We start from the raw sequence: 57,671 nt of genomic DNA on the forward strand, positions 1-57,671 counted from the left end.
TGGCTTTCGCTTGGGAGCCGCCTTCGTCGTTGGCAAGGTAACTCACCACGCTCGCGCGCTGGATCAAACGCAATGCTTTGAGTGTAATCAGTTCTGGATCACCAGGGCCTACGCCCACTCCAATGAATCGGCCTTTTTTTTGTAATGCTACAGAGGCATTCATTGTGCGCTTTCCTTATCGTTTGTCTTAATCATATGTTCTGCAAAATGCTTTTTAAAATGGTGAAGCGTTACCGGTAAATTGGGTCGGAATAACCGCTGCCCCGCTAGGCGTTCGCCTTTGGCAATGGACACTTGTAGGCTTTGCTCTGTTGTGTCTTGTGCGCTTTCTCGCGCTTGAGCAAATTGCATTACCTGAAATTTAGTGTCTTCCGTCACCGCACTGACCATCAAACTGCCACCAACAGGTAACAAAGTCCAAATCTGCGCCATCAAGGCACTTAACTCTCCATCGCTGCCGCCAATGAATACTTTGTTTGCCACTCTATTCAGCCCATTATGCTGAGAAAGCAAATCCACCAGCACGTCGGGCGCTCGACCCGCGACGATAGATAGGTTTTGGATTACGCCAAAACGGTCTTGATTGGCCGCTAAGCAAGCCAGTCTTTCTGGATGATGTTCAATGGCGATAATGTCGCTATGCGGATGCCAATACGCCATTTCGACGCTTACACCACCGCAACCCGCGCCAATGTCCCACACGATATCACCCTGTTCAATATTCATATAAGACAAGATCGCCAAGCGCACTTCTCGCTTCGTAATCATGCCCTTCCCGTCACCTTTGTCGGTGACAAAAGACGCATCGGGAATGCCCACAGCACTTGGATAACATGATGTTTGCTGGCTGGTTTTCACCACAATGACATTAAGCGGATCACACTCTAATTCGGTTTTAACCAAGGTCTGGGCAACAAAGGAGCGAACTTTTTCCTGTTCGTAACCCAAGGTTTCACAAACGATGATCTCGCTTTGATCCAAACCCGCTTGCACGCACTCTTGAGCAATGTGTTTCGGTTGGCTGTATTGATCGGTCAATAACACTAAAGTTTTATTCGATTGTAAATGACGACGCAAATTCGACAAGGGACGACCATGAAGGCTGACCACATTCACGTCTTGTAAGGACAACCCCAAACGATGACACGCCACTTGAATGCTGGAGACATTCGGATAAAACATCAGGTTTTCGGGTGAAAAAGTACGCATTAACCAAGCGCCAATCCCGTAATACAAAGGATCGCCCGACGCCAACACCACCACCTGTGTTACGCCTTCGGTTTGCCACGTCGCAAAATCACTTTCTAGCTGCTTGAACTTGGGCAAATCACAACGCTGAGCCTTGTGGGAATACGCCGCAATGGTGTCATGTTGACGAGGCGAACCCAGCACGATGTCTTGCTCAGATAAGCTCGCCAATGCCGCTTGCGCAGATGCATCGAGGTTCGCGAGCTCGTTCACACCAAGGCCGATCACATGAATTCTAGTCATTAATAATACTCGCCCAAATTGCAGCGTAACAAAGCATTACAGCTGGCCGAGGTGACCGCGCTGCCGCCCATGCGACCCAGCAAGGTAATGCATTCAATGCCCAGCTTTTCGTGCGCTTGCCAAAGAGCGTCTTTCGATTCTGCCGCGCCGACAAACCCGACTGGCATACCGATAATCAACGCGGGCTTAGGCGCGCCGTTTGCGATCATTTCCAATAAGCGAAACAAGGCCGTTGGTGCATTACCGATTAACACCACGCTGCCAGCAAGGTCGTCTTGCCACAAACTCAGCGCGGCCATAGAACGTGTGTCGCCTTTGCTTTTAGCTAACTCAGCGGTGCGTGGATCGTTTAAAAAACACAAAGGTTCACGCGTAATCATACGCTTGGTCACGCCTTGTTTGACCATTTCCACATCACACAAAATCGCACAGCGGTTCGCTAATGCGTCACGTCCGGCTTGGGTGGCATTGGCGCTAAATCGCACTTGCTCGGCCACATCAGGCAAGCCAAGGCTGTGCACCACGCGCATTACCACTTGTTGCTGGTCTTGGCTCAAGCCCGACAAGTCAGTGAGTTCGCGGATTTGTCTAAAACTGTCGTGCTCAATGGCTTGTGGATTGTTTTCGTATTTATAGTCGTCTGAAGGAGTCACTGTTGGCTGTCTTTTTGTTGATTCTTAGAATGAGTATTGCCCCACGCAGCTAAACAGGCTTGTAGGCAATCTTGTATGTCGCTGAATTCTCGATCGGCGGCTGGCAATGTTGGTCGGCTGTGCAGTAAAACGGGAATCGATAATTCTCGTGCCGCTTCCAGTTTTGAGTAGGTTGCACTACCGCCGCTGTTTTTACTGACGATGACATCAATGCCTTGCTCACTTAATAAGTGCCGTTCGTCTGCTAGCGTAAAAGGTCCAATGGCTTTTATCCAATCAATGTTATCTGGCAATGCAAATTTGGGCTCGACGGCCGTTCGCCAAACCATTCGTTCCACACTCGGCCGCTGTAAAATTCGTGTTAGTAAGACTTCACTCATCTGGCCTGCGCTTAATAGTGGCACATGAAAACCATCCAATTGCGCCAATAAGTCATCGTCTGTCTGATAGTTTCTCCACACATCACCGTCTTTTTGCTGCCAAGCAGGCCGATGAAAACGCCAGCAAGGAATACCGACAACACGTGCCGTATCCACCGCTTTACTGCTCATGGTTTGCGCGTAAGGGTGAGTGACATCCAGAATCGCACCAATCTGGTTATCCCGTAAGTAATTTGCCAAACCACCAAATTGCGTAAAGCCACCGACAACAAGCTGACAATCGACTTTTGGTACGCGAACCAAACCCGCTAGGCTATAGGTGACGCTTAGCCCATTTTTATGAAGTGCGTCAGCTAAGCGACGGCCATCCGCAGTGCCGCCAAGCAATAGAATTTTCATGGTGTTTCACCCTTGCTGGCTATATTACTGTCTACCGCTTTACCGACAAATTGACCTTTGCGATCAATCGCCCAGACTTCCAATGCCATGTGTTCAGGAATGTATTTTCGAGCAAAGATTAATGCTTGCTGGCAAATGGCATCGGCGAGCGCTAAGCCTGCCGAAGAGGCAAAAGACAAGGCTTCCACGCTGGTGTTGGCGTTTATCATACGCTCTTGCAACTCTTGATCTGCGCCTAAGGTCGCGGCAAGCTCTACCAAGGCACCAAGATCGATGCTCGACACTCGGCTATTCAAGTCCATATTGCCTTGTGCCAATTTACTGATTTTACCGAAACCACCGCAAATACTGAGTTTGGTTAATTGAGTCGCGTTCCTTAACTGAACTGAACCATCTTGTTCAACTTTTTTAATGTGCTTTAACACGGCGCCGACAAAGTCACCCATTTCAATGAGTGCCATGTCATCCAGCTGATAATAATCTTTTATCGCGTCTTCACTGGCGTTGCCTGTGGTCGCAGCAATGTGCGAAATGCCATTAGCTCGCGCGACATCAATGCCTTGATGAATCGATGCGATATACGCCGCGCAGGAAAATGGCCGCACAATGCCCGTGGTACCTAAAATCGATAAACCACCCAAAATACCCAATCGAGGGTTCATGGTTTTTTGCGCGATCTGCTCACCATTGATCACGCCAACCGAAACGTTAAATCCACCTTGGTACTGATAAGTTTGCGCGAAACCTTCTAAATGCTCCGTCATCATTTTACGCGGAACAGGATTGATCGCTGGTTCGCCCACATCAAGCAATAAGCCAGTGCGAGTCACCGTGCCAACCCCTTGCGCCGCATGAAAACGCACACCTTTTTCTGGTGCGAGGCGAAGCTCGACAAATAAGGTCGCACCATGAGTCGCGTCAGGGTCGTCTCCTGCGTCTTTGATGGTGGTCGTTTTAAAACCACTCTCAATCGCTTGATATTCAATAATGGGCAAATCGACTTGTTTGCCTTTGGGTAAGGTGACACTGACCGTGGCGTCTTGTTTCTGGGCAAAAAGTGCTTGCGCCGCGGCCACGCAACAGGCTGTCGCGCAGGTTCCAGTGGTTAAACCGGTTCTAAGAGCCGCGGGAGCTTCAGCACTTTCAGGCCACATAATGCGCTAGCCCTGCTGATCCGCTAAAAAAAGCTTAGCGGTCGCATTAAGATTAGAAGGAAAAAACAAATGCAAGTAACTGGCGGTTAAGCCTTTTTGCTGATAAATCGCTTCACCCGGCGCGGGATGTCGTTGACGTCGACCATAACCGACAGGTTCTGGTGTGTTGGCGCTACGAGACCGATGATGTGCGTGCCCACGGATGTCGCCTTGAGGAATCACCGCCGTTTGCATGCCTTGGCAACCACGTTTGCCGCGCATCGCACCTTGTCCTTCTAGGATGCCGAGCATCGGGTAACAGTCGTCGTTCAAATCGGTTAACTCGTTCAAGCTGTACAGCATACCGCCGCATTCGGCCAAAATGCCTTTGCCTGTTTGATAAAACGCATGAATGGCTTGGCGCATGGCGGTGTTGTCCGACAAGGCTTTGGCGTGCAATTCTGGGTAACCACCCGGCAGCCAAAGCGCATCGGCTTCGGGTAATACTTGATCTTTTAAGGGCGAGAAAAACACGACTTTTGCGCCCATGCTTTGCAACGAAATAAGGTTCGCATCGTAAATAAAACTGAACGCTGCGTCTTTAGCAACGGCGATGACTTTGCCCGCTAAGCGTTGCTCGATGGTTTGTTCTGCATCGGTTTGATTGTTCACAGAGACTTTTTTATTAATAGAATAAAACGCAACGGCTTTTGGTAGTTCTAATAAGCCCGTGTCTTGGGTTTCTTTTAACCATTCGACCGCCGCTTCAAAACGAACTTCTAACTCGTCTTTCACTTCGTCCGCTTGCACTAACCCTAAATGCCGTTCAGGCAAGGTAATCGTTTCGTCGCGCTTTAAGGTTGCCAATAACGGTAGATTTTCTGGCAACGCATCGCGGATCAATTCTGCGTGACGCTCGCTTCCGCAACGGTTAGCAATAAGCCCCGCGACGTGCACATCGTCACGAAAATTCGCCAAACCTGTCGCTAACGCGGCGGCGGTTTGCGCCATGCCTTTTACGTCCATGACAATCGCCATAGGAATACCAAAACGAGCAGCAAGGTCGGCGCTGGAAGGATCGCCATCAAACATGCCCATTGCGCCTTCGATTAGAATCAAATCCGCTACTTGTGCCGCTTGGAATAATTTGTCTTGGCAATAATCTTCACCTGCCATCCAGATATCGAGTTGCTCCACTGGCTGCTTAGACGCTTGCGCGAGAATTTGCGGGTCTAGGTAATCAGGGCCGGTTTTAAACACTCGAACCACTTTCCCTTGGTTAGTAAAATAACGCGCCAACGCAGCCGTAATAGTGGTTTTACCCTGATTTGACGCGGGCGCCGTCAAAAACAACGCAGGACAATGAACAACAGAAGCAGTCATAAAGCAGTCTCTAAAAAGTATCTAAAAGCTCTCTAAAAGAGAGTTCAATAAAATGTATTGTGCCCCCAAATGCTGGGCAATGTCTTGGCCTCGGCCACGCTTGATCGGTGCATTTTCGGTGTCAATCAATACGGTGTTACCTTGTAACTCAAGACCTGATACATCGGCTTGCGTTCGGCCATCGGTCAAAATGTAGGTTTGGCTATGCAAACCGAGGTGTTGTTTATGCTGCTGCGACAAATATTGACCCGCGTTTTTTATCGCGATGCGAAACGGTGTACCGCCGCCGGCTTCTAAGTTGTCCAGCAATTCAGATATTTCTTTTGGCGCACGTACTTTGGGTAAAATGGACGACACGCTGTCTTGGCCAAAGCCCAAAATCGCGATCTGTTCGCGGGCTAAATACGCACGATTGGCAATGTCTAAAATTACCCCTTTGGCCTTTGCAAACACACCTTGGCTTAACGTTGACGCCGAGGTATCCAGCAGCACCAAATGCAACACCGCTTGTCCGGTTTTCTCTGCTTTGTGCGTTAAGCTTTTCGGCGGCCATTCTTGCGGTTGGCTAACAATGCTACGAAACCAATCAATGCCATTGGCTGTTTGCGTGGCATCAGGACGATAACCGGCCTGCTGCTTACCTTTATGCTTTCCCGGCGTCACCTCACTCAATCGATTCATGGTCGAATTGGCTTGCGTCTCTTCGCTAAGCGTTACTTTAATTGGCGTGCTGGTCGCTTGTTTTTGCGGCGTCATGCTCCCCCAATCGCCTTGTCCCGTTTCCTCTGGCGGCGTATTTTGCGCATCGCTCGAACCTGAACGAGGCTGTTCCGGCAATGACGGCGATTGAGCCTGCGAGGATTCTGGTCGGCGAGAAGGAGAGCTAGCAGGTTGAGGCGATGCTTTCGCTTGTCGACGATGCGCTAACACTAAGTCTTCAACCGTTTGAATGTCTTCTTTTTCGACGGTTTTAGCACCGCGCCAAGCCGCATGCGCCATGGCGGCACGAACCCAAACAATGTCTGCACGAACGCCATCAACCATGGCGTCTTGGCAACGTGTTGCAACGTCCATGCGCAATGCATCAGAACATCGAATTTTGCTCAAAGTTTCTCTAGCTAATCGAATGCTGTTTTTTAAATTACGTTGCTTGTATTTAAATGCATCACAGAAGGAGGTTGGATCTTGGTCGAATTCATCACGCAATCGTACAATTTGCACTCGCTCTTCAAGACTGTATTGATTGCCAAGTTCGACCATTAAACCAAAACGATCTTGCAACTGTGGGCGCAATTCCCCTTCGTCTGGGTTCATGGTGCCAACAAGTAGGAAGCGAGATTCATGTTCGTGACTGATGCCATCACGTTCTATTCGGTTGACGCCGCTGGCGGCCACATCAAGAAGTTGGTCTACAAGGTGATCGGCAAGCAAGTTCACTTCGTCTACATAAAGCACACCGCCATGCGCTCGACTGAGTAACCCCGGTTTGAAGGCAACGTTTTTGTCTTGTAACACTTGTTCTAGATCCAGTGCGCCAAGCAAGCGGTCTTCACTCGTACCAAGCGGTAAGGTAGCAAACGGAACCAGCTCTGCATCATCTAATGCCGGCATGACGCCAGATAAACCACGAGCCAAAGTAGATTTTGCTGAGCCACGAGGACCACTAATTAACACACCGCCGATTTGTGGGTTAATCGCACAAAGAATTAAAGCCAGTTTCAGAAGCTCTTGCCCAGCCACCGCGGTAAAGGGAAAATCATTGGGAGCTAGACTGGTCATGGGGGCTACCTGTGGCGGTTGATTAATATCTAAAAGGCGTTGACTAAAAGCACTGTCTAAAAAGAAACGGCACAAGCCCTCTATTGTAGGGGCTTTTACTGTGTTTTGTCTTGTGTGACCTTATCTTTGCCTCATATTCATGTCAAACGCAAAGCCTTCAGGTGATATTGAATATAGGACATGCTGGATAACCATTACTCAAGCTTTTGGTATTGCACCACAAGCTCCTCAACCAAACCTAAATCAAATTGCGTAATAGCACCTTGAATCGCTTTTTTATGAGTCAATGGCAATATTGGCTTTAATGTTTCAAACTCGTATTCGGTTTGTTGCATGTCGCCGTTTTTTGCAGCCGACAATAGAGGCAGCCAACAGGCAAAAGTAAGCAGGGTTAGTGATTCGTCATCATTTACTTCTTCTATCACTCTGCCCTCCTCTTGATTAGAAGAACATGAGGACTCAAGCAAAGGAACAAATTGCACATCAAGATGAGTTACCAATGATTTATAAATTTCTTCTGCTCGATAAGGCTTGGCAATAACCTGCCAAAAGCCGTCATCGAGTAACGCCTGCTGTTCATGAACCAAAGTAGAAGCCGTAACCGCGACCACTGGAACCTTATGATGAATACCTTCTTCCTGAATAGCTTTCAGTAAATCGATACCGCTTTTATTAGGCATTCTAATGTCTGTCATCACTAGATCAGGGGGATTTGCCTTAAAAGCTTGTATGGCTTGCTCTCCATCCTCTGCTTCAGTCACCTGACATCCGGCCCTCTCCAATAAAGACACAAGAATGTCTCGTGACCATTCATCGTCTTCTGCCACCAAAACCGTGATGGGGTCGTTTAGTCGCATATTAAGAACAGCGCTTTGCTCGTCAAAATTATCCATGTCATCGTCAGCTACCTTTAACAACGGCAAATCAATAATAATTTTCGTACCTGCACCTTCGCTACTTTTGACAGACAACGAACCTTGCATCAATTTAACCAAGGTCATCGACAACGCCAACCCTAAACCGGTACCGCCAGATACTTCACCTGCTTTCCCCTGTACAAAAGGAGTAAAAAGGTCCTCTATCAACTCAGCTTCTATTCCAGGTCCTGTATCTTCTATACTGATATGAATACGATCACCTATGATCAGAACGGCCGCTTTCACATACCCTTTCATGGTAAACTTAACGGCATTACCGAGTAAGTTTGTGATGATTTGCTGAAGCTTAACCGGGTCAATCCACACAAGTTGCTGATCGCCTATATCACATTCAACAACTAGACTTAGCCCTTTATCCTGAGCCTGACCTTGGAGTAATTTACCAATTTGACTAACTTCGTTACAGAGATTGATTTTTTGCTCATGCAATACAAGTCGCCCAGACTCAATTCGGGCAATGTCTAAAATATCGTTAATCAGCCCTAACAACCGATCGCCAGCACTCGCTATGGATAAAAAACGTGTTCGTGAAACGCCTGTGAGTTGATTGTCTTCTCCAATGAGCTGGGCATAACCAATAATGGCATTTAAAGGGGTGCGAATTTCATGACTCATATTGGCCAGAAATTGGCTTTTGGCCTGATTGGCTTGCTCTGCGGCCTCTTTTGCCCGCTCCAGCTGCATCGAAACATTTTTTTGTTCGGTAATATCACTCATGATGTCACCAAATGATGTCGCTTTACCATTTTCATCGCGCAATACAAAATACATTTCATAAGTAGAAAAAACGCGCCCATCTCGGCTTCTTGCCTGCAACTCCCCTTCCCATATGTCATTCTCTTTAAGGTAAGGAATGACAGTTTCTTGCAGGAATTTTTGACTGGTTTCTGGGTAGAATTCAAGATAATTCAATGTCCCCGACGACGGATCACCTATTTCCTCTTTCACACCAAGCAATGTGCGTATTTTTTCATTAAAATAGGTGATATTTCCATCTAAGGTGGTCATCGCAAAGCCCTGAGCAGAGTTATCTGCAAAACTTTTAAATTGTTTGAGTTGATTAATAAGACGATGGTGCTCAGTGATATCTCGGGCGATACCTAAGGTACCTCGAAAATTAATCGTAGACTCTATAACAGGCACACGATACACCTCAAATAAACGCGGAGCTCTCCCATCTTTAGGGTGTCCCCAACTTTGTTCATGCAAGGTTATCCCCGTTTGTAACGCTTCGTTATCTCTACCTTGATAATACTCACCTTTGCCATCTAGGTTTAAATCTCGGTCACTCTTACCCTTAATGCCTTCTTCTGAAATTGAGTTAAAGTCTAAAAAAGCCTGATTACAATCTAGATAATTTCCTTGCTCATCTTTCGACCACACAATATCGGGAATATTATTAAGCAAAGAGGACAAGGTTAATTCTCGACGTCGAGATTCCTCACGAGCGGCGATGAGCTCGTTCTCTGTTGCGACTAAATGACCTATATCTTCGAAAATACCGGCAGCACTTCGAACTCGATTTCGCCCATCTATACGAGTGACACCCCCGCGCATCTCTATCCAAAAACGCCCCTTGTTAGGGCTTTGGATGTTTAATCTGATTGAACTGTGCGTAGCACCCATTTTTTGTTCTAGTAATGCCGCCTTCCAGTGCTCAAACGTGACTTGGTCATCAGAAGATAAAAAAGCCAGCAATTCGCTTAAATGCTTGGGTGCTTTTCTTTCATCGAATCCGAGTTGGGTGAAAAATTCAGAAGACGTGTACAGGATATTGCTCTCAGGAAACCATTCCCAGACACCAGCATTCGTCGCCAGGATAGCTCTTGAATAGCGGCGTTGTAAGAGTTTAAAGCGAACTAAAAAAACCAACTGTAAAACAATTAAGAACAGCACTGTGACACAGAATAGTATCACCAGCAGTTTTAAAATGGTGGGTAACTCAACGTCCATATTTCGAGCCTCCTAAAACGAACCAGTTATAGTTTTTCAGGTTTATGAAAGTGATAACCTTGGCCCCACTCCACACCAAGCAGCTGAAGTTTTTGCACAATCTCTTGGTTCTCTACAAATTCGGCTACAACGGGTTTTTCAAGCATTTTGGCCAGTTTTACAATGGAATCAACCATGCCGTAATGGATGTCATTCACGTGCATATCCTTGATAAAAATACCGTCGATTTTGATTAGGTCAAATGGCAAATCCATTAAATAGGCAAACGATGAAAATCCAGTACCAAAATCATCCAACGCAATACTGCAACCACTTTCATGCAGCACCCCCATAAACTTACGGGCATCAGAGAAGTTATTGAGTGCTTCTGTTTCAGTAATTTCAAAACAAAACTTACCACCATCAAGCTGATAATGCGCCAAACGATCCACAATAAATTCAGCAAAACCCGCTTGTCGAACCGATAACGCAGACACATTAATCGCCACTTGGTCGACGCGTTCCCATAAGCCTTCACGTTCCGCTAGTTGCTTCATGGTATGATTAATAACCCAACGGTCAACCTTAGAAATAATGCCAAATCGTTCTGCAGCTCGAATAAAGTCGTTGGGGTAAATCAGCCCTCCTGACTCTTCATCTTTTAGTCTGACTAAAATTTCTATCTTTTTTCTCGGCTCATCACTGTTCAATGAACAAACTTGCTGAAAATGCACTTCAAACAAATCCTTTTCAAGACCATCAATAATACGTAGCCCCCAATTTAGGTTGCCACGATGCTCATCATAGGAAAGGTCTTTTGCATTCTTTATAATTCGAGAATGTATTCCTGATTTTTTACTTGCGTAACACACTTCATCGGCCAACATCACAACTTGCTCAAACGACACCATATCAAGTGTTATTGGTATTGCTACTTGCGTCACACTCATTCGAAATTGACGTTCATCCCAAACGAAAGAAAAATTCTTAATCCCTTTTTGAAGTAAACGAAATAAAGACTCAACAGACTCGTCTCCCCCCTTACTCACCACTATGGCAAATTTGTCGCCACTTAACCGCGCGCAAAAATCACGTTGAGGGTCAATAAACTCACTTATTAAGGCCGCCAGCTGATGCAACAACTCATCGCCTGCAATGCAGCCGCATGAATCATTTATCAAGCGAAATTCATTCACATCAATCAAAACAAAAAAAGGAGTGTGTTTAGATGTTTCTGATTGAACATCTGAAATAATATGAGAAATGTGTTCGTCGAGTGCATCTCGGTTGTAAAGCTGCGTAACGAAATCATGTTGGGCAAGATATTTCAGCCTATCTTGCATATAGCGCCTTTCGCTTACCTCTTTACGAAGATTTCGATTCACTAGATTTAGGTCAGAAGTACGTTCTCTTACTTTTTCTTCCAATGAAACCGTAAGCTCTCTTAACTCATTAACTAATTGAAATTTTTCTAATTGATGCTGAACTCTAGAGCGCACCTCTTCAATACGAATAGGCTTACTGATGTAATCGTTCCCACCGACGTCAAAGCCACGACTAATATCGTCCGCTAATGCCGTCACAAAAATGACTGGAACATCTTTGTATCTCGGATGAGAGCGAATACGGCGACAGGTTTCAAAACCGTCTATCCCGCCCATCATGACATCCAATAAAATCAAACATGGCTGCGTTCTTTCTAATAACTCTAGGGCGCGTTCACCTGAGTTAGCAACAGCAATCTGACAATCTAATGCAGCAATTACATCCTGTAAAACCCGTAAATTTTCTGGTACATCGTCGACAATTAACACTGTTGGAGATTGCTTCATACCTAGCCATGCCTTCCATATGGGTTCAAAACTACCCGAATAGAGTAATGAAAACACTGTAATCGAACAATTAATATGCAATATAGACAAATATAACTCTGTTTCTTATAGAATATCTATACTAGTTATGTATCTAAAAAGTAACCCAACAACGAACACTTGGCACCAAATTCAGGCCAAGTTTAAAATTCAATACGCTAACAGCGATCACTTTTTTGTTAAAACTGATCGCAGCGGCCAAACCTAGTGCTGAGTTCATCGATAAAACTGGAGTTAGTTTCATTCCAAAAAAACAGAATCAATGATCTGTTGCCTTTTTTATTAATACCCTCACGCATTTATGATATCAAAAGACATTAGCGCTACTCATCAAAACGAAAACGAGGCTACAATAGCCAAATGAGAATCACACTTAGACAATTACAAATATTTGAAGCCGTTGTTCATACTGGATCCGTTACAGCCGCGGCTGAAATGGTATCCATAAGCCAACCAGCAGCAAGCCAAGCATTAAGAGAACTAGAGGCCTTACTAGGTCGCCCTCTTTTTCGCAGACATGGCAAACGCTTACAAATAACCCCACAAGCCAGACATCTTCTCCCGCAAGCTCGCGCGGTTCTTAGTCAAATAGAACAAATAGAAAGCATGGGCAATGAAGATGAACTCAGTGGCTCTTTGCATTTGGCAGCAAGTGTGAGTGTTGGAAACTATTTACTCCCTAAGCAAATGTCTTTATTTAAGCGTGAACATCCCAATATTCGCTTTAATTTAGAAATTGGGAATACGCAAAGTGTCATTCAACAATTACTGACTGGGAAAGCCGAGGTTGGTTTTATTGAAGGCTACTGCCAGCACGCAGAATTAATGACGCAGGTATGGTTAAAAGACGAGCTTGTGGTATTTGGCTCTGCCGAAGAGGCGCGTTCTGAAGATTTATCTTGGGAGGATTTAAAACAAGCCAACTGGGTTATGCGTGAATCAGGCTCTGGCACTCGTAATATTCTAGAACAAGCCACAGCAGCTCAAATACCTCAACTCAATGTGGTGCTTTCTCTTGCCCATATGGAGGCAGTAAAACAGGCCGTCATTCATCAAATGGGGCTCGGGTGTTTATCTCGTATGGCCATTTCCCAAGAGTTAAACTCGGGGCTAATTCGCCTTTATCATACGCCATTGGAACTTAACCGAAATCTACTGATTGTTACACCCAAAAATACAGCGTTAACACAAAACGCCCAACGCTTTATCGACCTATGTCGCGCCGTTCCAATCTTAGCGAATAGTTAAATCATGAGCTTCGCGGTTGTAGTTTGCACCAAGGAAAATACAATCAATTCATATAATAGACCAATCATGTGAATCACATAAAAAAGTATGAATATTAATAAAATAGATCTTAATCTTCTTATTTACCTTGATGTGTTATTAAGAGAATGCAATGTCACTCGTTCTGCGAGTAAACTCAACATCACTCAGCCAGCCATGAGCAATGGCTTAAAAAGATTGCGCGATTTACTCAGCGATCCTCTACTTGTTCGAACCAGCGAAGGCATGAAACCGACTGAAAAAGCTCTTCGCCTTCAGCCAATTGTTCGTAAAGTTTTACTTGAGTTAGAAGAAGCGCTGCAACCAGAGGCAGACTTCAACGAAGGTACCAGTACACGTGTGTTTAGAATCATGGCCAGTGATTACGCAACCTCAACCGTTATTCCTCGATTACTGAATCGTCTGCGTGAACACGCCCCTGGCATTACGCTGGATATCATGACTCCAAGCGATGTGACTTTTCACGATGTTGAAGCTGGCAGGATCGATATGGCCATCAACCGCTTTGAAGAGTTGCCACAATCGTTTCATCAGAAAAGTGTGTGGTTCGATACCTTTGTCTGCATGATGAGTTCAAAAAATCCGATAAAAGACCATTTCGATATTGATGCGTACCTACAGGCCCAGCACATTTGGGTCAGTAAAACAGGTTTCGGTGTCGGTGTCGGCATGGACCCTACCGATGTACAAAAACTCGGTTGGGTGGATGAAGCACTGCAAGCGCTTGACCGCAAACGCAGCATCCGAGTGTTCACGAGAAGTTATCACACCGCAATGCATCTGGCGCTGGAGCAGGACCTTATCGCCACCTTGCCTAAAAAGGTCGCAATGATCAATAAGAAGAATCCAGATTTGGTTATTCTCGATCCTCCGTTCACTATACCAAAAATAGAATTGAAAATGATTTGGAGTCCTTTACTGCATCACGACGCAAGTCACATTTGGTTTAGACGGCAAGTCATTGATGTAGCCAATGAGCTAAAAGCACAAACTAAACAATAAAAAGTAGGATTATGTTTACCGTCTCTCATGTCCATCATATTGCCATTATTTGCTCTGATTATAACGTCTCAAAACGCTTCTACAATGAAATTCTTGGGTTCAAGATCCTTAAAGAGACCTATCGAGAAGCACGCCAGTCTTATAAATTAGATCTTGCTATCAACGAGCACCAACAGATAGAACTGTTCTCTTTTCCATCACCACCAGCAAGGCCTTCCCACCCAGAAGCACAAGGACTAAGACACTTGGCGTTTGCGATACAGGACCTAGAATCATGCATCCAACACTTAAATAAGCATGGCATTGTCACAGAGTGCATTAGGCTGGATGATTTAACGGGGAAACGCTTTACCTTTTTTGCAGACCCAGATGGCTTACCTCTTGAGCTTTACGAAGGGTAAAAGAAAAAGTACGAAACACTATAATGAAGACAATAAAAAAGCGTCCATTACTTTTCATAATGAACGCTTTTATCAACTATTTATGGCAACGTTTACTTACCGTAAAAGTGAGCCTTATAGAGATTTAGAATTTTCAGCAAGATAAGATGCAACACCTTCAGGTGAAGTATTCATACCTTTGTCACCTTTATTCCAACCTGCTGGGCAAACTTGGCCATTTTCTTCGAAGAACTGAAGCGCGTCTACAACACGAACCAACTCATCCATGTTACGGCCAATAGGCTCGTCGTTTACGACTTGTGAACGAACGATACCTTTTTGATCGATAACGAAAGAAGCACGCATCGCAACACCCGCTGGGTAGTAAGAATCGCCACCCTCAGATTCGATGCCATACGCTTTAGCAATAGCATGATCCATGTCGGCCGCTAGCGTGTATTCAACCGCGCCGATACCACCTTGCTCTACTGGGGTGTTACGCCAAGCGTTGTGAGTAAAATGAGAATCAATAGAAACACCAATAACTTCTACGCCCATTTCACGGAATTTATCCATGCGATGGGACATAGCAATAATTTCAGACGGGCATACAAAAGTGAAATCCAATGGATAGAAAAACACGATAGCGTATTTGCCTTTGATCGTTTCAGACAAGCTGAAAGAATCTACAATTTGGCCATCAGCCAATACCGCTGGAACTGTAAAATCAGGTGCTTTTTTACCAACTAAAATAGACATCTTTAAAATCTCCTTTATTGCTTAATAATTTAACAGACTAATGTTTCATCGAATAATGTCGCCCTTAAACAGACAACGTATTAGCTTACTCTTCAGTTGTACCAACAGCAGCGTTAATCAAGGTTTGCAATTCACCGTTACCTGCCATTTCAACAATAATGTCACAGCCACCAACTAACTCACCTTTGATCCAAAGCTGTGGAAACGTTGGCCAGTTAGCGAATTTTGGAAGCTCTGCGCGAATATCTGGATTGTCTAAAATATTCACAAAAGCAAAACGCTCACCACAAGCCATAAGCGCTTGAACCGCCTGAGAGGAAAAACCACACTGAGGTGCACGAGGGTTACCTTTCATATATAGCAGGATATCATTGCTATTAATTTGCTCTTTAATTGTTTCGATTGTATTACTCATATTAAAAACCTCGTTCTTGGACTGCGTCTAACATGACGACAAACACATTGTTAATGCCACCACAAAATGAACAACCACTAAATTCATTTAAAGTTGCATCAGTTTATTGGGTCTGGTGGTGCATTTACAACCCCAAGAAGACGCTTTCCTTTGCTCTTTCTATCGTTAATTGCCCTTTACTCACTTACCTGAGTGTATTAAATTGGTCGATTCCCTTTTCAAAAGACAATTAAGGAGCTCTAGCGTGTCGCCAAGACATTTTCTTACTCTGAAAGATCTAACTTCTGATGAGTTAAAACAGTTACTACTACGAGCTTCTGAGCTTAAGAAAATTCATCATGAAGGCACTTTGTTCCAACCGCTAAAAAATCGTGTACTGGCGATGATTTTTGAAAAATCGTCCACTCGTACCCGCGTTTCTTTCGAAGCGGGTATGGCGCAATTGGGTGGTCACGCACTTTTCCTTTCGTCCCGAGACACCCAGCTTGGACGCGGTGAACCGGTAGAAGACAGTGCTCGGGTCATCTCCAGCATGGTGGATGCCGTGATGATCAGAACCTTTGATCATGAAACCATTGAAACCTTTGCTAAATACTCATCGGTTCCAGTTATCAATGCCCTTACGGACGACTACCATCCGTGCCAATTACTTGCAGATATGCAAACTTATCAAGAACACCGTGGTTCTATCGAAGGAAAAAAGGTTGTTTGGGTTGGTGATGGCAATAACATGTGCAACTCTTACATTAACGCCGCCGCACTCCTAGATTTTCAACTTGTCGTGGCCTGCCCTGTGGGATACGAACCAAATGCAGAGCTAGTTGAAGAGCATAAAGATCGCGTCACCGTCGTTCATAGCACTCATGAAGCAGCAAAAGGCGCCGACCTTATTGTTACTGACGTGTTTGCTTCCATGGGTCAAGAAGACGAGCAAGAACAACGTCTAAAAGATTTTGATGGCTTCCAAGTAAATTCAGCGCTCATGGCAAAAGCCAACTCTGACGCTTTATTCATGCATTGCCTACCTGCTCATCGCGGCGAAGAAGTGTCTGCAGACGTCATCGATCGCCCTGATTCAGTCGTATGGGATGAAGCTGAAAATCGCCTGCACGCACAAAAAGCATTACTTGAGTTTTTATTGTGTCGCTAACACAATAAAAAAGCTCGCTTGGGCGCAATCATCCAGCGAGCTTTTTTATATCCAACACATTGAAAAAAAACGCATCAACTGTGAATCACTATGAGCATTATTGAAGTTAGGCACTTAAAAACACTGACCGCGTTAAGAGAAACAGGCAGCTTAGTCGAAGCCGCTGAACGAGTACACTTAACGCAGTCTGCTTTATCTCACCAGCTCAAAGATCTAGAAGAGAAGCTAGGCTGTCCATTATTCATTCGAAAAACCAAACCTGTCCGCTTTACCAGTGCTGGACTGCGTTTATTACAACTTGCCGATGATGTTCTGCTCTCATTTCGATCTGCCCAACGAGATATTCAGCGCTTTGCAGAAGGAGAAAGCGGTCGTTTACACATCGCCATCGAGTGCCATAGTTGTTATGAATGGCTCATGCCAACGATTGATCACTTTCGTGAACACTGGCCTGATGTCGAATTAGACCTTTCTACGGCGTTTGGTTTTATGCCTCTGCCTGCACTCGCTCGTGGCGATTTAGATTTAGTGGTAACATCCGATCCTCAAGATATTCCCAATATTGAATACATTCCTTTATTCCAATATGAATCGCAAGTCGCTCTGTCTCGACATCATCCACTGGCAAAAAAAGAGTTTCTAAGTCCGGAGGATTTCCAGAAAGAAACACTCATCACTTATCCTGTTGAAACAGAGCGACTGGATATTTTTAAACATTTTCTAAACCCTGCTGGTATTTCACCTGCCAAAATTCGTCACAGCGAACTAACGCTCATGATGATGCAATTGGTTGCCAGCGGCCGAGGCCTATGCTGTCTGCCTAATTGGGCATTAACAGAATACACAAATCGGCAATATGTGATGACAAAATCACTTGGTGAAGAAGGTGTTTGGTGTAAGCTGTATTTGGCAATAAGAAAAGACCAGCGTGAAAACGCCTACATGGAAGACCTTATATCTACGGCATCTAAAACGTGCTTTAAAAACCTAAAAGGTATTCTAGCTCCAGAACTTTAGGGGCTTATATCAGCATTAGGACAAGGTGTTCTGATGCTGATTACGCGACCAAATCAAACTGAATTTAGCGCCACCAGACTCACTCGCATCGATCAATACCGCACCGCCATGCCAAAAAGCAATACGCTGAACAATTGCGAGCCCTAACCCATACCCTCCTGAAGCGCGCGTCCGGCTGTTATCCAATCGCTGGAAAGGTATAAAAACTTTATCCCTGTCTTCAAAAGCAATACCAGGACCATCATCTTCAATATCTAATTGCCAACGCTCTGAATCATGAGAGAAAGTAATAGTTATCTTGCTAGCAGCGTATTTGGCTGCATTCAAAATAAGATTCTGTAATGCTCTGCTCAAATGATGTTCATCAGCCAAAACTATGTCTGCCTCATTAATATCCACGTCGACACTAAGATGCTGAAGTAACAGATGATTATGTCTCAAAATATCATCAACCAACTGAGAAATAGAAAGCTCTTTGAAGTTAAGTTCTAATGAGCCACCCTCTAGCTTCCCGTAAGTAAGCACTTCATCTACTAACGTATTCAGCTCTTCGACATCACCTTCCAACGCTTCGATAGATTTAGCAACATCATCATCCACTTCGTCTTTCATCACCTCCAATCCGAACCGTAAACGGGCAATAGGTGTTCTTAACTCATGGGAAATGGCATTTATCATTTCACGCTGCACTTTCAATAAGCGTTGAATATGTGATGACATAGAATCAAATGAATAAGCCAATTCTTTTAGTGTGCCATTACTATCCGGAATACCTTTTGGCAAACCACTTCTACCGCGAGCAATTTGACGAGTAATACTTTCAAATGTCTTTCGTTTAAAATCCAAAGAGACTAATTCACGCCAGATGAGAATAAGCATGACTAACATTCCTACAAAAACAATAATAACCACAGTAAAGGTTAAGGAAACATTTTCTTCATGAACAATGGACAAGTAAACAGCGCCGTCTGCCTCCTCATCTTCCCATAAAAAACCATACTCCCCATAAGCACCATGAACCAAGGCAACACCCGTTAACACACTGGGAGATTTAGAAGAAATATACTCAACAGAAAGACACGGCATATTTTCAATTAAAGACTTCTTATCCTGATAACTCACCTGATCTGATAAAAGAAAACGCTGCAACAAGGATTCAAATTTAAAAAATTTGTCATGTTGATACGCTCGGCCCATTAATACAGACTGACCAGAATGTTCAAACGTTAATTGATAGCTATTATCGGGGAATTTAAGCCATTTTTTTTGACTTATTAGCGAGGAAATCATTGAAATAGAAAGAGGCTCAGTTAGCTGTAAAGTCCAATTAAACTGAGACTCTGGTAACTGCTGGCTAATACCAGAAAGCAGGAGAACAGAGCTTATTTCTGCGTCTACACAAAGTAATTGCTCTACTCTTGAAGCACTGAAGCGAGCTTGAGTAAATGCCATAATAACGTAACAGAACAAGACAATAACGACACCCCCAAACACCAGGTGCCGATATAAACGCCACATTTCAGCTCGCATTACGTTCCTATACTTCTTTTACAAACAAGTAACCCTTACTACGAATGGTTTTTATACGACGAGGATGAATTGGGTCATCGCCTATTTTTGAGCGAATTCGAGAGATTCTAACATCAACCGAACGATCTTGACCGTCGTACTCAATACCACGTAACTCGCCAAAAATTTCTTCGCGGCTTAGGATACGACCAGCACTACTGGCCAACAACCACAATAAATCAAATTCAGCACTGGTAAGTTCGACTTCTTCTTCGAGCAACCAAGCTTCACGACGAGAGTTATCAATTGTCAGAGGGCCAAAAGTCAAGTTCTGCTCTTCTTTAGAGGATTCAGCAGATAAGTCAACATCTTGCGTACTGCGACGTAACAACGACTGCACTCTTGCTAACAACACTCTTGGTTTTGCAGGCTTAGAAACATAATCATCCGCCCCAATTTCTAAGCCTAAAATTTGGTCGACATCATCACTGCGAGCCGTCAACATTAAAATAGGTCCTTTGTAGTCATGACGGACACTACGACATACTGTAAAGCCGTCCGCGCCAGGCAACATCAAGTCCAAGATAACAAGAGAAGGTTGCTCTTCAATAATACGAGAAATAGCCTTGCGGCCATCCGCTTCAACATCAACGTTGAAACCATTCTTTTGTAAGTATTCTTGAGTCAATAAAGCTAAACGCTCATCATCCTCAACAATTAAAATAGTTTGGTTGTCATCTAAACTCATGGGCAATCCTCGTCCAACTACTATCGTTTTAGAATTAATCTACTAGCAGATCTTGAATTTTTCTAACTCTCTCGCGATTTACGCCAAAATCGGAATGGCCCACACGTGAGCCCGAACGAAAATGCACTACGCTATCCGCTTCGGGAAGATAGAATTCAACATCATCAATATAACCCACCAAGTGACTCGTCACCTCAAAATGGACATAGCCTAAGGTACTACTCACAATCCGAGAATTTCCCTTATTCAACATATAGGATTCGATAGATAACTGCGTGTCTTTACGACCGCCCGTGTAAATAATAGGCTCAGCATAATGAACTGTATCTTCTGGCGCTGCCTGCGTCGACACACAATTAGGAGACGAGGAACAAGGCTTCAACAGACCATCCGTTACACCAAGCCCTTCAGGCAATTTATTACTTACATTGACGTAAATAAAAAAACCTACAACCAAGATCACAATTAATGCAATTATCCAGCGAACCATACTTCTACGACTCCAAACCAATTTATCTTAACGAAACGACCTTTTACCTGGTTTTTTAGGCTTAAATTCTTGTTTATCGCTACTCTGCCAATCAAAGCCCTTATTTGCGCCGCCGCGACGTGCACCACCAGCAGTCGCTTTGTTTTTATGGCGTTTTAACTCAAGTTTCTGCTGCTGTGTCTTAGGTTTCAATTCCGACACTTTAAGATCAACCATGGCACACAATGAATTAACTTCAGCGTCTTCCATTTCGACCCAACGACCTACCTTTGCTTTTGACGGTAAGAAAATAGGACCAAAACGAACACGCTTCAAACGATTAACCTTAACGCCTTGAGACTCCCAAAGACGACGGACTTCGCGGTTACGACCTTCCATTAAGCATACATAAAACCAGCGGTTAATACCTTCACCACCACCATCGACAATATCAGTAAACTTGGCAATGCCATCGTCCATGATCACGCCTTTTTTCAGCGCGGCAATGTTTTCTTCTGTTACTTCACCCATAACACGGACAAGATACTCTCGATCTATCTCCGTCGATGGGTGCATCAATCTATTTGCTAGTTCACCATCCGTCGTAAAGAGCAACAAACCAGAGGTATTAATATCCAAACGACCTACCGCGATCCAACGCTCTCCGCGCAGCTTAGGCAGTTTATCAAAAACAGTCGGTCGACCTTCTGGGTCTTTACGAGTACAAACCTCACCTTCGGGTTTGTTATAAATGATAATACGGCGATTTTCACCTGCTTCTGTCGCTTCAATGACATATCCGTCTATCGAAATTGTATCTGTCAGGCTTACACGGTCGCCTAATGTAGCAACCTCTCCATTCACTAATACACGACCTTCACGGATACGGGTTTCCATTTCACGGCGTGAACCCTGACCTGCTCTTGCTAATACTTTTTGTAACTTTTCGTCCATTACGAACCTCTTAGAGGGAATGCTTCTCAGCAACCCAGTTTTAATAATATTAATTGACTATTTAGCCCATTATAAGCCACACACCATGGGCCTTGACAGCTGAATATTAAACAATTTACTGAAACGGCGCAGGATCCCCTGCACCAATACGAACCACTTCAATGCTGTCAGCATCCATTTTAACGACCGTTGTCGGCTGTAGTCCACAAAAGCCGCCATCTATAACTAAATCTAGCGCATGTTCGAGCGTATCGCGAATGTCGTATGGATCAGTCATCGGGTCGGTTTCTCCAGGTAAAATAAGAGAAACACTCATGATCGGCTCGCCCAACTCTTCTAACAACGCAGAAACGATTTGATTATTAGGGATTCGAATACCAATCGCCTTTCTTTTTGGATGCAATAACCGTCTAGGTACTTCTGATGTGGCACTGAAAATGAAGGTGTAAGGACCTGGAGTATTATTTTTCAGTAAGCGATATAGGCGATTGTCAAATCGCGCATAGGTTGATATTTCAGATAAATCGCGACACACCAACGTAAAGTTATGTTTATCATCTAAGCGACGAATTGCTCGAATTCGATCCTGTGCTGATTTATCACCAAGATGACAACCCAGTGAATACCCACAGTCTGTTGGATAAGCGATAACACCACCATTACGAATGACTTCTGCCGCTTGTTTAATCAAACGTGCCTGCGGGTTTTCTGGGTGTATCTGAAAAAATTGACTCAACCTACTCTCCACTAAAAATGTCAATATATAAACAAAACCTAGCACCTAAGAAGCTAGGCCATAATAGTTTTGCTATGCCCAAGCCTGCCAAACTAAATCCACTTCACTTTCATGTATTTGGGTGAATTTACCCACCTGCATCCAAGGCCCAAACGGCCCATGATAGTCACTTCCAACTGAGGCTTTTAATCCAAACTCTCTCGATAAGCGCTCCAGTAAGCGAACACTATCTGGACGCTCATTACCCGAAACAATTTCGATCCCAGTCCCACCCCATTTTTTAAAATCGCCCAATAAGCGTTTTAATTTGGTCACGGTAAGAGGGTAGCGTTTAGGATGTGCTAAAACCAACTCCATATTTTGACCCGAAAGTGCGGTTAATACCGTTTCAAGATCAGGCCATACATCCCGTAATTGCCCTAACCGTTTATTCCCTAAATAACGATCAAACGCTTTATTTGCGTCTTTCACAAACCCTTTCTCAACCAATAAACTCGCGAAGTGTGGTCGCCCTAGCTGGCTTTCACCAGCCAATGCCGTCGCTTCATCAAACAAATCAGGTAACCCTTGTTTTATCAACAAATCGGCAATCCGTCGCGCTCGATCTAAACGTATTGCCTGATTTTCTTCGACAATCGACAGCAAAGCGGGATTACCCTGAGCAAAGTTCAATGCCACCATATGCAGAGGAACACCATTCCACTGAGTTGATAGCTCAACGCCATTGATGAAACTTAAACCATGTTCGGACGCTCTTTGGCCTGCTTCAGCAATCCCATCCAATGTGTCGTGATCCGTTAGAGCGAATAGGGAAACTTTTTGCTCGACGGCAAGGTCAACTAGTTGAGTCGGCGAAAACTTACCATCCGAACACGTAGAATGGGTGTGTAAATCGACTTTTCGGTAACTCGCAGCTTCAGGCATAGATTGACTGTTCTTTAAAAGGAATGATGGTTATTATAAGACCAGCATACATACATTCTAGTATACATACACTGGGTTTTTTATATGAAAATACTATTCGACTTTCTTCCTATCGTTATCTTTTTTGCTGTTTATAAGATGACAGGAGACATCATTCTCGCAACGGCCGTTTTGATTCCAGCAACACTTATTCAAGTTGGTTTCACTTGGTTTAAAAATAAAACCGTAGAAAAAATGCACATTATTTCGTTGGTGCTAGTAGTGCTATTGGGTGGCGCAACGGTATTAATGGGAAATGGAGATTTCATCAAATGGAAACCGACAATCGTAAACGGCCTTTTTGCTATTGTCTTTTTTGGTAGCCAGTTTATTGGCGATAAAAACATCATCCAACGCATGATGGGCGATAAACTTGAGCTGCCTTTTAAAGTATGGCGTACTCTGAATCTTGCGTGGGTCTGTTTCTTTATTGTGTCTGGCGCGACTAACTTATATGTCGCCTTCTCTTACAGTGAAGATATATGGGTAGATTTTAAATTATTTGGTTTACTGGGTATGACCGTTGTATTTATTTTATTACAAGGCATTTACCTGTCATCACATTTACAAAATAAGGAATGAAGATGCTTTACTCTATTGTTGGAGAAGACGTTGCAAATAGCCTGAGCGCACGCCAAGAAGCGCGCCCTGCTCACCTAACTCGACTAGAAGCATTACAAAACGAAGGTCGTTTGATTCTAGCGGGGCCAAACCCTGCTATTGATTCAGATAGTCCAGGAGATGCAGGCTTCTCTGGCAGTGTTGTGATCGCAAAATTCACCAGCCTCGAAGAAGCAAAAGCGTGGGCTGATGCAGACCCTTATGTGGACGCTGGCGTTTATAAGAACGTAACGGTAAAACCTTTTAAGCAAGTTTTCCCTAACACCTAAAATACAATCCCCCCTGCTAAGCGAAGGGAACAAAGCAGCTCTTAGCCCCTCCCCCTACTAAGGGGAGGTTGGGAGGGGGTTATTTTTTAACATCTGAATGCCCTAAATCTCGATCAGGATCAACCACATCCCTCATTCTTTGTTTTAATACTTTCGCTTCTGGAAAGCCTTCTTCGGCTTTACGGCACCAGATTTCCTGACCATTCACTCGTACTTTAAAAATACCGCCTTGTGTCGGCAACAACGTGACACTTTTAATATCGTCATCAAATGTCGTTAGCAACTCTTGAGCCAACCACGCGGCGCGCAACATCCAACGACATAAAGTACAATACTCAATTTCTACGGCTACAGTTCGCATTCATTTTCTCTCCGGTAAATACACAAAACGTCTTGGCATGTTATGACACACCCAATAGTATTGGGCATACATTAAATAAGGAAGTAGCACTATGCGTAAATCTCTTATCACCAGCCTTGCTTTACTGGCTTTTTGCTCACAACTAGAAGCCACCGAAGTCGATATTTTAACCAGCCAAGGCACCATCCGAGTAGACCTAAAAGACGAAGCGGCTCCAAAAACGGTCGAGAACTTCTTACGTTATGCTGATGAAGGTTTTTACGATGAGACCATCTTTCACCGTGTGATTCGCGGTTTCATGGTGCAAGGAGGTGGTTTTACCAAAGACCTAGAACGCAAGACAACGCATCAAGCGGTTGCCTATGAAGGTAAAAACGGATTAGCCAATAATCGAGGAACACTAGCGATGGCCCGCACACAAGATCCAAACAGCGCCACGTCGCAGTTTTTCATTAACCAAGTCGATAACGCCTTTTTAAATGATGGTTCACGCGGCGCGGCGGGTTATACCGTATTCGGTGAAGTCATTACAGGGTTGGATATTGTCGATGCAATTTCTGCGGTACCAACATCAAACGTTGGACCATATCAAAATGTACCAACGATTCCTGTCATCATCAAGAGCATTGTCCGTGTTAACTAGCTACCAATTAGAAAAACCGTCATTAAGCTGGGGAGATGATGGCGCGCCGCACTCCAACCAGTTTGATGATGTCTATTTTGATAAAGAATCCGGTTTGGAAGAAACTCGCTATGTTTTCCTGCACAACAACCACTTAGCTGAGCGCTGGAAGTCTCTTGAAAAAAACGCATTTGTTATCGCTGAAACAGGTTTTGGCACTGGCTTAAACTTCCTCTGTGCTTGGCAAGATTTTTTAGCGGAAGCGCCTAGTGACAAGCAACTGCATTTTATTTCTGTAGAAAAGTATCCACTGACAAAAAGCATGTTAATAGATGCTTTGAAGATGTGGCCTTCTCTCAGTCATTTTAGTCAGCAACTTATTGAGACTTATCCAGAAATCTGTCATGGCATGCATCGCGTTGAACTTGAACAAGGAAAAATTCAGCTGACACTTTGGTTTGGTGAAGCCGAAGAAGGCTTCGCCGCGTTAAACGCCGACGTAGATGCGTGGTTTTTAGATGGCTTTGCGCCGAGCAAAAACCCAGAGATGTGGACCGATAACCTATTCCAGCACATCTATCGACTTAGTCACCAAGGCACCACTTGCGCGACTTTTACTGCGGCGGGCATTGTTCGCCGAGGCTTACAAAATGTCGGCTTTGATGTTAAGAAAGTAAAAGGCTTCGGTCAAAAAAGAGAAATGGTCGTTGCGAAACTTAAACAACCAACAGCCGCATTATCAGAGCGCATGTCACAAGGCCAATCTTGGTTTAACCTACGCCAAGAAAAACAAACAGAAGTCACTCATGTATTAGTCGTCGGTGCAGGATTAGCTGGGGCAAATACGGCGTATGCACTTGCAAGCCAAGGCATAAACGTCACCGTATGGGAACAAGGTGACCACATTGCTTGCGGTGCATCAGGCAACCCACAAGGCATGCTCTACCCTAAATTAGCGTCACAAGACACGCCTGTTAATCGCTTTTATCTATCCGCTTACTTACACGCTACTCGTCTCTATTCGATATTGGATAAACAGAAAGCATTTTGGGATCAGTGCGGTTTAATACAAATTCCAAAAAATGAGAAAGAGAGCGAACGTTTCGAAAAGCTTATCAATGAAAAACGCTACCCAGAGGCCATTTTGCGCGCCGCTGAGGATAACGACAGAGAAGGAAGTTTGTTATTACCGCTTTCTGGTTGGGTGGTACTGACTCAGCTTTGCGAATCGCTACTCTCTCACAAAAACATTCAGGTTAGCTTAAACACGCGCCTTGAAAGCCTTTCTCAAATTCATTCTGCTTCCCAACCCATTAGTTGGGAAGCAATCTCCAGTAATCAACAAGCATGTTTCTCTCATGTCGTTTTATGCACAGCAAATGATACCAAAGCGCTCGACGTCGCGCCAAATACACCTGCGCACCCTATTCGAGGACAGGTCTCGTTTATTGACATAGAAAAAGCCCAGGCCGCTTGTAAGGCCGTAGGGGAATCTGACTATAAAATAGACATTAACAAAGTCTTATGTGAATTTGGGTATGTTTCACCGTCTATAAATGGCTTGCTGCATTTTGGGTCAACCTATGACTTGAAAGATCATGATGACCAAGTAAGAAATGAAGACCATAAACGAAATCTGGCAATTTTAGAAAGGCTGCTGTTATTGCCGAAAGGGACGTTTGACAGTAAAGAATGCGGTGGGAGAGTATCGTACCGATGTGCGGTTCCTGACTACACCCCCATAGTAGGACCAGTTCAATCAGACAAAGTGTGTCAACAAGCCTATGCAGCTCTCAGTAAAAACGCAAAATGGCGGTCAGACAACGTGATAGAACCAATCAACCAGCTCTACATGAACATTGGCCATGGATCGAGAGGATTGATATCGACACCGTTAAGTGGCAGTTATATTGCCAGCTTAATCCTCGGTACACCTTCGCCTTTAGAGCAAGACATTAGCCATAAGTTGCACCCAAGTCGTTTTATTATCCGAGACTTAAAACGCAGCCAAAATAACTAGCCGCATTAAGCCTACATTGAGTCATTTTGATAGACTCAATGTAAAGCCGTTTTATAAACCAAAACTGTATTACAATTCAAACAATTCACACGCACTTGGAATAAGATTAGCGAAGCGATTCAATGTTTGAGGGCGATACACGTATTGATTAAGCTCTGGCAACATGGCTCGTAGTTTGTCGCTTAACTGCATCAAACTTGGATTCATAGGCTCGTAAGGGTACACGTGATCCTGCAAGCTCAGTTTATGCAGTTCATCAAGCTCGTCTTGTAATATACCTTTCATCGCAAAGAAACGATCTTTCTGATTAATATCATTGGTTTCCCAATAAACATCAGAAAGCAACTCATTTAATTCATAAAAGATATGTAATGCATCAGCAACATTTTTTTCAGACATATTATCTCCATCTTTTTGAGCAATCTTCACATTGCCCCTTGTAATGTTTAACCCTAACCCTATAACCTACATTCTAAACGTGAACGTATATAGGTGAATACCCCTTGAGTAAAACAATGCATCATGCAGTGACTTCTGACAATCTATGGCAATCCTTGCAAGCAGAAGCTGAAAAGCTTGCACAAGACGAACCTATTTTAGCCAGTTACTTTAACACTACTATATTACGCCATGATTCATTGTGTTCTGCGTTAAGCTTTTTGCTTGCCAGCAAACTAGACAGCATATCAATTCCAGCGATGGTATTACGAGAAGTATTCGAAGAAGCCATGGCCGATACACACTCTGGCATTGTCAGATGCATCGAGCAAGATATTTTAGCCATAAAAGAAAGGGATGCTGCCTGCGACACCCTAACAACGCCTCTTTTGTTTTTTAAAGGCTTTCACGCATTACAAACCTATCGTGTAGCTAACTGGCTTTGGAAAAACAATCGAAAAAGTCTAGCGCTTTACCTGCAAGGACAAATGTCTATGGTGTTCAGTGTGGATATTCATCCAGCGGCAACGATTGGTTGTGGTGTCATGCTCGATCATGCGACAGGGCTTGTCGTGGGTGAAACCTGCGTCATAGAAGACAATGTCTCAATTTTGCAGTCAGTCACTCTTGGCGGCACAGGTAAAGAACACGGTGATCGCCATCCTAAGATTCGTTCTGGGGTATTAATTGGCGCTGGAGCCAAAATCTTAGGCAATATTGAAGTCGGCGAAGGGGCAAAAATCGGCGCGGGAAGTGTGGTACTAGAAGCGGTTGAGCATCACACGACTGTCGCTGGGGTTCCTGCAAAAGTCGTAGGACGTAACACAGAAGAAGAGCCCGCACGTATCATGGATCACAACATAAACCATTGCCTTCGTGATTGCTCCGAATAAACAGAGCTCCGAGCTCTCTATTCACAACAAGATACCCATTCACAAAAAGATCTCCATTAAGAAAGTAACCACGGCCTCACATGAGGTCGTAGTTGCTTAATGCATCTTTCGGAATCATTTTAATAGTTTCACTCTCCGTATCAAATAACAATACGGCCTCCCCTTTCTTTAACACCTGCAATGCCTGATCGCGTTTTTGCGCTGCGGATAAATCGTAATCACCGTAATCTGTACCATCGCGCGACACAATATCACCCAAAATGGTATCTAGCGCCTCTGGAGACAGTGAATCGTAAGGAATTAATGTATCCAATTAAATTGCTCCGTGTTGACTAAGTAAGGCAATAACACCTGCTTCATCAATAACTGGCACATCCAAAGATTGCGCCCTAGTGAGTTTAGAGCCGGCTTTTTCACCCGCCACTAAACAGTCTGTTTTTGCCGATACAGAACTGCTCACCTTGGCACCCAGTGACTGTAATTTGTCTTTTACTTGATCACGGCTAAACTGACTTAAAGATCCGGTTACCACATACGTTTTACCTGATAGCGGCAGTTCATCAGACGAGGCTTGTGATTTCTTTTCCCAAACAACGCCAGCGCCGAGCAAACCGTGGATTGTTTTCCGATTCATTTCTTGATCGAAAAACAACTTAACGTGTTGAGCCACAATCGGCCCAACGTCTTCGACCTCTACTAAAGTCTCTTGATCCGCTACCATCAGATCATCAAGTTCAGTAAAATAGTTCGTTAGCGCTCGAGCCGTTGCCTCACCAACTTCTCGAATACCTAGGGCATAAATGAAGCGATTAAATTGAGTGATTTTTGCATTTTCAATTGAGGCAAGCAGCTTCTCTACCGACTTTTGCCCCATGCGCTCCATCGCTAAAAGCGACTCTTTCTTTTCATATAGAGTAAAAATATCGACTGGGGTTTTGACAAACTCTTGATCCACCAGCTGCTCGATCAACTTATCGCCAAGGCCATCGATGTCCATCGCTTTACGAGAGACAAAATGCTTTAACGATTCCTTTAGCTGGGCGCCACAAACCAAACCGCCAGTACAACGAATGATCGCTTCACCTTCAACTTGTTCTAAATCTGAACCACAAACAGGACAAGCATCTGGAAACACTACCTCAGTAGTGTTGTCAGGGCGTTTATCGACAAGCACTTGCACGACTTTAGGAATCACATCACCTGCACGATGAATCACCACATAATCGTTCACTCGAACGCCTAAACGAGCAATCTCATCTTTGTTGTGCAAGGTAGCATTAGACACAGTCACGCCGCCCACAAAAACAGGCTCTAGTCGCGCTACCGGCGTAATCGCTCCGGTACGACCCACTTGGAAATCAATCCCTACCACTCGAGTCATTTCTTCTTGAGCAGGAAATTTTCTGGCTATCGCCCAACGCGGCGCTCGAGCAATAAAGCCTAATTGATTCTGCAACGAAATTTGATCAACTTTGTATACGATGCCATCAATGTCATAAGATAAATCGGTACGTTTTTCATTGAGCATTTCATAATACTCAATACAGCCCGTTGCCCCTTCCACTCTTTTCATTAAATCATTAGTACGAAAACCCCATTCACTCAGTTGCATCAAGCCGTCGTAATGACTTTCTGGTTGATTCCAATCTTCCACATAGCCTATCGAGTAGGCACACATCACCAAGGGGCGAGTCGCTGTAATTTTTGGATCGAGCTGACGTAAGCTGCCTGCCGCCGCATTACGAGGGTTGACGAACGCTTTATCGCCTTGCTTTATTGCTAACGCATTAAGCTTTTCAAACCCTTCTTTCGGCATATAAATTTCACCACGAACTTCTAACACCGCAGGCGGTGTACCTGTACGAAGTTTTAATGGCACCGAATAAAGAGTTTTAATATTTGAAGTAATGTCTTCACCCGACAATCCATCGCCACGAGTAACGCCTCGCACTAAACGCCCCTCTTCATAGCGCAGACTAATCGCCAAGCCATCCAGCTTAGGCTCGCAACAATAAACAAGGTTATCTGCATTAAGTAATTTACGAACTCGCTGGTCAAAATCTGCTAACGAATTATTATCAAAGGCATTGTCCAAAGACAGCATCGGAACCGTATGGGCCACATTAAGAAAACCACTGTCTGGCTTTTCACCTACGCGCTGTGTCGGAGAATCATGTTGAATCCACTCAGGATGCTCAGTTTCTATTTCTTGAAGCTGACGGTAGTCACGGTCATACACGGCATCAGGAACAATTGGCGTGTCTTTTACATGATAGGCATAACTGTACTCATTAAGTTGCTGAATCAGGTCCAGCATTTGCTGATGCGTCATGTTTGTCTCTTGGTTCATAGTTTAACTCGACGTATTTTTTTCAACGTGTGTCTAAAACAATCAAGGCCCCTTAGGGCCCTGATTCATCTTACTGTTTATTACGCATCAGCCGACGGCGCTCAAAATCACGTATTCGCTGACGACAATGGGCGATGGTTTGATCACTCATCGGCGTTCGACGCTCATCACGTAGCTCTCCACCTAGATTACGAACTAAGGTCTGGGCTGTCTCAAGCATAAAATCAAATGCTTTCATGCTATTTTTAGGCCCTGGCAACCCCATGAAAAAACTCACACCAGGACAATCACTTTCCCCCATGGAGTCTAAATCAAACGTACCCGGTTCAATCGCATTTGCCATGCTAAATTGCACTCTTCCACGGTCAAATCCGTCTTCATGACGATGAAAAATGTCCATTTCGCCATAACGCATCCCGCAATTCAGAATGAGTTGTAACAGTTCCATGCCAGAGAAGTTCTGTCCTTCTGGGGCAAAAATATTAATGACAATCACTTCTTCAATTTCAGCAACGCTGTCGTCTTCTTGAATGCCATCATCCATATCTTCGACAATACCATGTGGCGTTATTTGATCAATGTCGACTTCCGAATAACTGCGTTCGTAATCTTCATCGCCATGAACATCTATATTGTTTTCAGTATCGATGTCGAAGTCTAGATCCAGCTCATCTTGCTCATAAAAACCATCATCTGAATAATTTTGCTCGGATATAGCCGAATCGCCAAAATCTCTTTCAGGAACCAAAGAGGCCAGTTCATCAAGATGCATTTCTTCACCCCGATCGAGCTCAGGGCCAGAATCCACTTTATGTGGCACATCAGTCAAAGGTGATTTTGCGGTTTGCCTAGCACTCTCAAAGGCACTCACAATAGGGTCATGTGATGATTTCGATCTCTCTTTTAAAGAACCCGTTGCTGCACCTTGATACACTAGAGCATCATCTGGTTCATCAAATTCACCAAGATCATCTTCTGATTGGACATATTCTTGTCCCTTTTTATATCGACGAAATCCATCTATGAGGATAACGACAATAATGACGACCCCAATCAAGATTAGCCACTCACGCAAGCTAAATTCCATTATACATTCCGAATAGCATCAATTTAAGTTGACTGTATTATCAAACGAAGCGGCCTAGGATTCAATTACAAGGCCACGTTGATTACGAAAATCTCTTTACTATTTGTAAGTAGACCACGCTTTATACCGATTATTCGACCTTTTGTAAGATCATTGTCATTAATATCCGACAATTTCACGACAATATCGACTTTATCGATTTCCGCTAACGTTGCCGTTGGCATAACCGCGTCTAAATTGGTTAATAAAATAGGTTGTTCTAAATCCTCCGGAAACACTCTTTGTATCGCCACCGGCATTTTTTGCCCTTTGGCTAACGCGTATACCAGCAAAATATCGTTCTTTTGCCAGTAAAAATTATGTTTGTCCCATTCAACTTTCATCGCTAACTGATGAGTAATGATAGGGGCAACTTGTCGATAACCTATCGCACCGATATCACGAGCCTTAGTAATGGCAGATAGTAACGCGATACGTTCGGCAGAATTAGAATTATAGCGGATGGCTTCTTGCCACGCTAAGACGGCGCCTAAATAGTTTTTTTGGTCAAATTCTGCAACCCCTTTTAAGCCAAGCGCAATGGCTTCAGTCGGCGCTTGTTCAAGTATGGCATCAACCGTTTTTTGCATTTTTACCGAACTTTGATTGCCATTCGCATAAAAAATCGCTTGGGCGTATTCCACCAATAAATTCACTCTACCATCCGCTTCTCTTGGCATTGCCTCAAGCGCTTTTTCAAAAGCGACCACGGCCTCGTTGTATCTGCCTGCACTTACGTCATCGGTCGCTTCATAATACCAATCTTCAACACTTCCATAACGTCGGCTACGATACTGAAGGAAGTCGCTTACTTTTTGAGGCGTAAGACCTTGGGTTTGCAAATCTTGTGTAAAAATCACCTCTTTAGCATACCCCATACGCTGATAAAGGCTCACACTCCCCAATACCAGCACAACCACAACACCCAGCATAACCCACCGAGCAAGCGGGGTCCCGATATGAAAAGTGTGTTTTCTCTTCGATGCTTGTCGCTCACTTTCATGATCAACATCCCGCAAAAGCTGTACCGACTCATTAGACGTTAGGCGCCCCGCTTCCAGCTCTTCGGCTATTTCCTGTCGACGCACTTTACCAAAGACCTGAAAATCCAGTTTTTTGAGGGAACGAAGACGCTTTAGCACTGAACCATAAAGAAACAAGATACTAAGAGTAATCATTGCCGCCATCACTAAATAAGCCATTATCATGACGATACCCCACGTCTTTTACGGTTCGTCATCACCACAAAAACAAATACCAGTAAGCCAAGTCCGAGTAAGATAAAAGGGCCATACCAAAGCAAAAATGTCGCCGAAGAATGCGGTGGACGATACAACACAAACTCTCCATAACGAGCAACCATATAATCAACAATTTCCTGATCCGTTTTACCTTGCTCAATCATCTGGTGAACCTGCTCACGCAAATCAACCGCAATGCCTGAACCTGAGTCCGCCAAGTTCTGATTCTGACACTTAGGACAACGTAGTTCTTCGACCAAACTTTGATAGCGAGTTTGATTCAATGACGAACTAAATGACATCAACTCCTCAGCCATACTTGGCAGAGTAAAACCAAAGGTTATTAATAATAAAAACAATCTAAGCATCATCATTTTAAGTGACTTTTTATGACAGGCCAATTTTGAGCATTAATCACGCCTTGGTGTCGATAAACAATCATCCCAGAACGATCCACAACAAACGTTTCTGGCGCCCCTGTCACGCCCATATCTACGCCAAAGCGCCCTATTTCATCCATCAACACATTGGCATAAGGGTTACCTTTTTGCGCCAACCATTGCTGCGCTAGATTTTTTTCATCTTTGTAATCAATACCAATAATGATAACGCCTTCATCCGCAAGTTCGATCAAAAAAGGATGTTCTAAATGACAAGCCGGACACCATGTTCCCCAGAAGTTAATCAAATAAGGACCATCTGGTAAATCCTCTTGCGTAACAAGTTGATCTGTTTCTAGTGACACTAATGTGAAGCCAGGGACTTTTTTTCCTACTAATGCCGAAGGCATGTATTGGGTATTTTTCCCCAATTGCAGATAAAAAATGGAGCCCAATACTAAAAAAAGAATCAATGGTATGAAAAGCAGTACTTTACGCATATCTATTACTCTGCTCGCCTTCGATAGCGTTTATCAAGCGCCGCTAATAATCCGCCGACCACCATCATTAAACCACCTAACCATATCCAGCGGACGAAGGACTTAACGTAGATTCTCACTCCCCACGCGGAACCATCCAACTTTTCACCCAGAGAAATATATAAGTCTCGTGTAAAACCCGCGTCTAATGCAGCCTCTGTCATCATTTGTTGTCGTGTCGTAAATAAGCGTTTTTCAGGGTAAAGCACCGCCACCGGTTTGCCAGCTTTATATGCTGAAAAATGCGCTCTATCTGCTACGTAATTAGGGCCTTTAACCTGCTCTAATCGATCAAACCTAAATTCATAACCCGCCACAGTCGTACGATCACCAGGTGACAAACGCACCATAGACTCTTGGCTGTTGATACTGACCAGTACAATCCCGACTAGGCTGACAACCATACCAAGATGAGCCAGTAACATACCGTAATAGTTTCTCGGCAACTGACGTGCACGCGGAATGATGCCCTTTGTCCCAGCCGATACTTTGCCGAACCAATCAGCAAAAGACAAACAAACCACCCAAAAAACAACGGTGAAACTAATCCAAGCCAAAAGGCCAAAATCATACCAATAAACCAAGGCAGCAGAAATTAGCGCAGACAAAATCACCGATGATAGACAAGGAATAAAAAACACGCTGAGTGGCGTATTATGCCACTTAGACAAAGGTCCAACGGCCATGCAAACAATGAGCAACAACGCAATGGGTGTAAATACGCTATTAAAATAAGGTGCGCCAACCGAAATTTTACCAAGTTCCAAGGCATCAAAAATCAAAGGATATAAAGTACCTAGTAAAACAGTAAGCGTTAATACGGTTAATAAAATATTGTTCAGCAACAACCACGCTTCTCGCCCAGTCAAACCAAAAGATACGGTGGATCTCACCTGAGCTGCACGAATCGCATACAAAAGTAAACTGCCGCCGACTAACACCAACAGTAAACCCAGAATAAAAATACCGCGAGTTGGATCGGCCGCAAAAGAATGCACCGATGTCAACACACCAGAGCGAACTAAAAATGCGCCCAACAAAGAAAGGCTAAAGGTAAAAATAGCCAACAACACAGTCCAGCTTTTAAAAACACCACGCTTCTCTGTCACTGCTAACGAATGCAATAAAGCGGTTCCCGCAAGCCAAGGCATAAACGAGGCATTCTCAACAGGGTCCCAGAACCACCAACCGCCCCAGCCCAACTCATAATAAGCCCACCAACTTCCTAGCGTGATACCCAGCGTCAAAAACGCCCAAGACGCCGCTGTCCAAGGCCTAGCCCAACGAGACCAAGAAGAGTTCAAGTTACCCGTAATCAATGCTGCCACCGCAAAAGCAAAAGCAACAGAGAATCCAACATAACCCATATACAATACTGGCGGATGAACAATCAGACCAAAATCTTGCAAGAGCGGATTCAAGTCGCCACCATCGACCGGTACATCAGGTAGTAAACGAGCGAAAGGTGAAGAGGTAAAAAGTAGAAAAGACAGAAACCCTGAACTCACACCCCCTAATACCGCTAAAACAACGGGGCCAACGTCTTCAGGTAACGTTCGTATTCTAAAAGCAACGGCAGCACACCACCCTGATAAGATTAGCACCCAGAGCAATAATGAGCCTTCGTGACCACCCCACACCGCGCTGAATTTGTACCAGATAGGTAACTGGCTATTGGAGTTTTGACTAACATATAAAACAGAGAAATCATCGGTAATAAAAGACACACTCAAGATGACGAAACTAATCGCCACCAAAATATACATAATGAAGGTCAGCGGGCGAGCCGTTTCCAATAAAAGGCGATTGTTAGCCCAATAGCCAATCATGGGAACAACCGCCAATATCAAAGCAAAAAACAGTGATAGTATCAGTGAAAACTGACCAATTTCAGGGAGCATAAAAAGCCTAAACTAATAAATAGATTGTTCGGTTGCTGTCTTTTTTTGTGTTGCATTTTGTGCGCTCTTCAGCGCGTCTGACACTTCTGGCGGCATATAATTTTCATCGTGTTTAGCCAGCACTTGATCAGCCTGAAAAACGCCTTCGTTGTCCAACTTACCTTGCGCCACAACTCCCTGACCTTCTCTAAACAAGTCCGGTAAGATACCTTGATAGGTAATGGTAACTTTATGTTCGAAATCCGTTACGTCAAACGACACGTAAAGCGTTTTTGAATGACGCTTTACGCTGCCTTCCACCACCATGCCACCGGCTCGAATATTGGTATTATGAGGCGCTTTACCTGTAGCAATCTGGGAAGGTGAATAAAATAAGTTGATATTTTGCTGTAGGGCGTACATCACTAATCCAGTGGCAACACTCAAGATAATGGCGATCACCATAATAACCAACAGGCGTTTTTTTCTTACGGGGTTCATGAGCGCGTTTGATTCCTCAAATAGCGTTTAACAAGCTTACCTCGTATCTTGCGACGTTTCGCCAAGGTATTCCACGTCAGCACGATTAAGGCAAATATACTAACCCCATAAGCAGACCACACATACGAACCATGCTTTCCCATCGCTAAAAAGTCGAAAAACGTATCAAAAGCCATTGTTATACATTACCTCTTGCTTCACCCAACTAGATCGGTGTTCACGCTGCATTATCTCAGACTGCATTCGCCACAGAACCAAACTCGCCACAAAACAATAAAGCCCCACAACACAGATTAGCAACGGTATCCACATTGCTGCCGGCATCGCTGGTTTTTCCATCAAAGTAAAGGTTGCACCCTGATGCAACGTATTCCACCACACCACAGAATACTTGATAATCGGCAAATTAATCAGCCCAACCACACTAACCACAGCCGTTGCTTTGTTGGCTAACACTAGGTCATCTAAGGCATTTTGAAGTGCAATAATCCCCATATACAATAAAAACAATACCAACACAGACGTTAACCTAGCATCCCATATCCACCAGGTGCCCCAAGTAGGCTTTCCCCAAATCGCGCCAGAAACCAAAGCAATAAGGGCCATCACTGCACCAATGGGTGCCATCGACTTAATAAAAATAGGGGCTATTTTCATTTGCCAAACAAGATAAACAAAGCCCGCAACACCCAGGGCGAAATAACAAGACTGAGCCAACATCGCCACAGGCACGTGAATATAAATAATACGGAAACTGTTACCTTGCTGATAATCAGCCGGAGCAAAAGCAAGCCCCCAGACCAACCCAACAACAAGACAAAGGCAACCTAAGAAAAATAACGGTAACGCTAACGGTTTAGACCAAAAATAAAAATATTTCGGCGAACCCAATTTATGAAACCACACCCAGCGCATCAGTTAACACTCGCTTTTATCGCAATCGCCGTCATAAAAGGCGAGACCACTAAAGACAACAAAGACATCGCCAGCAATATGGCCAACAACCCAGAATAAGGCAACCCCACTTGAGCCGCATGAACGGCTGAGGTTGCAAAAATAATGACGGGGAAATAAAACGGCAATATCAACAACATCACCAACATGGCGCTTTGTTTTAGCGATGCGGTTAAAGCTGAGCCAATAATACCAATAAAAAACAAACAGGGGGTTCCCACAAGTAATGTCATAATCAATACCCAAAAGGCCGCACTTGGTAAAGACAGCATTTCGCTCAATAACGGCATAACCAGCAGTAACGGTATAACCACACTCGCCCATAATGCGACAACTTTGAGTAACATCAATAAAGGCAAAGACAAACCACTGACCACCAATTGCTCCAAGGAGCCATCAAGATAATCATCTTTAAAGGCTCCTTCTATTGACATCAATATAGCCAACACGGCCGCACACCAAATAATGCCACCTGATGCAGGAGACAAAAACTCAGGTGACGAATTTACACCAATGGGAAACAACGCCACCACCAAAATAAAAAACAGCACAGCATTAACCACGTCTTGTTTTCGGCGCCACAACACTAACAGTTCAGATCTCAAAAAAGAGGTATAAGTCATAGCGAAAAAACGACATCACGAGAAGAAATAGAGCGTAAATTTTGGTGTGTTGTTAGCACGACCAAACCACCTAAAGAGACATGCTGCCGAATATGATCTTCTAATATGACAATGCCTTTGTCATCCAAAGACGCAAAAGGTTCATCAAGCAACCAAAGTGTTTTTTTGCTCAACCATAAACGAGCCAAAGCCACACGCCTAACTTGCCCTGCAGATAGAGTCTGCACTGGTGAATCGAGGAAAGACAGCAAACCTAAATGTGTTAACGTACTCTCTAACTCGTTTGGCAAGACATTTGGACAATGCCATCGAAGATTTTCTTCAACAGTTAAAAGACGCTTCACACCAGCAAAATGGCCAATATAAAGCGCATTTTCGTGCAACAAACTACGATCTTGCGTCACGTCTTTTTCCGAATAGTGTATTTGCCCTTCTAATGGGGGAATCACACCTGCCATCACTTTTAACAAAGAACTTTTGCCCGCGCCGTTCTCACCCAAGATCCGAAGCACGTCACCTGAATGAACCTCAAAAGAAAGCCCTTTACACAGGTCTCTTTCGTCACGTTCAATCCAAAGGTCTGATATTGTTAAAGAAACATAAGAGTGCAAAAGATTTATCCAGTCCGGCCGATATAAAGGTCAACATAACCATTGTTTGGTAAAAATAAAGGTCGCTCATTATATGAGAATCTTTCTGAAATAACGAACCAATAGGCAGGCTATATGATCTCTGACATTCAATCTATGCTTAATTCATTTTCAGGCAAGCAGAGTAATGTCAGCAGCAATGTCACATTAGGCAACGCAGGTACACTCGCGAAACTGAGCAGCGAAATCAAACTCATAGAAAATTTAAGCTTAATCAAATTTCAAGGCAGTGAGACACTTAACTTTCAAGGTAAGCCCGTTCAACTTTTGCATGCTTCAAGTCTCCAGCAACCATTCACTTTAATCAACACAGGCACACCTATTAGCATTACCGACATGACCAATGCTCAATTAAATAAAACCAGTCAAACCCAAGCAAGCTTGACGGCGCCAACCGAAACATTTTCACGCCTGACACCGTCGTCGCGTCTAATGGAATCGAACCCGCCCTCTCCTCAAACAAAACCAATAGAAAATTTAATATTGGCGTCTAGAGTCGTGAATTTAACCGTTGTTTCAACACCGACTACCACAAATGTAGGCCCAAACGCTCAGGTAATTAACTCTCAGACAAGTATCACTCAACAACCGCTTAGTTCCCCCAAAGAAAATACTCAAGCAACTAATTCACCTACAATGCAAACGACAAATACTCAAGCAACTAATTCGCCTACAATTCAAACGACCAATACTCAAGCAACTAATTCGCCTACAGCTCAAACGACAAATACTCAAGCAACTAATTCGCCTACAACTCAAACGACAAATACTCAGGTCGTCAATACACCGCAAAACAACACACAAAAAACAGATACGCCACCAAAAAATAATATGCTGAGTACGAGTCAGCTCATCACCGTCACTGACGGTAAGACAGAGTTCCCAATTATTAGCCAGACAGCACTAAAAAAAGGCGATGTCATTCGAGTCCTTGTCGATGCAAATAACAATCTACAAGCGTTACCGCCGAAAGCGAATTTGAGCGCGACAACCACGCCTCAACTGGATGCGTTAAAACAAAGCCTGCCAAAGCAACTGTCATTCAATGATATGTCTCAGCTCGTTAAGCAATTACAGACGCTCAATGATGCATCGCCCTCAACTCTACCACCCCAAACACAACAAGCACTCAAACAACTGGTGCAAAGTTTACCTAATTTAGCCACATTAACCGCTTCACCAGAAACAATGAAACAAGCCATCCAATCCAGCGGTTTGTTTTCTGAGTCATTACTACTAAACAACAATAAAATGCAGCTCCCTGTCGACTTAAAGCTCAATCTAGAGCGATTAAAAGATATACAAGAAAGCACTGGTCTATTACGCCTCGGAAATGCTGCAGGCAATAACATTCCTACAGAACAAATCGCTAATGCCATCGAACGGATTACGACGAATCAACTACGACATATGACAGATCCGATTCAAATAGGCACATCTAATTATCCCTTACATATAGAACTTCCTATAAAAGACGGTCAAACTCATCATTTAACTCAAATAGAGATAAACCAAGATTCAAGCACAAAAGACGATCCGAAACGAGACAGACGCTGGTTAGTAAAATTAAAGTTTGATTTTGAAGAAACGGGAAGGTTTGATGCGAGAGCCAGCATTCAAGCCAATAAAGTAGGCATTATCTTTGCTGCAGAGAACCCTGAGACAGTACAAAAATTACAAAGAAACCTGCCCTCACTAAAACAACAATTAAAGGATAAAGACATTGAAGTTGAAAGGCTCGACACCTTTCAATCAAAGCTAGACAGAGAAGAAAAGAATGATTTAATCAAAATTCAATCTTTAATCGACGTGAGAACATAATGCAAAAAGCGATAGCGCTAAAGTACGATTACAACACGGCTCCAACCGTTACAGCAAAAGGCAGTGGCTTGCTTGCAGAAAAAATAATGGAAGTCGCAAGAGAAAATGATGTGGTATTGCACCAAAGTCCTGAGTTGGTTGAAATGCTCAGCACCTTGGAATTAGGAGAAGAAATCCCAGAATCTTTATACTTGGCGGTCGCTGAAATCATCGCTTTCGCCCATAGCATCAAGAACCATCAGTGGTAATCTGAATTTTTGCGAGACTCTTGTTTTAATAAACTAATCAGTTCTGCTTCTGCTCGAATGAGGCCGCATTTAGAGACCAAATCATCGATGGTAGCCCCCATTCCCAAAAGTTCCATAGCGCGATTATATGATACACCACCCTCTTTTGACAAAATTTCAGATTGCTTCTCAACAGCAAGGTTTAGCTTTTTCTCAATAGCAACTAGACGCCGCCCCATCCCAATTGAGCCTGAGGCAAGTACTTGAACTTGTTTTTTTTGATTCAACTCCGCTTCTGCGTGTTGACGCTTCGCTTGCTTTAGACTTTTTGACAGTCGAAAGGCCCATACGACAACAGCAATCAAGATCACAAATTGAAGCATCAGAAGAAGGTTAAATAACCATTGAGATTCCATCTAATACAACTACCTTAGTTACTTACATTGATCCTACTTCAGACCAATCATCTTCTGATAACAGCTTATCAAGATCAACAAGAATCAATAAAATATCATTTTTATGACAAACCCCTTGGATAAACTTAGAGGATTCATCATTGCCAACATTTGGCGATGCTTCAATTTCAGACTGACGAAGATAAACAACTTCAGACACAGCATCGACCAGGATTCCAATAACATGACCTTCTACTTCCAAGATCATGATACGCGTCGCATCTGTGATCTCGCCCGAAGGTAAATCAAATCGCTGGCAGGTATCTATGACGGTAACAACCGTACCGCGCAAATGAATGATACCTAATACAAAATTAGGCGCACCTGGAACTGGTGCTATCTCAGAATAACGCAAAACCTCTTTTACTTGCATAACATTTACGCCATAGATTTCATTCTCTAAGCGAAAAGTTACCCACTGCAACATTGGATCTTCTGACTGTTTTGCAGTCTTTAACGCTATGCTAGTCGCCATTACACATCTCCAAAGATCAAAAAATGATCGCTACAATTATTTTAGCGTGTTCTTAAACCCATTTTTTGGGTCATCTAACAATTCTATAAACCCTTGTACATCCAGTATGGCACACATATGGTCAATTACTGTGCCAGCCAACCAAGGGCGTTTGCTTCTATCGCTTCGCCACTTTACTTGTGATGGTTCTAAGGTGATTGCCTCTGCAACATGCTCACATGCAACACACCAATCGGAACGATCCAACTGAATAACAAATTTAAACTTTTCTTTTAACTCACCATCATAATGATTAGGCATCACCCACAAAGCAGTATCGACAGTACGAAGATTAAACTCCCCTACATTTGCAACACCCATAAACCAATCTGGTTGACCAAAAATAGAGGTTAATTTTTCTTTTCCACTTTGGAATATTCCACCTAACTCAACTAAAGGCACGGCCATTTTTAGACCACCAACATAAAACAACAAGCATTCAAACCGTCCTGTCGCCCATGGTAAAGGGTCTGTTTTAGAAATCTTTGCAACTGGCTCTGGCTCTGGCTCTGGCTCTGGCTCTGGCTCTGGCTCTGGCTCTGGCTCTGGCTCTGGCTCTGGCTCTGGCTCTGGCTCTGGCTCTGGCTCTGGCTCTGGCTCTGGCTCTGGCTCTGGCTCTGGCTCTGGCTCTGGCTCTGGCTCTGGCTCTGGCTCTGGCTCTGGCTCTGGCTCTGGCTCTGGCTCTGGCTCTGGCTCTGGCTCTGGCTCTGGCTCTGGCTCTGGCCGATCAATATTTGGTTCTTCAGCAATCGTTGGCAAGTCATCGATGTGCGTAGAAATTGCATCTTCAAAATCTTTAAAGGACGCATCCAGAGAAGACAGTTCATCTTCGCTCAATATCGAATCAGATGTTACATCATCAGAATCAACTGACTCTGTATCATGAGCACCCGCTACATCATCAACAGGCTTTTCTGTAGTCGCTTCTTGTAATAAATCATCAAGATAACGTTGAACCGCCATCTGAGGTCCTATTAAAGCCTGCTCTTTGTTCTTTGTATCTTTCATAAACTATTACTATCCCGCTGGGTTCAGCAAAGAATCCATCAGACTTGTGTAAGCTTTAACCCCTCGAGCATTCGGATCCAGTGCCGAAGGAGCGATACCTGCTGTGCTAGCATCTCTTAACTTTGTATCCACCGGTATTACAGAATGCCACACCAACTCTTCATAAGTATCTTTTAAACTGCGTAGGCTTTTATTAGATGCCTGAGTGCGTCGATCAAACAATGTAGGGACTATCAGAAATGGTACAGGGCGTTTTCTTGCACGATTTATCATAGTCAATGTTCGAACCATTCTCTCCAAACCTTTAATAGCCAAAAACTCTGTTTGTACGGGTATAATCAACTGCTGACAAGCTGCCAAAGCATTAATCATCAACACACCAAGCACTGGCGGACTGTCGATTAATACATAATCGTAATCATCCCATAAAATAGCCAGCGTTTTTGATATTACCAACCCCATGCCACCTTGAGCTTGAGCATGACGCTCCAAAGTAGCCAAGGCCGTAGATGCAGGCAACAAAGACAAATTTGGGTGACCCGTTTCCAAGATTAAAGAAGCAGGTAAATCTTTAGATATTTTCCCGGTCACTTGAAAAAGGTTATAAGCACTTTTTTCTATCGAGTCTGGATCAAAACGAAAATAACTGGTCAATGACCCATGAGGATCAAGATCAATCATCAATACGCGATTACCAGCATCAGCCAACAACCCTGCTAAGGAAACTACCGTGGTCGTTTTGCCAACGCCGCCTTTCTGATTCGCCACTGCCCAAATGTGCACTCTGAGTCCCCTGATATCCTATGCCGTTATTTTGCTTACGAATTATTTTCAATCATATACAGTAACACGCTATTTAAACAAGTAATCATAGAGATTATCGGCCTTACGCTTACTAATTCGCAATATTACACGTCTATTTTGCTGACGAGCATAGTCATTCGTATTTCTGACTTTTGGGTGCTCACTAGAAAGCCCTAAAGGCGCAATCATCTTAGGATCAACCCCTCTATAAACCAACTCATCCACTACAGAAGAAGAGCGTAAACTGGACAAATGCCAATTCGAAACCAAACGACTTGAGTTAACTGGCAAATCATCAGTATTACCCTCTACCAATATCACTGATGGGTGCACTTTAAGAATATTAGCAACTAGAATCAGCAGCGCGACCGCTTCGTTTGTTAAATCATACTCACCTTGGCCAAATAATAGGCCTGACTTCAACTCAAAACTTACCCAATTTGCCGATTCAGTAACCGAGATCTGACCCGTTGCATGTAGTCCTGAAAATTGATTTTCTACAACTTGACTTAATAAATCATAAACAGCAGAAGAATTACTTTCTTCAATCGTAGGGGGGGCTGCCGGAATCGGTTTTGTCTCAACTACTTCTATATCTTTCGGCTCACCAACAATAGGTTCACCAATATTGATAGGCTTTATGGATTTTTGCACGGCATCGAAAACGCCATGAAGCGTTTCTTTCAAGCGCTGCTCATCTCCAGCATTTTTCAACGATAAAGAGTAGAGAGCAACAAAAAAGGCGAATAATAAGGTAATAAAATCAGCGTAAGACAATATCCAGCGATCTCGACCTTGGGCGCTTGAAGGTGGCAACTTAGCCACTATACGACGACGCCTTAATGACCGAGGAGGAGCATCATTCATAGCTATTAAGCTCTAACTCTAGCCTATAAGGATGTTTGCCAGTGGCAATACCACAAATACCATCAATGAGTAGTTGATGGTAAAGTAATTCTTGATCTACATAGCCTGTTAATTTTTTAGTAATTGGAAAGATGACCAAGTTTGCAAAGCCCTGACCATAAAGGGTGGAAACGAAAGCCACTGCAATACCATGCCCCAACGCTTCTGGACTGTCTAAGTTCGCCATTGCTTGAATTAGTCCAAGCACGGACCCCATAATCCCCAACGTAGGCGCATAACCACCTATAGACTCTATAAAAGACACACTTTTCATTCGTTTATCATAAATGCGGACAGCATCGTCATGTAGCCGATCAGCCAATAGATATGGGTCTGTTCCATCAATAGCCATTTGCAGCGCTCGGCTAGAAAAACGACTACCTAATGCTTCAATATCAGATTCTAAAGCAAGTAGAGAAAGCCTTCTGGCCTTATGAGCAAGATTATTTAATGACGCCCTAGCAGAGTTGAAATCATAAATAGGTGGAAAAAGACTCCACTTGATCAAAACAAGAGCACGCACAGCCTCTTGAATGCTACTTTGAATTAACGTAGCACCGATACTGCCAACAATAACAATAATAGCAGAGGGTAAATTAAGAAGAAGGATGACTTCTCCCCCACCTAACCAGTTAGCAAAAAATACCGAACTAAAAGCAATTAAAAGACCTGCTAAGGTAACAAAATCCACTAGTTAACCTCGCGTGCAATACGCTCACCAATGTGCTCTAAATCGATAATCTCATCCGCTAAATTTGCTTTTTCTATGGCCATCGGCATACCATAAATAACACACGACTCTTCACTTTGAATCCAAACCCTTGAACCAGAACTTTTCAGCATCCGAGCACCTTCACGACCATCTACCCCCATTCCAGTCATGACAACAGACAAGACTTTACCCGGATAGCATTTCGATGCAGAACCAAATGTCACATCGACAGATGGCTTGTAATTAAGCCTCTCATCACCATCAAGTATGCGGACGCAACCACCGTTTCGAGGATCAATCATCATTTGTTTTCCTCCTGGTGCGAGCAAAGCAACTCCTGATTGTAAACGGTCTCCATCTTTAGCTTCTTTAACCGTAATCTGGCAAATATTGTTTAATCGGTCAGCAAAAGCCCCTGTAAAAGCCGCTGGCATATGCTGAACTATAACCAAAGGTGCAGCAAAGTCTTTAGGCAATTTACTCAATACAGCCTGAAGAGCCATAGGACCACCAGTAGAGGTTCCGATAGCAATAAGACTAACTCGCTTTCTAGCACGAGGAATGATAACCCCACGCTCGGTCACGATTGGTTTGGGAGCCTCTCGTGGAGCAAGAGCTTCAACTGGTTTTCTGCTACCCGCTAAACGCGTTCTAGCAACCGCTAATACACGCTCAACCAATGCCCTCTTAACTACCGCTGAATCACGAGAGATATCCTCAAAATTCTTCGGCATAAAATCAACAGCACCAGCCTCCAAAGCATCTAGAGTAACTTTCGCACCTTCATGAGTTAATGAAGAGAACATTAGCACTGGTGTCGGCTTAAGCTTCATTATATTAACTACAGCGGCGATACCGTCCAATACAGGCATCTCATAATCCATAGTCACAACATCAGGAGATAAAGACTGAACTTTATCTATAGCTTCCCTTCCGTCATTAGCAGTCCCAACTACCGTTAAGCGAGGATCTGCTTCGAAAATTTCAACAAGACGACGCCTAAAAAAACCAGAATCATCAACAACAAGTACCTTTACAGGCATATCACATCCCCTAAATGAAAAGCTTACTACCTTGATGCATAATTTTTAAGCATACTAGGCACATCCAGAATCAATGCAATACGACCATCACCGGTAATTGTCGCACCGGCCACACCTGCGGTACCTTGCAACATTTTCCCTAATGGTTTTATAACCACTTCTTCCTGACCGACCAACTGATCAACAACAAAACCAACTTCATTCATGCCCACTTGTACAACAACAACATGAGCTTCTGCAGGTAAATCGCCCTTACCACCTCCCTTAACCAACCAACTTTTCAGATGGAAAATAGGTAAGGTTTTTCCTCGAATAACAACGACTTGCTGACCATCTACAACATTTGTTTTCTTCAGATTAAGATGGAATATTTCATTAACACTAACCAACGGGAAGGCAAAAGCTTGGTCGGCAAGCGTCACCATTAAAGTTGGCATGATGGCCAGAGTTAATGGCACTTTAATAATAAAGCGTGAACCTTGACCAAGAACCGATTTAATTTCTAGAGTACCATTTAATTGAGATATTTTGGTTTTCACCACATCCATCCCAACGCCACGTCCCGACACATCAGTAATTTCTACTTTTGTAGAAAAACCAGGTGCAAAAATCAGGTTAAACGCTTCTTCATCAGATAATCGATCTGCAGCATCAGCGTCCATCAACCCCTTCTTAACAGCGATGCCACGAAGATGGTCAGCATCCATACCAGCACCATCGTCTTCGATGGACAACAATATGTGATCACCTTCCTGCTCCGCAGATAAAATTACGGTGCCCATCCGAGGCTTACCATTAGCTTCTCGAACATCTGGTCCTTCCACACCATGATCAACTGAGTTTCGCACCAAATGGACTAGTGGATCAGCTAACGCCTCAACTAAATTTTTATCCAAATCCGTATCTTCACCACGAAGAACAAGATTAACTTCTTTCTTCATAGTACGAGCGAGATCTCGAACGACACGCGGGAAGCGCCCAAACACTTTCTTAATAGGCTGCATACGCGTTTTCATTACCGCATTTTGCAAATCACCGGTGACAACGTCAAGGTTTGATACTGCTTTTCCCATCGACTCATCTTCGCTTTGAAGACCTAATCGAACAAGGCGATTTCGAACCAATACTAGCTCACCCACCATGTTCATTATGTCGTCTAACCGCTTAGTGTCGACCCGGACAGTAGTTTCTTGGGTAACAGGCGCATTGGCCGTTTTTTCTTTGACTTGATCTAGTTCAGGCTCCGGCGCTTTAGGTGAAGGCTTCGGAATAGGTTTAGGCGTTGGCTTAGCTGAAGCCACTTTTGGCTCAGGTTTAGGCGCTGGTTTCTCAGTTTTTTTCGCCTCTCCTTTTTCCTGCAAAGTGTCTAGGAGAGATTCAAATTCGTCTTCCGTAATCAAATTTGAATCTGCACCAGCAGGTGTAACAACCTCCGGTTCATCAACATTTTTTGCTGATTTATCTTCTGTTATATTTGAGGTTGATCCTTCGCCATGAAGCTTATCAAGTAATTCTTCAAATTCATCTTCTGTAATTTCATCAGAGGAAACCGCGCTTGTGGAAGCATTGTCCGTTGACTCATCATTTATTCCAGGCGCACTGCTACCATGAAGTTGATTGAGTAATGCATCAAACTCATCTTCTGTAATTTCATCATCAGTTTTTGGGGCTGTGCTGCTTTTAGGTGATGCATCATCAGATGATGAACCTCCTAAAGCATCTAATAAAGATTCGAATTCGTCGTCAGAAATATCAGCAGGTTCATCTGTATCACTATCATCTGTATCATCATCTTGATCTTCAGCAACAACGCTCTCTGGCTCACTTTCACCTGCAAGTTCCTCCGCTGTAGGAGGTGTTGCATAAGCACTAAGTGCCGAAATCAACTCTGGCGAAGCGCGTTCTGGTTCACCGCCAGCCCGCACGGCATCGAACATTTCATTTACAGCATCAAGAGCCTGTAAAACAATATCCATTAAATCAGAATCTATTTTACGCTGGCCATTTCTTAAAATATCAAAAACGTTTTCAGCATAATGACAGCAATCGACCAAAGCAGTTAACTGCAAAAAACCCGCTCCGCCTTTGACGGTATGAAAACCACGGAAAATCGCATTAAGCAATGGCTTATCATCTGGGTTTTGCTCTAAATCTACTAATTGCTCGGAAAGCTGCTCAAGAATTTCACCAGCTTCTACCAAAAAATCCTGTAGAATCTCTTCATCGAGTTCGAAACTCATCCTCAGCCCCTTCTAGAAACCAAGACTTGATAGCAAGTCGTCTACTTCGTCTTGGCTATTCAGTACTTCAGGCTTGTTTTGTTTATTGATAGCAGGACCGTGTCCACGAGTATCATCGTGTTCAGATTCCTTCTCTTGATGTTCAATTCCAGAGATACTATCAACGCGTCCAGCAACAGCAACGAGATGCACAAGCTTTTCTTCCACATCTCGAATTAAATCATTCACTCTAGTGATCACTTGACCTGTTAGATCTTGATAACCCTGCTCTAGAAGAATTGTGTTGAGGTTTGAATGCAAAGTGGTGGCACAATCATCCGCATACGATAAAAAGACATCTATGCGTTTGTATAAGTCTCGAAACTCTTGTGGTGTTAAGTCACGCTGTATTAATCGACTCCAATCTTTTCGCAGTTCTCTGGCCTGACTCTGTAATTCACTAGCCACAGGAACGCTACTATCGACCATATCCATGGTTTTATTGGCAGCAGCATTGGTCGTCTCAATAACATAATTCAATCGATCCGAGGCATCGGTGATTTTTGTAGCAGAATCATTCCCACCCTCACCAACGACCAAATCTATAGAATCAACTTGAAAATCACGAATAGCATCATGCAAACTCCGCGTCAAATGACCCACTTCGTTATAGAAGCTATTATGACGAGCCTCGCTTAATTCTTGGATTATTTTAATAGCAGCACCAAAATCACCCACTTCAAGGTGGTTTAACAGTTCTACAGCACCGTCTTTTACTAGACTTTCAAATTCCACTAATCCAGAGCCCAATACATTTGACATCTAAAGCCCCTATTTTGCAGCGTCTATTCGTTCGAATATTTTCTCAATTTTTTCTTTGAGAGCAACTGCGGTAAACGGCTTAACAACATAACCATTCACTCCTGCTTGAGCTGCAGAGATAATTTGATCACGTTTAGCTTCTGCGGTTACCATGAGAACAGGTATACTCTTCAATTTTTCATCGGCACGAACTGCACGAAGCAACTCAATACCAGTCATACCCGGCATATTCCAGTCGGTTACAAGAAAATCGATTGTTCCAGCTTGAAGTATAGGCAACGCAGTCGTTCCATCATCCGCTTCAACCGTATTGGTAAACCCTAAATCCCGTAGTAAGTTTTTAATGATTCGTCTCATTGTCGAGAAATCATCAACAATCAGGATCTTCATGTTTTTATCCAATGCACCCTCCACACCCAAAAGGTAATATTTCAGAACTCATAATTTAATCTCGCCAATCACTTAATCGAGCTCGCAATCGCATAGCCGCTTGACTATGGATTTGACTGACTCTTGATTCACTGACACCTAAAACAGCGCCAATCTCTTTTAAATTTAACTCTTCATTATAGTAAAGAGATAAAACTAATTTCTCTCTTTCAGGAAGAGTGTCAATCTCTTTTACTAATTGACTCTGGAAACCACCTTCTTCAACTAAAGAGTAAGGTGCATTTTCAAACTCTGAATCGATATATTCTAAATTAGTTGTATCAGAGTCTAGCATTTCTTCATAGCTAAATAATTGGGTAGACATAGAGGAATGAATCATTTCATGATACTCCCCCATACTAATCCCCATATGAGCCGACACTTCCATATCGGAGGCCTCACGCCCGAATTTGGCCTCTAACTCTTTAATTGCATTCGTAACCGCCCTTCCATTTCGCCTAACAGAACGCGGCGCCCAATCTGTTTTTCGCACCTCATCCATTATAGATCCGCGAATACGAATGCCAGCATAGGTTTCAAAGCTGGCACCCTTGGTGGATTCAAAGCGTTTATAGGCCTCAATCAACCCCATCATACCAGCCTGAGTTAAATCATCTATATCGACACTATCGGGTAATCGAGCCAATAGGTGATAGGCAATTTTTTTTACCAAATACCCATACTGCTCAACAATCGAATCAATCGAAAGCGCCGCTTTTTTTGAGTATGTATTGTATCCATTTTTGGTCTGCATAAAATATTCTAAGCAACCTTCACTATTTAAGTTAGTTGCGCTAATCAAACTGTACTACATAGTTCAGCGTAACGCTTTCAGTAATAACATATCTTTACTAACTACCATACTTTAATGACCCGTAGAGCTGATTATAATGCTCCGCTGTATAAACAGCTCGACTAATCAAGTTATGTGCTCTAGCTGGCTCAATATCATCAGGTATACGCTGACCATCTGCTATATATACGACAGGTAAGCCCTCTTCAATAACTACACTAATCGCTTCGCCAAGTGAAGCAGATTCATCAAGTTTACTCAAAACACAGCCATCTAGTTGAACTTGAGAGTAAATATCGACAACTGTTTTTAATACTTGCCTTTGACTTGTACAAGGCAATACTAGCAATTTTTTAAGACTAGCCCTTGCTCGCTTCATCATTAGAAGCTGTCGCTCAAGATTAGAATCCCTTGGATTCATTCCAGCAGTATCAACAAGAACTAAAGAGTAATGTGCGTATTTTGCCAACACTTCATTTAAATCTGAGTATTCATTAACCACTTCGACAGGAACATTTAGAATACGACCAAAGGTTCTTAACTGTTCATGGGCAGCAATACGATAACTGTCAGTCGTAATTAACACCACCCCCTCAGAGCCATGCTTTAATACATGCTGAGCAGCGATCTTACCTATAGAAGTCGTTTTCCCGACACCTGTTGGCCCCATAAAAGCGATACAGCCTTTAAGCTCAGTAGAACTCGAACGAACAGGGATATAATCAGCCAAATGCGCAAGTAGACGATTCCAGTCATCCTCCCGTCCTTTTAAATCGATATCATCTATCAACCTAGAAACAACAAACTCAGACAACCCCAACCCCTTTAATTTTTCACGGGCCCTCTGCTCAACTGCGCTTATCTTGGAATCACCGCTCCCTTCATTCTGCCGCCGCTCCAGCATAGCACGGACATTTTGAAGCTCTAGCTCCATCTCACGCAATTGCTTGGCACTATCATTATTTCGTACAGATAGAGCCTCTTCCACCCGAGGGTCTTCTTTATCTTCAGCGAGTGGAGGCATATTAAACTGCGCTGTAGAAGACTTATTTAGCTGCTCGGATTGAATGCTGGGTGTATTAGTTGGAGGTGCTGTCTGCTGCTTTGCTCTCTCTATTCGCTCTAAATAATCCGAGCTAGGGTTTGCATGTGGTTCAGGGCGAGGAGCAGACGAACGCTTAGAGGTCATACTAGAAGGCAAAGATCCGTCATAATCCAAAGCGGCAACTATTTCGATCTCGCCTGTAGGCAGACGTTGATTTGACAAAATGACTGCATCAGGGCCCACAGCATCACGGACCTTCCGTATCGCTTGCCGCATGTCAGGTGCTCGAAACCGCCTAATTTGCATGAATAACTTAATCCTTCCAGTTTATTTTTCTTACAAATCCATAGCTTACCCGAAAGATTCCAATAAATATAGATACAATCTACTGCCTCGATAGGTAGATTTTATTGACCAATAACACCCACCACAGTAATACGTTTGTGGTCTGGCACCTCTTGATAAGAAAGAACCGACATATTCACCATACCATAACGCATAAAACGAGCTAACATAGGCCGTATAGGCGCAGATACAATTAAAATAGGCGTATTTCCCATTGCCTCTTGCTGTTCCGCCGACTGACGAAGAGAGGTTTGTAGTTGCTCCGCCATTTGCGGCTCTAAAATAAGCGCTTCCTCATTTTTAATACCAGACTGCTGACTTTGCTGAACCGTCTGCATAAGCATTTTTTCTAACTGAGGCTCAAGCGTCAAAACTGGAATTTCTTCAACTCCATCCGCTAATGTCTGAATAATTAACCGCGATAAGGATGTACGAACCGCTGCTGTTAATATCATAGGGTCCTGAGTCTTAGGCTGCACCCCCATTATGGATTCGGAAATGGTCCGCATATCCCTAAGAGGAACTCCTTCAATCAATAGATTCTGCAAGACCTTGAGAAGAACACTCAATGGCACCGTGTTCGGCACTAACTCTTCAGCCAATTTAGGATTATACTGCTTTAATAAGCTCAGCAACTGCTGAACCTCATCATGACCAATCAATTCATACGCATGTTTATGCATGATCTGATTAATATGAGTCGCCACTACTGTACTGACATCAACAACCGTATACCCAAAGGTCTGAGCCTGATCCCTTTTCTTAGGGTCAATCCATACTGCATCCAAACCAAACGACGGATCTTTACCAGCAATCCCATCAATAGTTCCAAATACCTGCCCAGGATCAATCGCTAAATCTTTATCGGGATGAACCTCTGCTTCAGCCAAACTCACCCCCATAAGAGTGACCCTATATGCATTAGGCATTAAGTCTAAATTGTCTCGGATATGTACACTAGGCACTAAGAAACCTAAATCTTGAGATAACTTACGACGTACACCTTTAATTCGAGCCAATAGCTCACCACCTTGAGTTTTATCAACGAGTGGTATTAAACGATACCCTACCTCTAACCCAAGCATATCAACAGGAGCCACATCATCCCAACTAAGGTCTTTTACTTCAGTCGGAGCAGAACTATCAGAAGAGGCTTTGCTTTTACTGCTTTTCTGTCCTTGCACGGTTTTTTGTTTCTTCCGGTATTCAAGGTAATAAGCAAGACCACCCAAGCAGGCCGCTAGAGACAAGAAGGAAAAATGCGGCATACCAGGAACAATCCCCATAATCGTCATGACACCGGCGGCCACATATAAAGCTTTTGACGATCCAAACATTTGCCGTACAATTTGCGACCCCATATCGCCAGTCTCGTTAACCCGAGTAACCATGATAGCCGCGGCAGTCGACAACATAAGTGAAGGCAACTGCGCAACCAATCCGTCACCGATGGTCAACAATGAATATCGTTCAATTGCCTCAGAAAAAGAAAGGTCATGTTGTGCCATGCCAATAGAAAGGCCGCCAATAATGTTAATGCCAAGTATCAATAATCCAGCAACCGCATCACCTTTTACAAATTTAGAAGCACCGTCCATGGAACCATAAAACTCAGCCTCAGAAGCGATTTCGATACGGCGCTCCTTAGCCTGCTCAGCATCAATCATGCCAGCATTTAAGTCTGCATCAATAGCCATCTGCTTACCTGGCATTGCATCCAAGGTAAATCGGGCACTCACCTCAGAAATACGACCAGCACCTTTTGTCACTACCGCAAAGTTGATAATCATCAAAATCGCGAATACAACAAAACCAACAACGTAGTTACCACCAATAACCACTTCGCCAAACGCTTGAATTACCTTACCCGCAGCATCCCCACCTTCATGACCATCCAGCAAGACCACTCGTGTTGAAGCCACATTAAGTGCAAGCCTCATTAATGTAGAAACAAGTAAAACAGTAGGAAAAACAGCAAAATCCAAAGGGCGCATTGAATAAATAGCGACCAACAATACAACAATGGCAAGGGCAATATTAAAAGTAAAAAGAACATCTAGCAAAAATGCTGGTATAGGTAAGATCATCATCGCCAAAAGCGATAATAACAAAATAGGAATACCTAGATTCCCGCTAAAAACACCCTGAACCTGCCCTGCAAGCCGACCACGGTCAAAATTCACACAACATCCCTATGGAAGAAGAAAAATACAACACACAATTAACTACCATCCCACTGAAATTCATCTGGCACATCCAAATTGGGCATAACTTCAGGCCGTGGCGCACCTGTACGAGCATTACGCAACTGATACACATAAGCCAATAGCTGAGCCACTACTTTAAATAAGCCTTGAGGTATCTCATCACCAATTTCGGTATGATGATATATCGCCCTTGCTAATCCTGGGGATTGTATCACAGGGATATCATAGTGATTGCCAACTTCACGGATTTTCAACGCTATGAAGTCACCACCCTTCGCGAGCAAAACAGGCGCCACACCGCCCGTTTGGTCGTACTTTAATGCCACTGAAAAGTGCGTCGGATTAGTAATAATAACATCTGCATTTGGCACATCGGACATCATTCGATTCATAGCAGCCTGTCGCTGCATTTGACGAATTCGTCCTCGCACCAGAGGGTCACCTTCTTGTTGCTTAAATTCGTCTTTGACTTCCTGCTTCGTCATTTTAAGCTTTTCTTTATGAGACCAAACCTGAAAAGGCACATCGATAGCTGCAATTAACGCCAAAGCAAGAGTCACGAAAATGAAGGACCAGACAACAATATCAACGCCATGAGCAATAGCCAATTGAATCGATTGGAACGTAAGCCCTAAGGTTTCTGGCAAAAAATACCTCAAAACCAATGTTGCAACAACGCCAACCAACGTCACTTTTGCGATAGACTTAAGGAGCTCAACCAAAGATTGAACGGAAAACATTCGCTTCAAACCTGCTATAGGACTCATTTTACTGAGCTTAGGCATCAAGGGCTCCCATGCAAAATTCAGCCCCCCTAAAGCGATACTACCCACAATGCCAGCCACAGCCAGAACGGACATAAGCAACACCATGGAGTCCATGATAGTTACGATCGACTCATAAAGATGAAAAACCATACGGCTAAGATCAAATATATCCGAACGCTCAACAACAAAGTTAAAGTTAAACAATACCGCCAAATCACGAGCCAATAAGGTTCCGGTTCCGTATAAAGTAGCAGCTGCAACAATCAACAGCAGCGCAGAGCTAAGATCTTTAGATCGAGGTAAATTACCTTTATTACGAGCATCTTGAAGTTTCTTACTACTGGCTCCTTCGGTTTTTTCACTACCGTCTTCATTCTCAGCCATTTAAATGAATCCCCCACGTAACGTTCATCCAGTTAATAATTTCCCCAAAGAATAACAAGTAGATATTCAAGAAATCATCCAACATAATCCAAAAAAAGAACAAAGAGAATAGCATTATAATTGGAAAGCCAAGCGCAAACACGTTTAACTGCGGAGACGCCTTAGCAACCACACCAAAAGATAAATTAATAACCAGCACAGCAATGGCCAAAGGCAATACGATAAGCAAAGCCTTCTCAAACATCCACCCACCCAACAACACCAATTGCCAATAGCGCTGACTAGAAAAACCGCTACCAATGGGCCAATAGTTAAAACTTTCAGCTAAATACTCAATCATCACTAGATGACCGTTAGTTCCCAAAAAGGCCAACGCCACCATTGAAAGGTAATATTGACCAAGTGTAGCAACAGAAATTCCATTCGCAGGATCATTAGACATGGCAAAACCAAGCCCTGCCACCATCGCAGCCAACTGCCCTGCAAGCGAAAATAACTGAAATAATATAGTGATGACAAAACCAAGCACAAAACCAATAATCAACTGCTCGGCTATAAGAACAATATAGGCTGGAGAGACGGGGTCATAATTAGGGATATCAATAACAGGTGTAATAATAATGGCAACAAGGAAGGAAAAAGCAATGCGCAATCGCGGACTAACCAATCGACTACCAAACAAAGGCAGTGCCATAAAAAAAGCACCAATCCGAAAAAAAGGCAAAAGAAAACTGATCGTCAGATTTAAAAGTTGATCAGGATTAATTTCTAGCATTAGCCTATTATCATAGGAATATTAACAAATAAATTGATCGTAAAATCCATTAACTTCATTAATATCCACGGCCCCAGCTGCATAATAACTAAAATAGTAACGATCAACCTAGGCAAAAAAGACAGTGTTTGCTCGTTAATTTGTGTTGCAGCTTGAAACACACTAACAATTAAACCTACGATTAAGCTTGGCACCATCACAACACCAACGATCAGAACAATTAAGTAAAAACCCTGCCCGTATAAGCTCAATACCACTTGAGGATCCATAATTAAATCCCGAAACTAGCCGCTAATGTGCTCATAATCATAGACCAACCATCAACCATCACAAAAAGCATAATTTTAAAAGGCAGCGAAATAATAATTGGTGACAACATCATCATCCCCATCGCCATCAAAACACTGGCCACAACCATATCGACAATTAAAAAAGGAATAAAGATCATAAAACCAATTTGAAAAGCCGTTTTCAGCTCACTCGTTACAAAAGCAGGCATTAGAATTGTAAAGGGAAGTGTTTCCATAGACTGAATCGTCCCCTCTCGACCAGCCAATTTAACAAAAAGAGCAATATCATCTTCTCTCGTCTGCGCCAACATGAAATCTCTGACAGGAACAGATGCTGCCTCAACAGCTTGAATTGACGTCATTTCTTCTTTTAAGTATGGCTGCAGGGCAACTTCATTAACCCTATCTAAGGTTGGTGTCATAATGAACAAGGTCAAAAATAAGGCCATTCCTATCATTATCTGGTTAGAAGGTGTTTGCTGCAGCCCGATTGCTTGGCGCAAAATTGCTAACACGATAATAATTCGAGTAAAAGCCGTCATCATCATTAAAGCTGCTGGTAATAGTGTCAGTGCCGTCATGATAAAGAGAATTTGCAACGAAACCGAGTAGTCTTGACTACCGTCGGCATTTGTCACTACTTTGACTGCTGGTAAACCGACTTCCGCCCAAGAAGCAGCAGGACTAACCAACATTAGCAAAAGAACAAAGCGAATCACACAACATCCCCATTGTTCTTATTATCACTGGAATTTTCTCGACCTACTTCCTCCATCATAGAGGCAAATGAACTAGCCTTAGCTGGAAAACTTTTCAAATGGGAAATAGAATGCGACGTCACACCAATGAGCAGGCGTTCTCCCTCCACTTCAATAAGCATGAGTTTCTCTTTTGCACCCAAGGATTGAACATTGACAATATTAATATCCGATTGACCTAACTTCATTTGAGCAAGCTGAAAACGCTTCATTAACCAAAGACAGACCGGAATAAAGGCAATAACAAAAATTAGAGAAAAAACCACCTTCCAAATAGAAGGTGTCACAGATATTTCTTGCACGCCTGCAGCATGTAAATAGGGGACGGCCATGCAAAGCATGGCCGTAATAGTATGTTTATTTAAAAAAGAAAAAATCAATTGGCACTACTTTAGTCGTCTAATACGCTCACTAGGACTTACAACATCCGTTAAACGGATACCATACTTATCATTAACCACAACCACCTCACCGTGCGCTATCAATGTACCATTTACTAATACATCTAGCGGCTCTCCAGCAAAGCGATCG

At 43.5% G+C, this 57,671-nt stretch carries 62 protein-coding genes (2 of these 62 cut by a window edge); 12 read left to right on the forward strand and 50 right to left on the reverse strand.

Features of this window, described 5'->3' with window-relative positions; genetic code table 11:
- The 9 genes from cobI to M3I01_RS12375 all read right to left on the reverse strand — a co-directional run.
- A protein-coding gene (gene cobI / locus M3I01_RS12335) for a precorrin-2 C(20)-methyltransferase (RefSeq protein WP_255896189.1) crosses the window boundary here: on the reverse strand, positions 1–163 show its 5' end (the start). 578 nt of this gene lie to the left of the window's left edge; 163 of the gene's 741 nt are visible here — the first part of the coding sequence; its start codon is at positions 161–163; the stop codon falls past the left edge of the window.
- On the reverse strand, positions 160–1,491 hold the full coding sequence (cbiE, locus tag M3I01_RS12340) for a precorrin-6y C5,15-methyltransferase (decarboxylating) subunit CbiE (protein ID WP_255896190.1): 1,332 nt from the start codon (positions 1,489–1,491) through the stop codon (positions 160–162). Before cbiE ends, cobI begins: the two co-directional genes overlap by 4 nt.
- Complete coding sequence (locus M3I01_RS12345) at positions 1,491–2,144, reverse strand: precorrin-8X methylmutase (RefSeq protein ID WP_255896191.1); 654 nt, start codon at positions 2,142–2,144, stop codon at positions 1,491–1,493. Before M3I01_RS12345 ends, cbiE begins: the two co-directional genes overlap by 1 nt.
- Positions 2,141–2,923 carry a precorrin-6A/cobalt-precorrin-6A reductase gene (locus M3I01_RS12350; RefSeq protein WP_255896192.1) on the reverse strand — a complete coding sequence of 261 codons (783 nt, stop codon included), beginning with the start codon at positions 2,921–2,923 and terminating at the stop codon, positions 2,141–2,143. The genes M3I01_RS12345 and M3I01_RS12350 overlap by 4 nt, the downstream gene beginning before the upstream one ends.
- The gene (locus M3I01_RS12355) at positions 2,920–4,077 is read right to left on the reverse strand and encodes a cobalt-precorrin-5B (C(1))-methyltransferase (protein ID WP_255896193.1); all 1,158 of its coding nucleotides are present in this window, start codon (positions 4,075–4,077) and stop codon (positions 2,920–2,922) included. Before M3I01_RS12355 ends, M3I01_RS12350 begins: the two co-directional genes overlap by 4 nt.
- Before the next feature lie 6 nt (positions 4,078–4,083).
- Positions 4,084–5,439: a cobyrinate a,c-diamide synthase gene (locus M3I01_RS12360; protein WP_275565103.1), complete on the reverse strand. Its 1,356-nt coding sequence runs from the start codon at positions 5,437–5,439 to the stop codon at positions 4,084–4,086.
- Between the two features lie 21 nt (positions 5,440–5,460).
- Positions 5,461–7,218, reverse strand: a complete 1,758-nt coding sequence (locus tag M3I01_RS12365) for an ATP-binding protein (RefSeq protein WP_255896194.1) — start codon at positions 7,216–7,218, stop codon at positions 5,461–5,463.
- Positions 7,219–7,412: 194 nt separating this feature from the next.
- Complete coding sequence (locus M3I01_RS12370) at positions 7,413–10,109, reverse strand: PAS domain-containing hybrid sensor histidine kinase/response regulator (RefSeq protein WP_255896195.1); 2,697 nt, start codon at positions 10,107–10,109, stop codon at positions 7,413–7,415.
- A 26-nt stretch (positions 10,110–10,135) separates the two neighbouring features.
- Positions 10,136–11,920, reverse strand: coding sequence for a putative bifunctional diguanylate cyclase/phosphodiesterase (locus tag M3I01_RS12375; RefSeq protein WP_255896196.1), 1,785 nt, complete (start codon positions 11,918–11,920; stop codon positions 10,136–10,138).
- A gap of 399 nt (positions 11,921–12,319) precedes the next feature.
- Between M3I01_RS12375 and M3I01_RS12380 the strand changes: the two genes are divergently transcribed.
- The 3 genes from M3I01_RS12380 to gloA2 all read left to right on the forward strand — a co-directional run bounded on the left by M3I01_RS12380 (position 12,320) and on the right by gloA2 (position 14,649).
- Positions 12,320–13,207 (forward strand): LysR substrate-binding domain-containing protein, encoded by an 888-nt coding sequence (locus tag M3I01_RS12380; protein ID WP_255896197.1) that lies wholly within the window; start codon positions 12,320–12,322, stop codon positions 13,205–13,207.
- A gap of 87 nt (positions 13,208–13,294) precedes the next feature.
- Positions 13,295–14,248: a LysR family transcriptional regulator gene (locus M3I01_RS12385; protein WP_255896198.1), complete on the forward strand. Its 954-nt coding sequence runs from the start codon at positions 13,295–13,297 to the stop codon at positions 14,246–14,248.
- 11 nt (positions 14,249–14,259) lie between these two features.
- Entirely contained in the window at positions 14,260–14,649 is a 390-nt protein-coding gene (gene gloA2 / locus M3I01_RS12390; RefSeq protein ID WP_255896199.1) for an SMU1112c/YaeR family gloxylase I-like metalloprotein, read from the forward strand.
- A 114-nt stretch (positions 14,650–14,763) separates the two neighbouring features.
- Here gloA2 and M3I01_RS12395 read toward each other — a convergent pair whose 3' ends face one another.
- Positions 14,764–15,387, reverse strand: a complete 624-nt coding sequence (locus M3I01_RS12395) for a peroxiredoxin (RefSeq protein ID WP_255896200.1) — start codon at positions 15,385–15,387, stop codon at positions 14,764–14,766.
- An 85-nt stretch (positions 15,388–15,472) separates the two neighbouring features.
- Positions 15,473–15,802, reverse strand: coding sequence for a Grx4 family monothiol glutaredoxin (gene grxD, locus M3I01_RS12400; protein WP_112140468.1), 330 nt, complete (start codon positions 15,800–15,802; stop codon positions 15,473–15,475).
- Between the two features lie 244 nt (positions 15,803–16,046).
- On the opposite strand from grxD, the gene argF reads away from it, so the two are divergent.
- Together argF and M3I01_RS12410 are read left to right on the forward strand one after the other, a co-directional pair.
- The gene (gene argF / locus M3I01_RS12405; protein ID WP_255896201.1) at positions 16,047–16,952 is read left to right on the forward strand and encodes an ornithine carbamoyltransferase; all 906 of its coding nucleotides are present in this window, start codon (positions 16,047–16,049) and stop codon (positions 16,950–16,952) included.
- Positions 16,953–17,042: 90 nt separating this feature from the next.
- Entirely contained in the window at positions 17,043–17,969 is a 927-nt protein-coding gene (locus M3I01_RS12410; protein ID WP_275565104.1) for a LysR family transcriptional regulator, read from the forward strand.
- Positions 17,970–17,984: 15 nt separating this feature from the next.
- On the opposite strand, the gene M3I01_RS12415 is transcribed toward M3I01_RS12410, so the two are convergent.
- The 6 genes from M3I01_RS12415 to M3I01_RS12440 form a co-directional block, all read right to left on the reverse strand.
- Complete coding sequence (locus tag M3I01_RS12415; protein WP_255896202.1) at positions 17,985–19,499, reverse strand: ATP-binding protein; 1,515 nt, start codon at positions 19,497–19,499, stop codon at positions 17,985–17,987.
- 7 nt (positions 19,500–19,506) lie between these two features.
- Positions 19,507–20,226 (reverse strand): response regulator, encoded by a 720-nt coding sequence (locus tag M3I01_RS12420; RefSeq protein WP_255896203.1) that lies wholly within the window; start codon positions 20,224–20,226, stop codon positions 19,507–19,509.
- 34 nt (positions 20,227–20,260) lie between these two features.
- Entirely contained in the window at positions 20,261–20,716 is a 456-nt protein-coding gene (locus M3I01_RS12425) for a DUF1499 domain-containing protein (RefSeq protein WP_255896204.1), read from the reverse strand.
- A 27-nt stretch (positions 20,717–20,743) separates the two neighbouring features.
- Positions 20,744–21,649, reverse strand: a complete 906-nt coding sequence (gene rluB, locus M3I01_RS12430; RefSeq protein ID WP_255896205.1) for a 23S rRNA pseudouridine(2605) synthase RluB — start codon at positions 21,647–21,649, stop codon at positions 20,744–20,746.
- Between the two features lie 115 nt (positions 21,650–21,764).
- Entirely contained in the window at positions 21,765–22,385 is a 621-nt protein-coding gene (locus M3I01_RS12435) for an L-threonylcarbamoyladenylate synthase (RefSeq protein WP_112140477.1), read from the reverse strand.
- 72 nt (positions 22,386–22,457) lie between these two features.
- On the reverse strand, positions 22,458–23,309 hold the full coding sequence (locus tag M3I01_RS12440; RefSeq protein WP_255896206.1) for a PHP domain-containing protein: 852 nt from the start codon (positions 23,307–23,309) through the stop codon (positions 22,458–22,460).
- A gap of 84 nt (positions 23,310–23,393) precedes the next feature.
- On the opposite strand from M3I01_RS12440, the gene M3I01_RS12445 reads away from it, so the two are divergent.
- Both M3I01_RS12445 and M3I01_RS12450 read left to right on the forward strand, forming a co-directional pair.
- A complete protein-coding gene (locus M3I01_RS12445) occupies positions 23,394–23,930 on the forward strand; it encodes a septation protein A (RefSeq protein ID WP_255896207.1) in 537 nt (178 codons plus the stop codon).
- A gap of 2 nt (positions 23,931–23,932) precedes the next feature.
- On the forward strand, positions 23,933–24,238 hold the full coding sequence (locus tag M3I01_RS12450; RefSeq protein WP_255896208.1) for a YciI family protein: 306 nt from the start codon (positions 23,933–23,935) through the stop codon (positions 24,236–24,238).
- A 79-nt stretch (positions 24,239–24,317) separates the two neighbouring features.
- Here the strand turns inward: M3I01_RS12450 and M3I01_RS12455 are convergent, their stop codons facing one another.
- The gene (locus tag M3I01_RS12455; protein ID WP_255896209.1) at positions 24,318–24,599 is read right to left on the reverse strand and encodes a SelT/SelW/SelH family protein; all 282 of its coding nucleotides are present in this window, start codon (positions 24,597–24,599) and stop codon (positions 24,318–24,320) included.
- A 91-nt stretch (positions 24,600–24,690) separates the two neighbouring features.
- Between M3I01_RS12455 and M3I01_RS12460 the strand changes: the two genes are divergently transcribed.
- Entirely contained in the window at positions 24,691–25,242 is a 552-nt protein-coding gene (locus M3I01_RS12460; RefSeq protein ID WP_255896210.1) for a peptidylprolyl isomerase, read from the forward strand.
- A complete protein-coding gene (gene mnmC, locus M3I01_RS12465; protein WP_255896211.1) occupies positions 25,232–27,241 on the forward strand; it encodes a bifunctional tRNA (5-methylaminomethyl-2-thiouridine)(34)-methyltransferase MnmD/FAD-dependent 5-carboxymethylaminomethyl-2-thiouridine(34) oxidoreductase MnmC in 2,010 nt (669 codons plus the stop codon). The genes M3I01_RS12460 and mnmC overlap by 11 nt, the downstream gene beginning before the upstream one ends.
- Positions 27,242–27,310: 69 nt before the next feature.
- Here the strand turns inward: mnmC and M3I01_RS12470 are convergent, their stop codons facing one another.
- On the reverse strand, positions 27,311–27,640 hold the full coding sequence (locus M3I01_RS12470; protein ID WP_176334623.1) for a hypothetical protein: 330 nt from the start codon (positions 27,638–27,640) through the stop codon (positions 27,311–27,313).
- A 116-nt stretch (positions 27,641–27,756) separates the two neighbouring features.
- Here M3I01_RS12470 and cysE point away from each other — a divergent pair, with 116 nt between their 5' ends.
- A complete protein-coding gene (gene cysE / locus M3I01_RS12475; protein WP_255896746.1) occupies positions 27,757–28,572 on the forward strand; it encodes a serine O-acetyltransferase in 816 nt (271 codons plus the stop codon).
- Between the two features lie 76 nt (positions 28,573–28,648).
- On the opposite strand, the gene M3I01_RS12480 is transcribed toward cysE, so the two are convergent.
- From M3I01_RS12480 to ccmA, 12 genes are all read right to left on the reverse strand, one after another.
- Positions 28,649–28,885: a YheU family protein gene (locus tag M3I01_RS12480; protein ID WP_112140494.1), complete on the reverse strand. Its 237-nt coding sequence runs from the start codon at positions 28,883–28,885 to the stop codon at positions 28,649–28,651.
- Positions 28,886–30,922 (reverse strand): NAD-dependent DNA ligase LigA, encoded by a 2,037-nt coding sequence (ligA, locus tag M3I01_RS12485; RefSeq protein WP_275565105.1) that lies wholly within the window; start codon positions 30,920–30,922, stop codon positions 28,886–28,888.
- A 70-nt stretch (positions 30,923–30,992) separates the two neighbouring features.
- Positions 30,993–32,009, reverse strand: coding sequence for a cell division protein ZipA (gene zipA, locus M3I01_RS12490; protein ID WP_255896213.1), 1,017 nt, complete (start codon positions 32,007–32,009; stop codon positions 30,993–30,995).
- 65 nt (positions 32,010–32,074) lie between these two features.
- Positions 32,075–33,256, reverse strand: a complete 1,182-nt coding sequence (locus M3I01_RS12495) for a tetratricopeptide repeat protein (RefSeq protein ID WP_255896214.1) — start codon at positions 33,254–33,256, stop codon at positions 32,075–32,077.
- Positions 33,253–33,663 (reverse strand): cytochrome c-type biogenesis protein, encoded by a 411-nt coding sequence (locus M3I01_RS12500; protein ID WP_255896215.1) that lies wholly within the window; start codon positions 33,661–33,663, stop codon positions 33,253–33,255. Before M3I01_RS12500 ends, M3I01_RS12495 begins: the two co-directional genes overlap by 4 nt.
- Positions 33,660–34,169 (reverse strand): DsbE family thiol:disulfide interchange protein, encoded by a 510-nt coding sequence (locus tag M3I01_RS12505; protein WP_255896216.1) that lies wholly within the window; start codon positions 34,167–34,169, stop codon positions 33,660–33,662. Before M3I01_RS12505 ends, M3I01_RS12500 begins: the two co-directional genes overlap by 4 nt.
- 5 nt (positions 34,170–34,174) lie before the next feature.
- Positions 34,175–36,109, reverse strand: coding sequence for a heme lyase CcmF/NrfE family subunit (locus tag M3I01_RS12510; protein WP_255896217.1), 1,935 nt, complete (start codon positions 36,107–36,109; stop codon positions 34,175–34,177).
- Between the two features lie 12 nt (positions 36,110–36,121).
- On the reverse strand, positions 36,122–36,589 hold the full coding sequence (ccmE, locus tag M3I01_RS12515) for a cytochrome c maturation protein CcmE (protein ID WP_255896218.1): 468 nt from the start codon (positions 36,587–36,589) through the stop codon (positions 36,122–36,124).
- Complete coding sequence (gene ccmD, locus M3I01_RS12520) at positions 36,586–36,765, reverse strand: heme exporter protein CcmD (RefSeq protein WP_317133926.1); 180 nt, start codon at positions 36,763–36,765, stop codon at positions 36,586–36,588. The genes ccmE and ccmD overlap by 4 nt, the downstream gene beginning before the upstream one ends.
- A complete protein-coding gene (locus M3I01_RS12525) occupies positions 36,755–37,504 on the reverse strand; it encodes a heme ABC transporter permease (RefSeq protein WP_255896219.1) in 750 nt (249 codons plus the stop codon). The genes ccmD and M3I01_RS12525 overlap by 11 nt, the downstream gene beginning before the upstream one ends.
- Positions 37,504–38,166 (reverse strand): heme exporter protein CcmB, encoded by a 663-nt coding sequence (gene ccmB / locus M3I01_RS12530; protein ID WP_255896220.1) that lies wholly within the window; start codon positions 38,164–38,166, stop codon positions 37,504–37,506. The genes M3I01_RS12525 and ccmB overlap by 1 nt, the downstream gene beginning before the upstream one ends.
- Positions 38,163–38,777: a cytochrome c biogenesis heme-transporting ATPase CcmA gene (gene ccmA / locus M3I01_RS12535; protein ID WP_255896221.1), complete on the reverse strand. Its 615-nt coding sequence runs from the start codon at positions 38,775–38,777 to the stop codon at positions 38,163–38,165. Before ccmA ends, ccmB begins: the two co-directional genes overlap by 4 nt.
- A gap of 114 nt (positions 38,778–38,891) precedes the next feature.
- Here ccmA and fliK point away from each other — a divergent pair, with 114 nt between their 5' ends.
- Positions 38,892–40,637 carry a flagellar hook-length control protein FliK gene (gene fliK, locus M3I01_RS12540; protein ID WP_255896222.1) on the forward strand — a complete coding sequence of 582 codons (1,746 nt, stop codon included), beginning with the start codon at positions 38,892–38,894 and terminating at the stop codon, positions 40,635–40,637.
- On the forward strand, positions 40,637–40,885 hold the full coding sequence (locus M3I01_RS12545; protein ID WP_255896223.1) for an EscU/YscU/HrcU family type III secretion system export apparatus switch protein: 249 nt from the start codon (positions 40,637–40,639) through the stop codon (positions 40,883–40,885). Before fliK ends, M3I01_RS12545 begins: the two co-directional genes overlap by 1 nt.
- On the opposite strand, the gene M3I01_RS12550 is transcribed toward M3I01_RS12545, so the two are convergent.
- The 19 genes from M3I01_RS12550 to fliN form a co-directional block, all read right to left on the reverse strand.
- Positions 40,876–41,280, reverse strand: coding sequence for a DUF2802 domain-containing protein (locus tag M3I01_RS12550; RefSeq protein ID WP_255896224.1), 405 nt, complete (start codon positions 41,278–41,280; stop codon positions 40,876–40,878). The genes M3I01_RS12545 and M3I01_RS12550 overlap by 10 nt on opposite strands.
- Before the next feature lie 22 nt (positions 41,281–41,302).
- Positions 41,303–41,794 carry a chemotaxis protein CheW gene (locus M3I01_RS12555; RefSeq protein ID WP_112140519.1) on the reverse strand — a complete coding sequence of 164 codons (492 nt, stop codon included), beginning with the start codon at positions 41,792–41,794 and terminating at the stop codon, positions 41,303–41,305.
- Between the two features lie 36 nt (positions 41,795–41,830).
- Positions 41,831–42,841 (reverse strand): chemotaxis protein CheW, encoded by a 1,011-nt coding sequence (locus M3I01_RS12560; protein WP_255896225.1) that lies wholly within the window; start codon positions 42,839–42,841, stop codon positions 41,831–41,833.
- A gap of 9 nt (positions 42,842–42,850) precedes the next feature.
- Positions 42,851–43,624, reverse strand: coding sequence for a ParA family protein (locus M3I01_RS12565; protein ID WP_176334610.1), 774 nt, complete (start codon positions 43,622–43,624; stop codon positions 42,851–42,853).
- A gap of 69 nt (positions 43,625–43,693) precedes the next feature.
- Positions 43,694–44,512 (reverse strand): flagellar motor protein MotB, encoded by an 819-nt coding sequence (locus M3I01_RS12570; protein ID WP_275565106.1) that lies wholly within the window; start codon positions 44,510–44,512, stop codon positions 43,694–43,696.
- On the reverse strand, positions 44,505–45,242 hold the full coding sequence (locus M3I01_RS12575; RefSeq protein ID WP_255896228.1) for a flagellar motor protein: 738 nt from the start codon (positions 45,240–45,242) through the stop codon (positions 44,505–44,507). The genes M3I01_RS12570 and M3I01_RS12575 overlap by 8 nt, the downstream gene beginning before the upstream one ends.
- Positions 45,242–46,306: a protein-glutamate methylesterase/protein-glutamine glutaminase gene (locus tag M3I01_RS12580; RefSeq protein ID WP_255896229.1), complete on the reverse strand. Its 1,065-nt coding sequence runs from the start codon at positions 46,304–46,306 to the stop codon at positions 45,242–45,244. Before M3I01_RS12580 ends, M3I01_RS12575 begins: the two co-directional genes overlap by 1 nt.
- 26 nt (positions 46,307–46,332) lie before the next feature.
- Entirely contained in the window at positions 46,333–48,546 is a 2,214-nt protein-coding gene (locus M3I01_RS12585; protein ID WP_255896230.1) for a chemotaxis protein CheA, read from the reverse strand.
- Between the two features lie 12 nt (positions 48,547–48,558).
- The gene (locus tag M3I01_RS12590) at positions 48,559–49,347 is read right to left on the reverse strand and encodes a protein phosphatase CheZ (RefSeq protein ID WP_255896231.1); all 789 of its coding nucleotides are present in this window, start codon (positions 49,345–49,347) and stop codon (positions 48,559–48,561) included.
- Positions 49,348–49,356: 9 nt separating this feature from the next.
- Complete coding sequence (locus M3I01_RS12595) at positions 49,357–49,737, reverse strand: chemotaxis response regulator CheY (protein WP_013795356.1); 381 nt, start codon at positions 49,735–49,737, stop codon at positions 49,357–49,359.
- A 55-nt stretch (positions 49,738–49,792) separates the two neighbouring features.
- Positions 49,793–50,530: an RNA polymerase sigma factor FliA gene (locus M3I01_RS12600; protein ID WP_255896232.1), complete on the reverse strand. Its 738-nt coding sequence runs from the start codon at positions 50,528–50,530 to the stop codon at positions 49,793–49,795.
- A gap of 97 nt (positions 50,531–50,627) precedes the next feature.
- A complete protein-coding gene (gene flhF, locus M3I01_RS12605; RefSeq protein WP_255896233.1) occupies positions 50,628–51,920 on the reverse strand; it encodes a flagellar biosynthesis protein FlhF in 1,293 nt (430 codons plus the stop codon).
- A gap of 101 nt (positions 51,921–52,021) precedes the next feature.
- On the reverse strand, positions 52,022–54,142 hold the full coding sequence (flhA, locus tag M3I01_RS12610; RefSeq protein ID WP_255896234.1) for a flagellar biosynthesis protein FlhA: 2,121 nt from the start codon (positions 54,140–54,142) through the stop codon (positions 52,022–52,024).
- Between the two features lie 38 nt (positions 54,143–54,180).
- On the reverse strand, positions 54,181–55,317 hold the full coding sequence (flhB, locus tag M3I01_RS12615) for a flagellar biosynthesis protein FlhB (protein ID WP_255896235.1): 1,137 nt from the start codon (positions 55,315–55,317) through the stop codon (positions 54,181–54,183).
- Positions 55,310–56,092: a flagellar biosynthetic protein FliR gene (fliR, locus tag M3I01_RS12620; RefSeq protein WP_255896236.1), complete on the reverse strand. Its 783-nt coding sequence runs from the start codon at positions 56,090–56,092 to the stop codon at positions 55,310–55,312. The genes flhB and fliR overlap by 8 nt, the downstream gene beginning before the upstream one ends.
- A complete protein-coding gene (fliQ, locus tag M3I01_RS12625; protein ID WP_112140548.1) occupies positions 56,092–56,361 on the reverse strand; it encodes a flagellar biosynthesis protein FliQ in 270 nt (89 codons plus the stop codon). Before fliQ ends, fliR begins: the two co-directional genes overlap by 1 nt.
- Positions 56,362–56,363: 2 nt before the next feature.
- Positions 56,364–57,101 (reverse strand): flagellar type III secretion system pore protein FliP, encoded by a 738-nt coding sequence (gene fliP, locus M3I01_RS12630; RefSeq protein WP_255896237.1) that lies wholly within the window; start codon positions 57,099–57,101, stop codon positions 56,364–56,366.
- The gene (gene fliO, locus M3I01_RS12635; RefSeq protein ID WP_255896238.1) at positions 57,098–57,472 is read right to left on the reverse strand and encodes a flagellar biosynthetic protein FliO; all 375 of its coding nucleotides are present in this window, start codon (positions 57,470–57,472) and stop codon (positions 57,098–57,100) included. The genes fliP and fliO overlap by 4 nt, the downstream gene beginning before the upstream one ends.
- Before the next feature lie 54 nt (positions 57,473–57,526).
- Positions 57,527–57,671, reverse strand: the end of a protein-coding gene (fliN, locus tag M3I01_RS12640) for a flagellar motor switch protein FliN (protein WP_255896239.1). It continues 317 nt past the right edge of the window; the window shows 145 of its 462 coding nt (coding positions 318–462); the start codon falls outside the window, past its right edge; it ends in the stop codon at positions 57,527–57,529.

The sequence above is a fragment of the Marinomonas maritima genome, assembly GCF_024435075.2.
Taxonomy (GTDB): Bacteria; Pseudomonadota; Gammaproteobacteria; order Pseudomonadales; family Marinomonadaceae; genus Marinomonas; species Marinomonas maritima.

Coding starts and splice junctions, on each gene's coding strand:
- M3I01_RS12550 (WP_255896224.1), bottom strand. CDS start 41,280: ATGGAATCTCAATGGTTATTTAACCTTCTTCTGATGCTTCAATTTGTG.
- gloA2 (WP_255896199.1), top strand. CDS start 14,260: ATGTTTACCGTCTCTCATGTCCATCATATTGCCATTATTTGCTCTGAT.
- ccmB (WP_255896220.1), bottom strand. CDS start 38,166: ATGACTTATACCTCTTTTTTGAGATCTGAACTGTTAGTGTTGTGGCGC.
- M3I01_RS12365 (WP_255896194.1), bottom strand. CDS start 7,218: ATGACCAGTCTAGCTCCCAATGATTTTCCCTTTACCGCGGTGGCTGGG.
- M3I01_RS12380 (WP_255896197.1), top strand. CDS start 12,320: ATGAGAATCACACTTAGACAATTACAAATATTTGAAGCCGTTGTTCAT.
- M3I01_RS12495 (WP_255896214.1), bottom strand. CDS start 33,256: ATGATAATGGCTTATTTAGTGATGGCGGCAATGATTACTCTTAGTATC.
- M3I01_RS12505 (WP_255896216.1), bottom strand. CDS start 34,169: ATGCGTAAAGTACTGCTTTTCATACCATTGATTCTTTTTTTAGTATTG.
- M3I01_RS12585 (WP_255896230.1), bottom strand. CDS start 48,546: ATGAGTTTCGAACTCGATGAAGAGATTCTACAGGATTTTTTGGTAGAA.
- M3I01_RS12580 (WP_255896229.1), bottom strand. CDS start 46,306: ATGCCTGTAAAGGTACTTGTTGTTGATGATTCTGGTTTTTTTAGGCGT.
- M3I01_RS12355 (WP_255896193.1), bottom strand. CDS start 4,077: ATGTGGCCTGAAAGTGCTGAAGCTCCCGCGGCTCTTAGAACCGGTTTA.
- M3I01_RS12590 (WP_255896231.1), bottom strand. CDS start 49,347: ATGTCAAATGTATTGGGCTCTGGATTAGTGGAATTTGAAAGTCTAGTA.
- M3I01_RS12450 (WP_255896208.1), top strand. CDS start 23,933: ATGCTTTACTCTATTGTTGGAGAAGACGTTGCAAATAGCCTGAGCGCA.
- M3I01_RS12500 (WP_255896215.1), bottom strand. CDS start 33,663: ATGATGATGCTTAGATTGTTTTTATTATTAATAACCTTTGGTTTTACT.
- M3I01_RS12440 (WP_255896206.1), bottom strand. CDS start 23,309: ATGCCTGAAGCTGCGAGTTACCGAAAAGTCGATTTACACACCCATTCT.
- M3I01_RS12425 (WP_255896204.1), bottom strand. CDS start 20,716: ATGGTTCGCTGGATAATTGCATTAATTGTGATCTTGGTTGTAGGTTTT.
- fliO (WP_255896238.1), bottom strand. CDS start 57,472: ATGGCCGTCCCCTATTTACATGCTGCAGGCGTGCAAGAAATATCTGTG.
- M3I01_RS12350 (WP_255896192.1), bottom strand. CDS start 2,923: ATGAAAATTCTATTGCTTGGCGGCACTGCGGATGGCCGTCGCTTAGCT.
- M3I01_RS12420 (WP_255896203.1), bottom strand. CDS start 20,226: ATGAGTTTAGATGACAACCAAACTATTTTAATTGTTGAGGATGATGAG.
- M3I01_RS12460 (WP_255896210.1), top strand. CDS start 24,691: ATGCGTAAATCTCTTATCACCAGCCTTGCTTTACTGGCTTTTTGCTCA.
- M3I01_RS12370 (WP_255896195.1), bottom strand. CDS start 10,109: ATGGACGTTGAGTTACCCACCATTTTAAAACTGCTGGTGATACTATTC.
- M3I01_RS12360 (WP_275565103.1), bottom strand. CDS start 5,439: ATGACTGCTTCTGTTGTTCATTGTCCTGCGTTGTTTTTGACGGCGCCC.
- cysE (WP_255896746.1), top strand. CDS start 27,757: ATGCATCATGCAGTGACTTCTGACAATCTATGGCAATCCTTGCAAGCA.
- M3I01_RS12415 (WP_255896202.1), bottom strand. CDS start 19,499: ATGCGAGCTGAAATGTGGCGTTTATATCGGCACCTGGTGTTTGGGGGT.
- M3I01_RS12545 (WP_255896223.1), top strand. CDS start 40,637: ATGCAAAAAGCGATAGCGCTAAAGTACGATTACAACACGGCTCCAACC.
- fliK (WP_255896222.1), top strand. CDS start 38,892: ATGATCTCTGACATTCAATCTATGCTTAATTCATTTTCAGGCAAGCAG.
- M3I01_RS12560 (WP_255896225.1), bottom strand. CDS start 42,841: ATGAAAGATACAAAGAACAAAGAGCAGGCTTTAATAGGACCTCAGATG.
- cbiE (WP_255896190.1), bottom strand. CDS start 1,491: ATGACTAGAATTCATGTGATCGGCCTTGGTGTGAACGAGCTCGCGAAC.
- M3I01_RS12600 (WP_255896232.1), bottom strand. CDS start 50,530: ATGCAGACCAAAAATGGATACAATACATACTCAAAAAAAGCGGCGCTT.
- zipA (WP_255896213.1), bottom strand. CDS start 32,009: ATGGAATTTAGCTTGCGTGAGTGGCTAATCTTGATTGGGGTCGTCATT.
- M3I01_RS12375 (WP_255896196.1), bottom strand. CDS start 11,920: ATGAAGCAATCTCCAACAGTGTTAATTGTCGACGATGTACCAGAAAAT.
- M3I01_RS12595 (WP_013795356.1), bottom strand. CDS start 49,737: ATGAAGATCCTGATTGTTGATGATTTCTCGACAATGAGACGAATCATT.
- M3I01_RS12395 (WP_255896200.1), bottom strand. CDS start 15,387: ATGTCTATTTTAGTTGGTAAAAAAGCACCTGATTTTACAGTTCCAGCG.
- M3I01_RS12470 (WP_176334623.1), bottom strand. CDS start 27,640: ATGTCTGAAAAAAATGTTGCTGATGCATTACATATCTTTTATGAATTA.
- flhB (WP_255896235.1), bottom strand. CDS start 55,317: ATGGCTGAGAATGAAGACGGTAGTGAAAAAACCGAAGGAGCCAGTAGT.
- ligA (WP_275565105.1), bottom strand. CDS start 30,922: ATGAACCAAGAGACAAACATGACGCATCAGCAAATGCTGGACCTGATT.
- M3I01_RS12525 (WP_255896219.1), bottom strand. CDS start 37,504: ATGCGCTGGGTGTGGTTTCATAAATTGGGTTCGCCGAAATATTTTTAT.
- grxD (WP_112140468.1), bottom strand. CDS start 15,802: ATGAGTAATACAATCGAAACAATTAAAGAGCAAATTAATAGCAATGAT.
- flhF (WP_255896233.1), bottom strand. CDS start 51,920: ATGCAAATTAGGCGGTTTCGAGCACCTGACATGCGGCAAGCGATACGG.
- fliQ (WP_112140548.1), bottom strand. CDS start 56,361: ATGGATCCTCAAGTGGTATTGAGCTTATACGGGCAGGGTTTTTACTTA.
- M3I01_RS12455 (WP_255896209.1), bottom strand. CDS start 24,599: ATGCGAACTGTAGCCGTAGAAATTGAGTATTGTACTTTATGTCGTTGG.
- M3I01_RS12385 (WP_255896198.1), top strand. CDS start 13,295: ATGAATATTAATAAAATAGATCTTAATCTTCTTATTTACCTTGATGTG.
- M3I01_RS12510 (WP_255896217.1), bottom strand. CDS start 36,109: ATGCTCCCTGAAATTGGTCAGTTTTCACTGATACTATCACTGTTTTTT.
- ccmD (WP_317133926.1), bottom strand. CDS start 36,765: ATGGCTTTTGATACGTTTTTCGACTTTTTAGCGATGGGAAAGCATGGT.
- M3I01_RS12410 (WP_275565104.1), top strand. CDS start 17,043: ATGAGCATTATTGAAGTTAGGCACTTAAAAACACTGACCGCGTTAAGA.
- rluB (WP_255896205.1), bottom strand. CDS start 21,649: ATGGACGAAAAGTTACAAAAAGTATTAGCAAGAGCAGGTCAGGGTTCA.
- M3I01_RS12445 (WP_255896207.1), top strand. CDS start 23,394: ATGAAAATACTATTCGACTTTCTTCCTATCGTTATCTTTTTTGCTGTT.
- M3I01_RS12570 (WP_275565106.1), bottom strand. CDS start 44,512: ATGAATGATGCTCCTCCTCGGTCATTAAGGCGTCGTCGTATAGTGGCT.
- fliR (WP_255896236.1), bottom strand. CDS start 56,092: ATGCTAGAAATTAATCCTGATCAACTTTTAAATCTGACGATCAGTTTT.
- M3I01_RS12555 (WP_112140519.1), bottom strand. CDS start 41,794: ATGGCGACTAGCATAGCGTTAAAGACTGCAAAACAGTCAGAAGATCCA.
- ccmE (WP_255896218.1), bottom strand. CDS start 36,589: ATGAACCCCGTAAGAAAAAAACGCCTGTTGGTTATTATGGTGATCGCC.